The sequence below is a fragment of the Mesorhizobium sp. M0968 genome (assembly GCF_040319065.1).
Classification (GTDB): Bacteria; Pseudomonadota; Alphaproteobacteria; order Rhizobiales; family Rhizobiaceae; genus Mesorhizobium.
The window spans coordinates 1-48,229 of record NZ_JAMYNL010000031.1; the positions used below are offsets into that span (position 1 = coordinate 1).

Annotated in this window: 49 protein-coding genes, 2 tRNA genes and 1 pseudogene; 26 read left to right on the forward strand and 26 right to left on the reverse strand. The window is 62.8% G+C overall.

Annotated elements, in window-relative coordinates:
- Positions 1-140 precede the first annotated feature (140 nt).
- The 11 genes from NKH67_RS29465 to NKH67_RS29515 form a co-directional block, all read right to left on the reverse strand.
- Positions 141-1,472, reverse strand: coding sequence for an ABC transporter substrate-binding protein (locus NKH67_RS29465; protein ID WP_023722897.1), 1,332 nt, complete (start codon positions 1,470-1,472; stop codon positions 141-143).
- Between the two features lie 49 nt (positions 1,473-1,521).
- Positions 1,522-2,559 (reverse strand): branched-chain amino acid ABC transporter permease, encoded by a 1,038-nt coding sequence (locus NKH67_RS29470; RefSeq protein WP_023722896.1) that lies wholly within the window; start codon positions 2,557-2,559, stop codon positions 1,522-1,524.
- Positions 2,560-2,562: 3 nt separating this feature from the next.
- Positions 2,563-3,459 carry a branched-chain amino acid ABC transporter permease gene (locus tag NKH67_RS29475; RefSeq protein WP_352470168.1) on the reverse strand — a complete coding sequence of 299 codons (897 nt, stop codon included), beginning with the start codon at positions 3,457-3,459 and terminating at the stop codon, positions 2,563-2,565.
- Entirely contained in the window at positions 3,459-4,361 is a 903-nt protein-coding gene (locus tag NKH67_RS29480) for an ABC transporter ATP-binding protein (RefSeq protein ID WP_352470167.1), read from the reverse strand. Before NKH67_RS29480 ends, NKH67_RS29475 begins: the two co-directional genes overlap by 1 nt.
- A gap of 55 nt (positions 4,362-4,416) precedes the next feature.
- A complete protein-coding gene (gene sfnG / locus NKH67_RS29485) occupies positions 4,417-5,517 on the reverse strand; it encodes a dimethylsulfone monooxygenase SfnG (protein ID WP_352470165.1) in 1,101 nt (366 codons plus the stop codon).
- Positions 5,518-5,546: 29 nt separating this feature from the next.
- Positions 5,547-6,116, reverse strand: a complete 570-nt coding sequence (msuE, locus tag NKH67_RS29490; protein WP_352470164.1) for an FMN reductase — start codon at positions 6,114-6,116, stop codon at positions 5,547-5,549.
- Positions 6,117-6,315: 199 nt separating this feature from the next.
- Positions 6,316-7,203 (reverse strand): ABC transporter permease, encoded by an 888-nt coding sequence (locus NKH67_RS29495; protein WP_352774736.1) that lies wholly within the window; start codon positions 7,201-7,203, stop codon positions 6,316-6,318.
- A complete protein-coding gene (locus NKH67_RS29500; RefSeq protein ID WP_352470162.1) occupies positions 7,200-8,159 on the reverse strand; it encodes an ABC transporter permease in 960 nt (319 codons plus the stop codon). Before NKH67_RS29500 ends, NKH67_RS29495 begins: the two co-directional genes overlap by 4 nt.
- 7 nt (positions 8,160-8,166) lie before the next feature.
- The gene (locus NKH67_RS29505) at positions 8,167-9,804 is read right to left on the reverse strand and encodes an ABC transporter substrate-binding protein (RefSeq protein WP_353032409.1); all 1,638 of its coding nucleotides are present in this window, start codon (positions 9,802-9,804) and stop codon (positions 8,167-8,169) included.
- Positions 9,805-9,837: 33 nt separating this feature from the next.
- The gene (locus tag NKH67_RS29510; RefSeq protein ID WP_352541339.1) at positions 9,838-10,614 is read right to left on the reverse strand and encodes a DUF427 domain-containing protein; all 777 of its coding nucleotides are present in this window, start codon (positions 10,612-10,614) and stop codon (positions 9,838-9,840) included.
- Positions 10,615-10,628: 14 nt separating this feature from the next.
- Positions 10,629-11,987 (reverse strand): LLM class flavin-dependent oxidoreductase, encoded by a 1,359-nt coding sequence (locus tag NKH67_RS29515; protein ID WP_352813650.1) that lies wholly within the window; start codon positions 11,985-11,987, stop codon positions 10,629-10,631.
- A gap of 191 nt (positions 11,988-12,178) precedes the next feature.
- Between NKH67_RS29515 and NKH67_RS29520 the strand changes: the two genes are divergently transcribed.
- The 3 genes from NKH67_RS29520 (at position 12,179) to NKH67_RS29530 (ending at position 14,909) form a co-directional block, all read left to right on the forward strand.
- A complete protein-coding gene (locus NKH67_RS29520) occupies positions 12,179-13,981 on the forward strand; it encodes a dipeptide ABC transporter ATP-binding protein (protein WP_353032411.1) in 1,803 nt (600 codons plus the stop codon).
- Positions 13,982-14,276: 295 nt separating this feature from the next.
- Entirely contained in the window at positions 14,277-14,504 is a 228-nt protein-coding gene (locus NKH67_RS29525; protein WP_352685308.1) for a hypothetical protein, read from the forward strand.
- 66 nt (positions 14,505-14,570) lie between these two features.
- A complete protein-coding gene (locus tag NKH67_RS29530; RefSeq protein WP_352470155.1) occupies positions 14,571-14,909 on the forward strand; it encodes a BRA0787 family protein in 339 nt (112 codons plus the stop codon).
- Between the two features lie 163 nt (positions 14,910-15,072).
- On the opposite strand, the gene NKH67_RS29535 is transcribed toward NKH67_RS29530, so the two are convergent.
- Positions 15,073-15,147 (reverse strand) — tRNA-Thr (locus NKH67_RS29535).
- Between the two features lie 160 nt (positions 15,148-15,307).
- Between NKH67_RS29535 and NKH67_RS29540 the strand changes: the two genes are divergently transcribed.
- The 10 genes from NKH67_RS29540 (at position 15,308) to NKH67_RS29585 (ending at position 21,525) form a co-directional block, all read left to right on the forward strand.
- A complete protein-coding gene (locus NKH67_RS29540) occupies positions 15,308-15,538 on the forward strand; it encodes a hypothetical protein (protein ID WP_352685307.1) in 231 nt (76 codons plus the stop codon).
- A 157-nt stretch (positions 15,539-15,695) separates the two neighbouring features.
- Positions 15,696-16,988, forward strand: coding sequence for a UDP-N-acetylglucosamine 1-carboxyvinyltransferase (gene murA, locus NKH67_RS29545; protein ID WP_023677408.1), 1,293 nt, complete (start codon positions 15,696-15,698; stop codon positions 16,986-16,988).
- Positions 16,989-17,289: 301 nt separating this feature from the next.
- A complete protein-coding gene (locus NKH67_RS29550; RefSeq protein WP_352488277.1) occupies positions 17,290-17,724 on the forward strand; it encodes a DUF2948 family protein in 435 nt (144 codons plus the stop codon).
- Between the two features lie 4 nt (positions 17,725-17,728).
- On the forward strand, positions 17,729-19,021 hold the full coding sequence (gene hisD / locus NKH67_RS29555; protein WP_352470152.1) for a histidinol dehydrogenase: 1,293 nt from the start codon (positions 17,729-17,731) through the stop codon (positions 19,019-19,021).
- A 2-nt stretch (positions 19,022-19,023) separates the two neighbouring features.
- Positions 19,024-19,509 (forward strand): UPF0262 family protein, encoded by a 486-nt coding sequence (locus tag NKH67_RS29560; protein WP_352685306.1) that lies wholly within the window; start codon positions 19,024-19,026, stop codon positions 19,507-19,509.
- Positions 19,497-19,979, forward strand: coding sequence for an arsenate-mycothiol transferase ArsC (locus tag NKH67_RS29565; protein ID WP_502893829.1), 483 nt, complete (start codon positions 19,497-19,499; stop codon positions 19,977-19,979). Before NKH67_RS29560 ends, NKH67_RS29565 begins: the two co-directional genes overlap by 13 nt.
- Positions 19,980-20,068: 89 nt before the next feature.
- Positions 20,069-20,287 carry a translation initiation factor IF-1 gene (gene infA / locus NKH67_RS29570; protein ID WP_006200926.1) on the forward strand — a complete coding sequence of 73 codons (219 nt, stop codon included), beginning with the start codon at positions 20,069-20,071 and terminating at the stop codon, positions 20,285-20,287.
- A 25-nt stretch (positions 20,288-20,312) separates the two neighbouring features.
- Positions 20,313-20,942 carry a Maf-like protein gene (locus NKH67_RS29575; protein ID WP_352470150.1) on the forward strand — a complete coding sequence of 210 codons (630 nt, stop codon included), beginning with the start codon at positions 20,313-20,315 and terminating at the stop codon, positions 20,940-20,942.
- On the forward strand, positions 20,939-21,130 hold the full coding sequence (gene yacG, locus NKH67_RS29580) for a DNA gyrase inhibitor YacG (protein ID WP_352470149.1): 192 nt from the start codon (positions 20,939-20,941) through the stop codon (positions 21,128-21,130). The genes NKH67_RS29575 and yacG overlap by 4 nt, the downstream gene beginning before the upstream one ends.
- A gap of 319 nt (positions 21,131-21,449) precedes the next feature.
- A tRNA-Phe gene (locus NKH67_RS29585) sits at positions 21,450-21,525 on the forward strand.
- 191 nt (positions 21,526-21,716) lie between these two features.
- On the opposite strand, the gene ggt (NKH67_RS29590) is transcribed toward NKH67_RS29585, so the two are convergent.
- The 8 genes from ggt (NKH67_RS29590) to NKH67_RS29625 form a co-directional block, all read right to left on the reverse strand.
- Positions 21,717-23,309, reverse strand: a complete 1,593-nt coding sequence (gene ggt / locus NKH67_RS29590; RefSeq protein ID WP_353032414.1) for a gamma-glutamyltransferase — start codon at positions 23,307-23,309, stop codon at positions 21,717-21,719.
- 21 nt (positions 23,310-23,330) lie between these two features.
- Positions 23,331-24,050 (reverse strand): ABC transporter permease, encoded by a 720-nt coding sequence (locus NKH67_RS29595; RefSeq protein ID WP_352772608.1) that lies wholly within the window; start codon positions 24,048-24,050, stop codon positions 23,331-23,333.
- The gene (locus tag NKH67_RS29600; RefSeq protein ID WP_353032416.1) at positions 24,047-24,760 is read right to left on the reverse strand and encodes an ABC transporter permease; all 714 of its coding nucleotides are present in this window, start codon (positions 24,758-24,760) and stop codon (positions 24,047-24,049) included. The genes NKH67_RS29595 and NKH67_RS29600 overlap by 4 nt, the downstream gene beginning before the upstream one ends.
- Before the next feature lie 114 nt (positions 24,761-24,874).
- Positions 24,875-25,720 (reverse strand): transporter substrate-binding domain-containing protein, encoded by an 846-nt coding sequence (locus tag NKH67_RS29605; protein ID WP_352470146.1) that lies wholly within the window; start codon positions 25,718-25,720, stop codon positions 24,875-24,877.
- Between the two features lie 86 nt (positions 25,721-25,806).
- Positions 25,807-26,478, reverse strand: coding sequence for a GntR family transcriptional regulator (locus tag NKH67_RS29610; RefSeq protein ID WP_352470145.1), 672 nt, complete (start codon positions 26,476-26,478; stop codon positions 25,807-25,809).
- A gap of 513 nt (positions 26,479-26,991) precedes the next feature.
- On the reverse strand, positions 26,992-27,387 hold the full coding sequence (locus NKH67_RS29615; protein WP_353032418.1) for a VanZ family protein: 396 nt from the start codon (positions 27,385-27,387) through the stop codon (positions 26,992-26,994).
- A gap of 636 nt (positions 27,388-28,023) precedes the next feature.
- A complete protein-coding gene (locus NKH67_RS29620; protein ID WP_352501726.1) occupies positions 28,024-28,290 on the reverse strand; it encodes a DUF6894 family protein in 267 nt (88 codons plus the stop codon).
- A gap of 102 nt (positions 28,291-28,392) precedes the next feature.
- Complete coding sequence (locus tag NKH67_RS29625; RefSeq protein WP_023719459.1) at positions 28,393-28,584, reverse strand: DUF3606 domain-containing protein; 192 nt, start codon at positions 28,582-28,584, stop codon at positions 28,393-28,395.
- A gap of 422 nt (positions 28,585-29,006) precedes the next feature.
- Between NKH67_RS29625 and NKH67_RS29630 the strand changes: the two genes are divergently transcribed.
- The 3 genes from NKH67_RS29630 (at position 29,007) to NKH67_RS29640 (ending at position 30,418) form a co-directional block, all read left to right on the forward strand.
- Positions 29,007-29,306, forward strand: a complete 300-nt coding sequence (locus tag NKH67_RS29630; RefSeq protein WP_352470142.1) for a DUF1236 domain-containing protein — start codon at positions 29,007-29,009, stop codon at positions 29,304-29,306.
- 139 nt (positions 29,307-29,445) lie between these two features.
- Positions 29,446-29,895, forward strand: coding sequence for a hypothetical protein (locus NKH67_RS29635; protein WP_353032420.1), 450 nt, complete (start codon positions 29,446-29,448; stop codon positions 29,893-29,895).
- Between the two features lie 181 nt (positions 29,896-30,076).
- Positions 30,077-30,418 carry a hypothetical protein gene (locus NKH67_RS29640; RefSeq protein ID WP_292663955.1) on the forward strand — a complete coding sequence of 114 codons (342 nt, stop codon included), beginning with the start codon at positions 30,077-30,079 and terminating at the stop codon, positions 30,416-30,418.
- A 64-nt stretch (positions 30,419-30,482) separates the two neighbouring features.
- Here the strand turns inward: NKH67_RS29640 and ggt (NKH67_RS29645) are convergent, their stop codons facing one another.
- Together ggt (NKH67_RS29645) and NKH67_RS29650 are read right to left on the reverse strand one after the other, a co-directional pair.
- Positions 30,483-32,219 (reverse strand): gamma-glutamyltransferase, encoded by a 1,737-nt coding sequence (ggt, locus tag NKH67_RS29645; protein WP_353032422.1) that lies wholly within the window; start codon positions 32,217-32,219, stop codon positions 30,483-30,485.
- A gap of 382 nt (positions 32,220-32,601) precedes the next feature.
- Positions 32,602-32,742 (reverse strand): annotated as a pseudogene (locus NKH67_RS29650) (sugar isomerase); the annotation flags it as partial.
- 26 nt (positions 32,743-32,768) lie between these two features.
- Between NKH67_RS29650 and NKH67_RS29655 the strand changes: the two are divergent.
- Together NKH67_RS29655 and NKH67_RS29660 are read left to right on the forward strand one after the other, a co-directional pair.
- Positions 32,769-32,903: a hypothetical protein gene (locus NKH67_RS29655; RefSeq protein ID WP_352470139.1), complete on the forward strand. Its 135-nt coding sequence runs from the start codon at positions 32,769-32,771 to the stop codon at positions 32,901-32,903.
- A complete protein-coding gene (locus tag NKH67_RS29660) occupies positions 32,900-33,145 on the forward strand; it encodes a hypothetical protein (RefSeq protein ID WP_352813658.1) in 246 nt (81 codons plus the stop codon). The genes NKH67_RS29655 and NKH67_RS29660 overlap by 4 nt, the downstream gene beginning before the upstream one ends.
- A 67-nt stretch (positions 33,146-33,212) precedes the next feature.
- Here NKH67_RS29660 and rhaI read toward each other — a convergent pair whose 3' ends face one another.
- Together rhaI and NKH67_RS29670 are read right to left on the reverse strand one after the other, a co-directional pair.
- Complete coding sequence (rhaI, locus tag NKH67_RS29665; RefSeq protein ID WP_352470137.1) at positions 33,213-34,505, reverse strand: L-rhamnose catabolism isomerase; 1,293 nt, start codon at positions 34,503-34,505, stop codon at positions 33,213-33,215.
- Positions 34,506-34,630: 125 nt separating this feature from the next.
- Positions 34,631-36,733 carry a bifunctional rhamnulose-1-phosphate aldolase/short-chain dehydrogenase gene (locus NKH67_RS29670; RefSeq protein ID WP_353032424.1) on the reverse strand — a complete coding sequence of 701 codons (2,103 nt, stop codon included), beginning with the start codon at positions 36,731-36,733 and terminating at the stop codon, positions 34,631-34,633.
- Between the two features lie 187 nt (positions 36,734-36,920).
- Here NKH67_RS29670 and NKH67_RS29675 point away from each other — a divergent pair, with 187 nt between their 5' ends.
- The 7 genes from NKH67_RS29675 to NKH67_RS29705 all read left to right on the forward strand — a co-directional run bounded on the left by NKH67_RS29675 (position 36,921) and on the right by NKH67_RS29705 (position 44,062).
- Positions 36,921-37,730, forward strand: a complete 810-nt coding sequence (locus NKH67_RS29675) for a DeoR/GlpR family DNA-binding transcription regulator (RefSeq protein ID WP_352488252.1) — start codon at positions 36,921-36,923, stop codon at positions 37,728-37,730.
- A gap of 55 nt (positions 37,731-37,785) precedes the next feature.
- Positions 37,786-38,781, forward strand: a complete 996-nt coding sequence (gene rhaS, locus NKH67_RS29680) for a rhamnose ABC transporter substrate-binding protein (protein ID WP_353032426.1) — start codon at positions 37,786-37,788, stop codon at positions 38,779-38,781.
- An 83-nt stretch (positions 38,782-38,864) separates the two neighbouring features.
- Entirely contained in the window at positions 38,865-40,406 is a 1,542-nt protein-coding gene (locus tag NKH67_RS29685; protein WP_352589185.1) for a sugar ABC transporter ATP-binding protein, read from the forward strand.
- Positions 40,403-41,380 (forward strand): ABC transporter permease, encoded by a 978-nt coding sequence (locus NKH67_RS29690; RefSeq protein WP_353032428.1) that lies wholly within the window; start codon positions 40,403-40,405, stop codon positions 41,378-41,380. Before NKH67_RS29685 ends, NKH67_RS29690 begins: the two co-directional genes overlap by 4 nt.
- Positions 41,377-42,378 (forward strand): ABC transporter permease, encoded by a 1,002-nt coding sequence (locus NKH67_RS29695; protein ID WP_352448661.1) that lies wholly within the window; start codon positions 41,377-41,379, stop codon positions 42,376-42,378. Before NKH67_RS29690 ends, NKH67_RS29695 begins: the two co-directional genes overlap by 4 nt.
- Positions 42,378-42,695, forward strand: coding sequence for an L-rhamnose mutarotase (rhaM, locus tag NKH67_RS29700; protein WP_352448660.1), 318 nt, complete (start codon positions 42,378-42,380; stop codon positions 42,693-42,695). Before NKH67_RS29695 ends, rhaM begins: the two co-directional genes overlap by 1 nt.
- Positions 42,692-44,062, forward strand: coding sequence for an FGGY-family carbohydrate kinase (locus NKH67_RS29705; RefSeq protein ID WP_353032430.1), 1,371 nt, complete (start codon positions 42,692-42,694; stop codon positions 44,060-44,062). Before rhaM ends, NKH67_RS29705 begins: the two co-directional genes overlap by 4 nt.
- Before the next feature lie 36 nt (positions 44,063-44,098).
- On the opposite strand, the gene NKH67_RS29710 is transcribed toward NKH67_RS29705, so the two are convergent.
- Both NKH67_RS29710 and galE read right to left on the reverse strand, forming a co-directional pair.
- Positions 44,099-45,349, reverse strand: coding sequence for a D-amino acid dehydrogenase (locus NKH67_RS29710; protein ID WP_352613929.1), 1,251 nt, complete (start codon positions 45,347-45,349; stop codon positions 44,099-44,101).
- Between the two features lie 43 nt (positions 45,350-45,392).
- Positions 45,393-46,388 (reverse strand): UDP-glucose 4-epimerase GalE, encoded by a 996-nt coding sequence (gene galE, locus NKH67_RS29715; protein ID WP_353032432.1) that lies wholly within the window; start codon positions 46,386-46,388, stop codon positions 45,393-45,395.
- Between the two features lie 265 nt (positions 46,389-46,653).
- On the opposite strand from galE, the gene hemA reads away from it, so the two are divergent.
- Positions 46,654-47,931 (forward strand): 5-aminolevulinate synthase, encoded by a 1,278-nt coding sequence (hemA, locus tag NKH67_RS29720; protein WP_352488572.1) that lies wholly within the window; start codon positions 46,654-46,656, stop codon positions 47,929-47,931.
- The last annotated feature ends 298 nt before the right edge of the window (positions 47,932-48,229 follow it).

Here is a 48,229-nt window from a genome sequence, read left to right on the forward strand (position 1 = left end):
CCCGGGGGGGGTGGCGCCGTTTTTCCCGGCCCCCCCCGCCCCCCCCCCACCGCTGGGTTTTTCCGGGCCGGCCCACCTTCCCCCCCCAAACCGCCTGAAACCCGGGCCCGCCCGGGGGCCGGCCCGCGAGTTGTTGGACTTCAGTTGCTGACCACTGCTTCGGCGTCTTCGGCCGTGCGGATCTTGATGCCCTTTTCCTTGGCATAGGCCTCGGACGACTTCTCGATGATCGGACGCAGCAGCTTCCAGTCGGGCGCAATCCAGTCGGAGACGACGTTCCACTTCTTGCCGTCCCACTGCTGGAAGGTCACGTAGCCGTCACCTTCGTGATTGTCCCAGGAGACGTTGATCGAGTGGAACAGGTCCTTGGCGCCCAGCGCCTCGACGCGTGCCGGATCGAGCTTGAGATGCTCGAAGCCCCAGCGGACTTCGTCGCCGGTGAGCGTGCGGTTGCCGAACTTGGTCTGCGCGATGCGGACCGCCTCGACATTGAGGATGCCGTTGACGATGCCGAGATTGTGGTAGACCGAGCCGATACGGCTCTTTTCCTCGAGATTGCCTTTGCCGGCGCCGTAGACCGTTTTGACGATCTCCTGGACTACCGGATACTGCTCGCCTGACGCCTGGGTGGTGATGGCCGTATAGCCCTTGGCGGCATCGCCGGCGGGGATCACATCCTCTTCCGAATTCGACCAGACATTGCCGACGATGTGATCGGCCGGGAAGCCGGTCTTCTGCGCGGTCTTGAGCGCAACCGGGTTCATCACGCCCCAGCCGCGCAGCACCACATAGTCCGGATGCTCGCGACGGATCGTCAGCCACTGCGCCTGCTGCTCGTTGCCTGGATGCGGAACCTCGATCTGCGACAGCTCGAAGCCGTATTTCTGCGACAGCAGCTCATAGATCGGAATCGTCTCCTTGCCATAGGGCGAGCCGTGATAGAGCACGACGATCTTCTTGCCCTTGAGCTTGTCGAGGCCACCTTCCTTGGAGGCGATATAGTTCACGATGCCCGAGGTCTCGCTGTAGGGATTGAGCAGCAGCGGGAAGACGTAAGGGAACACGCGTCCGTCCGTGGTGTCGGTGCGGCCGTGGTTGATGGTGATCAGCGGCACCTTGTCATCGGTGATGCGGTCGATCATGGCATAGGCGATGCCGACCGAAAGCGGGTTCCAGGCGGCGATGCCGGGATTGCTCTTCAATCGTTCATAGACCTCGACGCCCTTCTCGACCTCATACTGCGTCTCGCCCTCGCTCCAGGTCAGTTTGACGCCGTTGACGCCGCCGTCGCGGATGTTGATCAGGTTGAGATAGTCGATGAAGCCGCCGAAGAAGCCGGTGCCGCCGGCGGCATAAGGGCCGACGCGGTAGCTCTGCAGGGGAAAATACTGCTCGTCGGCGTGGACCGCCGTCGCGCCGAGGACGAAAGCCGTGGCGATCGCCGCTTTCTTGAGGTGACTGAAGAAGGTCATGGATTGCGTCTCCTGAGGTTGTGGTCCGTGAGAGGATGTCGAGCGGCGCTCAGCTGGACCTTGAGCCGATCCGTCGTTTCAGGCGGTCGAAGAGGGCCGACAGCCCGTTCGGTTCCGCGATGAGGAAGATGATGATGAGCGCGCCGAGCACGATGCGCTGGCTCATGTCGAGAACACCCGAATCGAACAGTCCGCCAAACAGGAAGGCGCCAAGCCGCGACAGGATGAGCGGAAAGATGACGATGAACGCCGCTCCCAGAAAGGCGCCGCGTATCGAGGCCAGCCCGCCGATGATGATGATGAACAGGATCTGGAACGAGCGGTCGAGATTGAAGCCGGCCGGCTCGACGGTGCGCAGATAGGTGAAGGCCCACAGCACCCCGGCGACGCCGATGATGAAGGACGAGATGGCGAACGCGAGCAGCTTGGTCTTCAGCACAGGGACGCCGATCACCCGCGCGGCGGTTTCGTTGTCGCGCACGGCGATGAAATTGCGGCCGGTCGCGCTGTTGACCAGGCGCCAGACGAGCGCCGTGAGCACGATGACCGTGGTCACCGAGAGCAGGTAGCGGCCCGTCGCCCTGTCGAGCGAGAAGCCCGCAACGGCAAGGTGCGGCGCCGAGATCACCCCGGAAGGGTTGTCGTTGGAGAACCACCCGAACTTGGTCAGCGCCCACTGCACGAAGAACTGAGCGGCGAGCGTTGAGACGGCGAGATAGAAGCCGCGCAGGCGCAGGCTCGGCAATCCGAACACGACGCCGATGCCGGCGGCTGAAATCCCGGCCAGGATCATGGTCGCAGCCAGCGGCAGTCCTTCGACCCGAAGGTTGAAATTGTAGGCGGCGAAAGCGCCGACCGCCATGAAGGCGGAGGAGCCCAGCGAAAGCTGGCCGCAATAGCCGGTCAAAAGGTTGAGGCCGACCGCCGCCAGGCTGAGCGCAAGGAACGGCAGCAGGATCGCCTCGACGAGATAGCTCGACGCATAGGCGGGGATCAGGCCGTAGGCCACGGCAATCAGGGCGACGGGCAGAGCTAACCTCTGCCAGTCGATGGGAAGCCTTGCGGCATCGAGCGCTTGCACGGCCATCGGTCAGACCCTTTCGACAGTCTTCTGGCCAAACAGGCCGGAGGGGCGCACCAGCAGGACGACCAGCGCCAGCGCATAGGCGAACCAGCCTTCGATGCCGCCACCGACAAAGGGTCCGAGGTAGACCTCGGCGAGCTTCTCGCTGGCGCCGATGATGAGGCCGCCGACGATGGCGCCGAGGATAGAATCGAAGCCGCCAAGCACCAGCACCGGCAGCGCCTTCAGCACGATCAGCGACAGCGAGAACTGGACGCCGAGGCGCGCGCCCCACAAAAGTCCCGCGACCAGTGCCACGAACCCCGCGGCCGTCCACACCGTCCCCCAGATCCGGGGCAGCCGCAGCCCGACGGCGAGCGCCGCGAACTGGTCGTCTGCGACGGCGCGAAACGCCAGGCCGATGCGGGTCCAATAGAAGAATGCGCTCAAGCCGGCGACCATCGCCGCGGCAATGCCTGCAGCAAGAAGATCGAACGACGATATCAAGATACCGCCGACCTCGAACGGCGTGTCGTCGATGCCGAGATCGAGCCCGTGCACCTGCGTGCCCCACACCAACTGGGCAGCGCCTTCAATGATGTAAGACAGGCCAAGCGTGGCCATGAACAGCGTCATCGGCGAGCGATTGACCAGCGGCCTCAGCACAGTTCGCTCGATGGTGAAGCCCAGCGCAACCATGACCGCGAGGGTAACGAGCAGCGAAAGCGCAAACGGGATGCCGCGTTCGACAAGGCTGACAAAGGTGAGTGCGGCGAACAGCACCATCGACCCTTGCGCGAAGTTCAGCACGCCCGACGTCTTGTAGATCAGCACGAAACCGATGGCGACGAGCGAATACATGACGCCTGAGAGCAAGCCACCGACCAGCACCTCGATGACGAAGAGGAAATCATAGTAGCTCATCAGATGCCCTCGCCATCTTCGCCTTCGGCGGTGCCGATATAGGCCCGGATCACCGCCGGATTGGCCCTGACCTCGGCCGGTGTCCCGTCGGCGATCTTGCGGCCGTAGTCGAGCACGGCGACGCGGTCGGAGAGTCCCATGACCACCCCGATGTCGTGTTCGATCAGGATGATGGTGACGTCGTGCCGGTCGCGCGCTGCGCGCACGAAACCGGCCATCTCGGCCTTCTCGGTCGCCGTCATGCCGGCCATCGGTTCGTCGAGCAGCAGGATCTTCGGCTCGGCGACAAGCGCGCGCGCCAGTTCGACCCGCTTCTGCAGGCCGTAGGGCAGCGTTGCGACCAGGCGATCGGCGACGGCCTCGAGATGCAGGAAGGCGATTGTCTGGTCGACCTTTTCAGCGATCGCGGCATCTTCGCGCCGGGCGCGCGGTAGACCGGCGATATGTTCGACAAAGCTGGCGCGCCGGGTGTGGACGCGGCCCGACGCGATGTTGTCGCGCACTGAAAGCCCACCGAACAGTGCCAGGTTCTGGAAGGTGCGCGCGACGCCGAGCCGTGCCAGACGGCTTGCCGACACCCGGGAGAAGGACTGGCCATCGATCGCGATCTTGCCCTGATCGGCGTGATAGAGGCCGCTGATGATGTTGATCAGCGAGGATTTGCCGGCGCCATTGGGACCGATCACAGCGCGGATCTCGCGGCTTTTGACCTCGAGGTCGACATCCCGCAGTGCCATGACGCCACCAAAAGAAATGCTGATCCCGCCCAGCGCCAGGATCGCATCAGCCTTTGGCGACAGGCGCGCCGGGCGCGTGTCCTCGACGGGACCAGCACCAGCAAGAATCCCGGAGATTTCGGGCGCGCGCTCGTATGCGGCGGCTCCCAGCGAAGCACCAATCATGAAACGTCCCTGATTTTGAAGGCGTGCGGGCGGCGGCCTGAAGGCCGCGCCTGTCCTATTCCGCGGCGACGAGCTCCCTGTCGCGCGCCGCTTCCAGTTCGCGCACCAGAGGGATGACGCGCTTGCCGAAGAACTCCACCTCTTCCTGGAAATGCAGGAAGCCGAGCAGGATCAGATCCGCGCCGGCATCCTTCAGCTTGAGGATGCGTTCGGCAATCTGTTCCGGCGTGCCGATGAGATTGCTGCGGAAGCCGTCATTGTATTGGACAAGATCCTCGAACGAGGATTTCGCCCAGTTACCCTCGCCTTCCGGCGAGGCCTTGCCGGCATTCTTGACCTGATCGGCGAAACCCTGCACCGCCTCCGGATTGGCCTTGGCGATGATCTCGTCGAGCACGATGCGCGCTTCTGCCTCGGTTTCGCGAGCGATGGCAAAGGCGTTGACGCCGATCTTGACCTTGTGGCCATTGGCCTTCGCCTTGGTCTTGATGTCGTCAACCTGCTTCTTGATCTCTTCCGGCGTGTTGCCGTTGGTGAAATACCAGTCGGAAACCCGCGCAGCCATGTCGCGCGCCGCGCGTGATGAGCCGCCCTGGAAGATCTCCGGCTGCGGATCGATCGGCTTCGGCTTCATCGAGTAGTTGGTAAAGCGATAGAAGTCGCCCTTCAGAGTGAAATTGTCCTCGGTCCAGATGCCGCGCAGCGCACGGATGAATTCCTCCGAGCGGCGATAGCGCTCGTCATGGTCGAGCCACAGCTCGCCGATGGCGGCGAACTCACCGCGGAACCAGCCGCTCACGACATTGACGGCGACACGGCCATTGGTCAGGTGATTGATGGTGGCTATCTGCTTGGCCGCCAGCGCTGGATTCCATGGGCCGGGCAGGATCGCCGCGATGACTTTCAGCGTTGTGGTGGCAGCGAGCAAGGCATGGCTGAACGAGACGGATTCGTGCTGGTTGTCGGCGCCATAGCCGGCCGTGAAGCGTATTTGGCTCAGCGCGTAGTCGAAGCCGTTGGCCTCGGCGATCTGGGCGAGCTTGCGGTTATAATCGATGTCCCAGCCTGTCCGCTGCTCGATGTTGGAGATGACAAGGCCGCCCGAAACGTTCGGGACCCAGTAGGCGAACTTCACGTTGTCGGAATTCGAGGTCATTTCGTTTCGTTTCCCCTTTTTGATTGGCTTCAACCGACGCGCGTGGCGACGGCAGCATTTGCATGACTGGAATTAAGCAAGGAAATCGCTTCGGTAGCGGCCCGTGAGATGCGCTCGATAATCGCCGCGCCGACGATCTTGGCATCGACGAAATCGTCGGGCGCGCCGTAGACATCGGTCGGGACGGTGACGGCCCCGAAAAAACCGAACAATGGCCGGAGCTGATGTTCGAGAACCAGGCCATGGTATGGACTTCCGCCGGTTGCCGCGAGAAGCACGGTCTTGCCCGTCAGTGCACGATGATCGACGAGGTCGAACAGGTGCTTGAGAGCGCCGGTGTAGGACGCCCGATAGACCGGCGTTCCGACCACGAGCAGGTCGGCCTTCTCGACACGCTGGATGATCGCTTCGCCAGACGCGCCGAGCGCACGACGAGACAGCCCGGCGAAAATCGAAGGCGCCGCCTCGGTGATTTCGATCAGGCCGGTGTCTGCCGGGACGCGCAAGGCGACTGCCTTGACCAGCGCGTTGACCACCGCGGTAGTGCGCGATGGTGTGCTTACGCCGCCGGATATTCCGAGAACCGATAGCCTTGCCAACTCGTCAATCTCCCGGACCCTGCATGCGCATCGGGTCATTTCCAAACCGGGGCAGACGATATTCGACAAAATCTATAGAGATAAGGAACTACGTTCCGATTTTTCGGCCTCGCGGAGAAAAATGCCGTTCTGCTAATGGACGTAGCAATGTCCGTATAGCGAGCAGACCGAAGCTCAGGCCATCAATACGGCTTCGCATTCATCCATCACCATTTTCAAACGCGCCTAAGCCTTGGGCAATTAGGTTCGTTGCCATGACCAGTGAAACGATCGCGCCGGAATTGAAAACGACGACCCACCATTTACCGCCGGTCAGGAAGCCGTAGCCGTCGGCGACGGCTAGCCCCCAATCGGCGGAAGGCGGCTGGATGCCGAGGCCCAGAAAACTCAGCGTCGCGATCGAAAAGAACGCGTAGCCCAGCCGAGTGACGAACTCGATGAGGATGGTCTCCCTGATGTTGGGCAATATCTCCAGGAACATGATGGCGAGCGCGCCTTCGCCGCCAAGCCGGGCGGCGCTGACATAGTCGCGCTGCTTCTGCTCGCGCACGGCGGCGCGGACGGTGCGCGCCACCAGCGGCGCATAGGCGATGCCGATCACCAGGACGACCGTCAGGTTCGACGGCCCGATCGCCACCAGCGTCATGGTGACGAGAACGATGAATGGAAACGCCATCAGTGTATCGAGCAACCGCGCGCCGATGGCATCGGTGAGGCCATCGAAATAGCCGAGCACCAGGCCGATGATGCTGCCGGCGGCAACGCCGACCAGCGTCGCCAGCGGCGCAACCAGCAGGATATCGCGCGATCCGACGATAATGCGGGACAGCACGTCGCGGCCGAGCTGATCGGTCCCGAACCAGTGCGAGGCATCGGGCGGCGTCAGCATCGCCAGAAAATCCTCGGCATAGGGATCATACGGAACGAAAAGATTGCCTGCTACCGCGCATACGACCCAGAACAGTAGCAGCAGCGTTCCGATCACGACCGATGGGGGCAGTCCGGAGAAGGCACTGCCGATCCTGCGCACCGCCGGAAAACCGGCCACGGCGCGCCGTGATGCGGGAAACTCCGTCAGATCCGTCATGGCGAGGTCCGACGGCGTTGCCGCGGATCGAGCAAGGCCAGCACGAAGTCGCCCGCCGCCGCCGAAAGAACAAAGATTGCCGCCATCACCAGCACCCCCGCTTCAAGCATCGGGAAATCTCGCGCCTTGGCCGCGTTCAGAACCAGATTGCCAAGTCCCTGGATGCCGAACAGCGCTTCGATCACAACCAGCCCGCCAAGCATGTATCCGGTCTGCGTCGCCAGCACCGCGATGGTCGGGGTCAGCGCATTGCGCAGCACGTGCCGAAGGATGATCTCGCGCCGCTCAAGCCCTTTCAGGACGGCGGTGCGTGTGTAGTCGGCGGCCATCGCCTCGATCACGCCGGCCCGCGTCATCCGGGCGATGTAGCCGGCAAGATTGAGCACCAGCGGCAGCGCCGGCAGGATCAGATAATAGCCTTGCGTCCAGAAGCCCGCGCTATCCGGCGCAACGCCTGAGATCGGGAACCAGTTCAGCCACAGGCCGAAAACGATGAGCAGCATCAGGCCGGACACAAAATCCGGGACGATGCCGAAGGAGACGCCCGCCATCACGATCAGCCGGTCGATGAGGCGGCCGGCGTTGAGACCGGCGATGACACCGCCGCCAACCCCGAGCGGAATGAGAAAGACCAAAATAATGCCGGCAAGGGATGCGGAGCGCTTCAGGCTCTCCAGCACGAATGGGGCCACCGGCGCGCGCATCGAAAGCGAGGTGCCGAAATCGCCTGACACCGCCTTGCTGAACCAGAGCCAATACTGGACGAGAACTGGCTGGTCGGCGCCCAGCCGCTTGTTCAGCTCCGCCACCGCCTGCGCGTCGGCAAACGGCCCGAGCATCACGCGGCCGACATCGCCGGGCAAAACCTGCCCGGCGAAGAAAACCAGGACACTGACAAGCCACAGCGTGAGGACGAGAGTGCCGACACGCGCTGACAGAATGCGGCCGGTCAGCATGTCGCGATCATGCCTGGACGAAGGAAACGCGATCGAGCAGCAGATGCGAGATTGCGGTGAAGCGCACGCCCTCGACCTTCGAGCTGACAATCCGGCTGTATTGCGAGAAGTAGCTGATGATCGCCGGCGTCTCGTCAAGCAAAAGCGTCTGGATCTTGCCGGCAGCAAGGCGCTGGGCATTGAGGTCACGCGCCTTCGAGTAGTCGAGCAGCAGCGCATCATAGCCGGGGTTGTTGAAATGCGCCGCGTTCCAGGCTCCCGTACTCTTCAGCGTGGCGTTGAGGAAGATGTCGGGCGTGCCGCGATGGCCGTAGTCGGTGATGCCGAGAACCGAATCCAGCCAAGGCGAGCTGCCGAAGGTCGCCGAGCCGTAATAGGCGTCCTGCGGCAGGACATTGAGCTTGACATCGATGCCGATCTTTTTGGCGAAGTTCTGGATGATCACCGCATAGTCGGGAATGTCATAGGCGCGTTCGGTGGTCAGCGTCACCTCGAAGCCGTTCGGCACGCCAGCCTCGCCAAGCAGCCGCTTGGCTTCCGTGATATCGTGCTTGCGCTGCGGCACCGACGGATCGGCCGAAGGGAAGATCGGCGCGAACGGGGTGTCGTTGCCGACGATGGCGCGGCCCTTCAGCAGCCCCTTGACCACCGCCTCGCGGTCGATGGTGAGTGCCAGCGCACGGCGGATGCGCTTGTCGGTGAACGGCGCCTGGTCGGTTCTGAGATGCACCTGGTCATGCGAGCTTGCCTGCACGCTGAGCAGCTTGAAGTTGGGGTTGCCCTCGATCGCCAGTTCCAACCGCGTCGTGCTGGGGATGACGTCGAGCTGGCCGGCCTGCAGCGCCAGCACCTGCGCCTGCTCGTCGTCGAAGAACTTGATCTCGATGCGGTCGGGAAGTGCCTTCTCGCCCCAGTAATCCGGATTGCGCACGAAGCTGGCGCCTTGCTTGGGACGGAAGGATTCGAGCTTGAACGGGCCGGTGCCGTTGAAATTTTTCTCGAAATCGCCGGCATAGTCGGCCGGCAGGATGACGGCGTTATAGACGTCGGAAGAGACATAGAAAGGGAAATTGCTGTTCGGACCGTCCAGATCGAAGGCGACCGTTTCGTCATCGACCAGCTTGGCGCCACCCTTGGACAGGATGCCCTTGTAGGCTGAGAGCGCCGACGAGCCGCTGGCGGGATCGACCAGCCGCTCGAAGCTCGCCACCACGTCCTTGGCGGTGACGGCGCGGCCATCGTGGAATTTCACCCCTTGCCGCAATTTGAAGGTCCAGCGGCTGGCTGTCTCGTCGGCCTCCCAGGACAAGGCGAGCTTCGGCTGGAGACCGTCCTTCGGATCGTCGAGGATCAGATATTCGCCGACCTGGCTGATCACCCCGATGCTGGCCGGATCGGTCACCGAAACCGGATCGATCGCCTTGGTCGGCTGACCGAGCCCGACACGAACCGTGCCGCCGGCGGCGGCCGCGGCGCGTGCGGCTCCGAACCCCTGCGAGGCGGCAAAGCCTGTCAGGCCGAGCAGTGCGGCGTATTTCAGGAGATCGCGGCGCTTGAGAAAGCCGCCCTGATATTCGTCGACGGCGACATTCCAGATGTCCCCCGACAGGCTGCGAAGTGCGTCGATATCCCTGCGTTTGGTCATGTTAAACCCTGCTTTGAAATGAAAATTGAAAACCTATGCGACGGGTTCGCCGTCGAGATGGATGCGGTCAACGGCCTGCGGATAGAAGGCGATGAGGCCTTTGATCTTCGGCATTTCGGCGATTGGTTCCCGGTAGCTCCAGGCGATGTCCGGGCGCACCGTTCCGTCGCTCAGCAGCCCCGACCAGTAGGAGGCGATGCCCTTGTAGGGACATCGCGTCGTTGTAACGGACGCCGTCAGCCGCTCCAGTCGGATGTCTTCCGCCGGCAGATAGAAACGCGTCGGCAGATGCGTCTCGAACAAAAGCACCGGGCGGTGACTGTCGGCGATCGGCTCGCCGTCGAACCAGACCTGCACATGGCTCGTGCTTTGCAGCACATCAATGCGCGCATAAGGGTCTCGCGCATGGACGAAGACCTCTTCGTCCTCCTCGAACCATTGGTCGACGGCCTTCCAGGTGAAGGCGATCCGCCCGGCCAGGGACGCCAGCGCTTCGTCCGGCGGCGAGATGAACGCCCACGCCGCGTTGGCACTGCGCCTGTCGCCGCTGTCGATATCCCAATAGGCCGTCTCGCCACCGACTGGATGCGGTTCGCGATGCAGCGAGGGCTTCAGCACCGACGGGTCTACCGCTGACGGCGGGAAGAAATAGATCGGCAGGAAATGGTTGGAGCGCAGCACCAGCACGTTGCGGCTGTCGGCGATCGTGCGGCCGCCGAATTTGACGCGCACACGCTTGGGACTGTGCAGGACATTGACGAGCTGCGGCGCGGTGGCTTCGCGAGGCTGCAATCTTGGCGCGACGGTCATGATCGTTCTCCCGGTCAGGACACGGCGCGTGCGTTGTCGCGCTGCTCGGCGAAGCGGTTTGCCGGCCGCGCCAGACCGAAGCGGTCGCGCAGCGTTCCCGGCGCGTATTCGGTCGGGAACACGCCGCGGCGCTGCAGCTCCGGCACCACCTGTTCGGCGAAATTCACCCAGTCCTCGGGCAGCAGCGGGAACATCAGGTTGAAGCCGTCGGCGGCGCCTGAAACGAACCAGTCCTGCAACTGGTCGGCGATCTGTTTGGGCGTGCCGGCGACGGTCGGCACCGAACCGCTGTTGGCGAGCTTGCGGGCGATGTCGCGTAGGCTGAGATTCTGCTTCGACCATTCCTTGACCCGGTTGAGCGATGTCCGTCCGCCATTGAAGGTGCTCTCGTCCGGCAGCGGCGGCAGCGGCCCGTCTGGCGGATAGACGGAGAGATCGATGCCGCTCCAGCTGGACAGAAGGTCGATGCCGACCTGATCGGGCAACAGGGTCTGGAGGTATTCCTGTTTTTCGCGGCCTTCCGCCTCGGAAGCGGCGACAATCGGCAGAATGCCCGGCAGGATCTTGAAGCTCTCCGGCCGCCTGCCATAGCGGGCGAGGCGCTCGTTGATGTCCTGCCGGTATTTGATGCCGTCTTCCCTGGTGCTGTAGATGGCGAAATGCACGTCGGCCTGGGCGGCGGCGAAGTTCTTGCCGTCCTCGGACGAGCCGGCCTGGACGATCAGCGGGTGGCCCTGCGGCGGCCGCGAGACGTTGAGCGGCCCGCGCACCTTGAAGTGCTTGCCTTTGTGATCGATGGGGTGGACCTTGTCGGGATCGGCGAAATAGCCCGTCTCCTTGTCGATCAGCAGCGCCTCGTCTTCCCAGCTGTCCCAAAGCGCCTTGACGATATCGAGGAATTCGGCCGCGCGCTCATAGCGGAACGCATGTTCGATGTTGCCGTCGCGGCCGAAATTGCGCGCCTCCTCGTCCATGGCCGATGTGACGACGTTCCACGACGCCCTGCCCTTGCTGATATGGTCAAGCGAGGCGAACATGCGCGCAACATTGTAGGGCTCGCTGTACGAGCTCGACACCGTGGTGATCAGGCCGATGTGTTTGGTCACGCCGGCCAGTGCCGACAGCAGCGTCAATGGCTCAAGGCGGGCATTGGCGTAGTGGGCGACACCGCTCTTGACCGAATCCCAGATCGAAACGTGGTCGGCGACGAAGATGGTGTCGATCCTGGCCCGCTCGGCCGCTTGCACGAGATCACGGTAGAACTCGAAGTCCAGCACCTCCCGGCCCGGCGCCCGCGGATGGCGCCACGACATCCGATGATCGCCCTGCGGGTTGAAGAAAAATGCGCTGAGGATCATGTGGTCTCGAGCCATGCCGGTCTCCTTCCAGATCTGCTCCGGAGATTGTCGCACTGCTTCGGCAAGCGGCGACAATCGCTCTTGAGCCATGAAAGTTAGATTGCGCTCCGGCTTAATTCTAGTAATTTTATAGAGATAAAGCATTGCAAAAGTGGAAGCGATTGCCCTCGATCGCGACGCTGGAAGAAAGTGGTTTCAAGCTCCCAATGTCCTCCTCGGTTCTGAACGTCGACCAGCTTTCCATCGCCTATGACGGGCGCAATGGATCGCATCCCGCCGTCAGTGGCGTCTCCCTGCGCATAGGCGAAGGCGAAGCACTCGGCGTTGTCGGCGAGTCCGGATCGGGGAAAAGCTCGGTGGCGCTCGCCATCCTGCGCTATCTGCCGAAGAATGCCCGCATCGCGGCGTCAGCGCTGGAGTTCCAGGGCCGCGAAATCCGCGACCTCTCCGCCGAGCAGTTGCGCCAACTCAGGGGAAATCACATCGCCGCCGTCTACCAGCACCCGGGCGCGGCCCTCAACCCAAGCATGACGATCGGTCGCCAGATCACCGAGACGATCATGCGGCATCGCCCGGTGCGCCGTGACGAGGCGCGCGAGCGGGCCTGCGAACTGCTCGGGCGCGTTCGGGTGAGCCATCCGGAACGGGTGCTGGGGCTCTATCCACACGAACTCTCCGGCGGCATGCAGCAGCGCGCCAACATCGCCATCGCGATTGCGCTCGACCCGTCGCTGCTGGTGCTGGACGAGCCGACGACGGCGCTCGACGCCAGCGTCCAGTCCGAGATCATCGCCATCCTCTCCGGCCTGCGCAAGGACCACAAGACCAGCATTCTGCTGATCAGCCACGACATCAACATGATCCGCCGCTCCTGCGACCGGGTGGCGGTGATGCAGTCGGGAACCGTGGTCGAAAGCGGCGCCGCCGGCGATGTCTTCGACAACCCCTCTCACGCCTATACGAAGGCGCTGATCGCCTCGATCCCGGCGCTCAACTACACGAAGCGGAATGGAAGACTGGCGGAGGCGGACGGCCTGCCATCGCACTCGGCGGTCCAGAATGAAGAGGCCGGCGAGCGCAAAGAACGCCGAATCGCGATCGCCTGCAAAGGCATCAGCCATGCCTTCGGCAGCCAACCGGTGCTTAGCAATATCGATCTCGACATCGGCCACGGCGAGACCTTCGGGCTGATCGGCGAATCCGGTTCCGGCAAGTCTACGCTGGCAAGGATCGTCACCGGCCTACAGATGCCAGACGCCGGATCGGTCGAGCTGTTCGGCAGGACGGTCGCACCGCGCGTCGAGAAGAGAAGTATTGGCGAACGCCGCGATGTGCAGATGGTTTTCCAGTCGCCGGATCGCACGCTCAATCCGCGTAAGCGGATCGGCAGGATACTCGGCCGCCCGCTGCGCCGGCTCGCCGGCCTGCGCAGCAGTGAGATAAAGGCCCGCGTCAGCGATTTGCTGCAATCGGTTCGCCTTGCCGGCGCCACAGCCGAGCAGAAGTCGCGATCACTATCCGGCGGCCAGCGGCAACGGGCGGCCATCGCACGGGCCTTCGCCGGCGTGCCGAAGGTCGTCGTGCTCGACGAACCCACTTCGGCGCTCGACGTTTCCGTCCAGGCAACCGTTCTCAACCTGCTCAACGACCTGCAGCGCGACAAGGACACGACCTATCTGTTCATCAGCCACGATCTCAGGGTCGTGCGCTACATGGCCGACAGGATCGGCGTGCTGTACCGCGGCCGCCTGGTCGAAACCGGCTCATCCGACCAGATTTTTCACGGACCCAATCATCCCTATACCAAACTGCTGCTGGCGGCGTCTTCAGACGATGCAGCGCCGAAGATCATCTCTCAGGCCGACATCGCGGCGGGCCTGAGCCAGGGATGCGCCTTCGCCGGCCGTTGCTCGCTCGCTGTTGCCGATTGCTGGAAAGCCGAACCGCCCCTCAGCCAAGCTGGCGACGAGCACCTGATCGCATGTTGGCGGCTCGACCAAGGTTCATGAAGGACGGATCATCATTCTGAAGATCCGTCGCGCTCGCGAGGAAGGCGCGATGGAGCTGATCCCCGTCGCAAAGTGCCAAGAGACCGGGAGCTGCGGCCGTTCGAGGCGCGGATAGCAGGAAGCTTGGCGATCAAGCATCCACCGTAGTCACAGGCAAGCTCGCATGGTATTTCGTCAGAGGCTCGCTCCTTACAAGCCAATGTCTACAAGTTTGATAGACATTTGCTAAGAAGCCGGTCATACTGCCCGCTTCAAGTGCCTGACTTTTCGCCGTCCATGTTCGCAGGATCAGGAGATGACGATGACGCAGACATTTCTGGAAGCCGTTCCGGGCTGTATCAGGATCGTGATCGGCGCCCTTTTCCCGCCCATGGAGCTTTCACGTTATGCGCCCGACCAGGCGCAGGCGGACGACGCATCTGACTCCGAGGCGAAATTTCGCCGCTCAGGACGGGATGAAGCCTTCTATTGGGGCATCGGCACTTGCGGCTATTGGGTAGGCGCCCGTCGCATCCGGCCATAGACCAATCATCGAAATGCGGGGTTACCTGGCAGCATTGGCTGGCTGCCGCGATCCAGGAGGAGACCGATGACCACACGCCTTTTACCCGCACTGCATGAGGGCCATGCTCCGATTCATTTGCACGGAGCCTTCGACGATGCCTTGGAAGCTTACCAAACCTGGATTCCGGGAACGGACGAGCCGCACGTGGAATTTGAGGACCAGATGGTGCCGATCAGTTCGGTCTTCGGCCGCATGCGGACCTGCACCGATATTCTTCCTTGGCGCATCGAGGGCGATGTCCTAGAGGTTGTCGGCAATGCACTGGTTTTCGGCGGCGAAAAGGCGATCACTTACGCCGATGCCGCTCTGGTCCTTCGCGCTTTGTGCGTGAAGCGACTCCGGAGCGACGACGTCGGCAACTAACAGGCGACGCTGCGTAGGCTCCCGTCAAAGCCGGAGCCGGGCACAAGGGCAGCTCGGCTCCGTATCATTCAACCAGTATGCGTCGCGATCTGCCCTGATAGCCTCTATTTGCTCAGTCGGTCATGCGCGGCGATGGCCATAGCTCTGCATGGTGCGGATAGACTGGTGCTGCGAGAGAGGATTGAACTCTCGACCTCTCCCTTACCAAGGGAGTGCTCTACCACTGAGCTACCGCAGCCGCCGATGGCGGGGCTTCTGCCATATCGAACCGGCAAGCGCAAGGCCAAGACAAAGACGGGTTGAAAGGCCGCACCGGGCGATCGTTGCGGACATGGCCGTGCCACAATGTTGGCTATCCCTTTATATGCACCGGCGGGTCGCCGGCCGGGGGCAGAACGATGAACGGCAAGGCAGTTTCTCCGAACAAGGATGGATCACCGAAGAAGGATGGTTCAGCGAAAAAGGCCGGAACGGGCCGCAACGACCGGCTGGCCGAGCAGTTGCGCGCCAACCTGCAGAAGCGCAAGGCGCAATCGCGCTCACGAAGAGCCGGCGACGCCGACAAGCGGCGCGCTGGCGACGCCGATAAGCGGCCGGAGGGGCTGCAAGCGGTGATGAAAAAAGATTAACGCGAATCGGCTATGTTGGTCGCCGGTACTTTGGCCAAGTCGGCGTGGGCCAAAGTGGGGAGTAGCCTGTTTCTTGAACCAAGCCGGCCAATGGTCTAGATGGCCGCAACAGACTCAACCGATTTAAACCGGCCTTGGCGCCGAGGGGACGCTCTTCATGGATCGCATCAGAATTGTCGGCGGCAACAAGCTTGCCGGAAGCATTCCGATCTCGGGCGCGAAAAACGCTGCGCTGCCGCTGATGATCGCCGCGCTTTTGACCGATGACACGCTGACGCTGGAAAACGTGCCGCATCTGGCCGATGTCGAGCAGCTGATCCGCATCCTCGGCAATCACGGCGTCGACTATTCGGTCAATGGCCGCCGCGAAAAGCAGCAGGAAGGCTATTCGCGCACCATCACTTTCTCGGCCCGCAACATCGTCGACACGACGGCGCCTTACGAGCTGGTGTCGAAGATGCGGGCGTCGTTCTGGGTGATCGGCCCGCTGCTGGCCCGCATGGGCGAGGCCAAGGTGTCGCTGCCCGGCGGCTGCGCCATCGGCACACGGCCGGTTGACCTCTTCCTCGAAGGCCTGCAGGCACTGGGCGCCGATATCGACGTCGACACCGGCTACGTCATCGCCAAGACCAGGAACGGCCGGCTTGTCGGCAACCGTTATGTGTTCCCGAAAGTTTCGGTCGGCGCCACCCATGTGCTGATGATGGCGGCCTCGCTGGCCAAGGGCGAGACGGTGCTCGAAAACGCCGCGCGCGAGCCGGAGATCGTCAATCTCGCCGAATGCCTCAACGCCATGGGCGCGAAGATCTCGGGCGCCGGCACGGCGACCATCACCATCGACGGCGTCGAGGCGCTGTCGGGTGCTCGCGTCAGGGTGATCCCCGACCGCATCGAGACCGGCACCTATGCGATGGCGGTGGCGATGACCGGCGGCGACGTCGTGCTGGAAGGCGCGCGGCCCGACCTGTTGCAGACGGCGCTAGACATCATTTCGCAGACCGGCGCCGAGATCACGCAGACTAATTCCGGCATCCGCGTCAGGCGCAACGGCGCCGGCATTTCGCCGGTCGATGTGACGACGGCGCCCTTCCCGGCGTTCCCGACCGATCTTCAGGCGCAGTTCATGGGCCTGATGACGATGGCCAAGGGCAAGTCGCGCATCACCGAGACGATCTTCGAAAACCGCTTCATGCACGTCCAGGAACTCGCCCGGCTAGGCGCCCACATCACGCTGTCCGGCCAGACGGCGATCGTCGACGGCGTAGCGAAGCTGAAGGGCGCGCCGGTCATGGCGACCGATCTTCGGGCCTCGGTGTCGCTGGTCATTGCCGGCCTTGCAGCCGAAGGCGAAACCACGGTCAACCGCGTCTACCATCTCGACCGCGGCTTCGAGCGGCTGGAGGAAAAGCTGTCCGGCTGCGGCGCGGAGATCGAGCGCATTTCGGGGTGACCATAGCAGGCTCAGGTCGGCGCTACCCCTCATCCCCCTGCCGGGACCTTCTCCCCGTATAGGGACGGGGAGAAGGGACGCCTCGCGAAGGGTTTCGCCAATCTCCAGCGTTGCGGGAGGGTGCCGAGGTTGCGGCCAGCCCCTTCTCCCCGTCCCTATACGGGGAGAAGGTCCCGGCAGGGGGATGAGGGGCAGCGCTGACCGGGGCGATTGCCTGGACAAGACCTCCGGCGCGGTTGCACGAGCAGGAAAGACCGCCTAACAGAAGGTCGAATAATCAACTCGCAGGTGCGAATTCCGCATGAATGGCCTCAAGCTTGTCGCGCTCGACGATCAGGATCTGAGCATCATCTCGGCGCATGTCCAGGATGCTGTCATGAAGGTCAGCGATCTCGAATACCTGCCTTCGGTAAAGCGCTTCGTGCTGACCATGAACCGCTTCGTCTGGGAGGCGAAATCCGGCTTCTTCCGCCAGCACAATGAGCGGCGGCAGGCCGTGCTGCATTTCGACCGGGTGCTCGGCGCCAAGACCAGCGGCATTGCCCGCGACAAGCCGGACGAGGTGCTGTCACTGCTGGCGATCAGCTTTCTCGCGCTCGACAAACCGGCCGGCATCGTCGAGCTGATCTTTTCGGGCGGCGGCACGATCATGCTCGATGTCGAATGCATCGAGGCGCGGCTTGCCGATGTCGGCGGCGCCTGGGAAGCGACGTCGCGCCCGGTCCACAGGGTTTGAGCCGATGGCCATCACGCTTCGCCAGTCCGACGCCGATTTCGAGCAGCGCTTTGCCGCGTTCCTGCTGACCAAGCGGGAAGTCTCGGCCGATGTCGACGCCGTGGTGCGCGAGATCATTGCCAAGGTGCGTGCCGAGGGCGACGCGGCGCTGGTCGGGTACACGCAGAAATTCGGCGGCGGCGACCTGGCCAGGCTCGGCATCGCCGTCTCCAGGGACGACATTGCCAAGGCTTACGAGGCCGCCGATCCGCAGACGGTCGAGGCGCTGAAATTCGCGCGCGAGCGCATCCGCTCCCACCACCAGCGGCAGCTGCCGCAGGACGACCGCTACACCGATGCCGCCGGCGTCGAGCTCGGCTCGCGCTGGACGGCAATCGAGGCCGTCGGGCTCTACGTGCCGGGCGGCACGGCGAGCTATCCGAGCTCGGTGCTGATGAACGCGGTACCGGCCAAGGTCGCCGGCGTCGAGCGCATCGCCATGGTGGTGCCGGCCTCCGGCGGCGAGGTGCCGCCGCTGGTGCTTGTGGCAGCCGATCTTGCCGGTGTCTCCGAAATCTACCGCGTTGGTGGCGCCCAGGCGATCGCGGCCCTTGCCTATGGTACCGAAACGATAAAGCCCGTCGCCAAGATCGTCGGTCCCGGCAATGCCTATGTCGCGGCGGCCAAGCGCCAGGTGTTCGGCACGGTCGGCATCGACATGATCGCCGGGCCGTCGGAAGTGCTGGTTGTCGCCGACGGCAGCAACGATCCGGACTGGATCGCCGCCGACCTACTCGCCCAGGCCGAACACGATGTGTCGGCGCAGTCGATCTTGATCACCGACGACCGTGCCTTTGGCGCAGCGGTCGAACAGGCGGTGGAGCGGCAGTTGCAGAACCTGCCGCGCGGAGAAACGGCGGCGGCGAGCTGGCGCGATTTCGGCGCCGTCATCCTGGTGCCGACGATCGAGGCAGCACTGCCGCTGGTCGACCGCATCGCGGCCGAACATGTCGAGCTTGCCATCGACGACCCAGAGGCGTTCCTGGCGCGGATGCGCAATGCCGGTGCGGTGTTTCTCGGCCGCCACACGCCGGAAGCCATCGGCGACTATGTCGCCGGCTCCAATCACGTGCTGCCGACGGCGCGCTCGGCGCGCTTTTCGTCCGGGCTTTCGGTGCTCGATTTCGTCAAGCGCACTTCGATCCTGAAGCTCGGGCCGGAGCAGTTGCGGGCACTGGCGCCGGCGGCGATCACGCTCGCCAAGGCGGAAGGCCTCGATGCGCATGGACGCTCCGTCGCCATCCGGCTGAACATGTAGAAATGTCCGACTACGACCAAACCCGCGCCAGGCTGATCGATGTCGAGCTCGACGAGACGATCGGCCGCTCGACGCCCGATGTCGAGCATGAGCGGGCGGTGGCGATCTTCGACCTGATCGAGGAGAACCGCTTCCAGCCGGTCAATGACGACGGCGCCGGGCCATACCGGCTGAAACTGTCGCTGGCCGAGTCCCGGCTGGTGTTCGCGGTGACGCGCGAGGACGGCGCAGCCGTGGTCACCCACATCCTGTCGCTGACGCCGCTTCGGCGCATCGTCAAGGACTACTTCATGATCTGCGAAAGCTATTACGATGCCATCCGCACCGCGACGCCAAGCCATATCGAGGCGATAGACATGGGCCGGCGCGGCCTGCACAATGAAGGCTCGCAGAGGCTGATGGACCGGCTTGCCGGCAAGATCGAGATTGACTTCGACACGGCGCGCCGGCTGTTCACGCTGGTTTGCGTGCTGCACTGGCGAGGCTGAAACTGGCCGCCCCGCTGCCCCGCCAGATCCTGCCCCGCTCGATCCTGTTTGTCTGCGGCATGAACGCCGTGCGCTCGCCGATGGCCGAATTGCTGGCGCGCAAGGTGCTCCCGCCTACCACCTTCGTCGCCTCGGCGGGAGTGCGCGGCGGCGAACGCGATCCGTTCGTCGATGCCGTGCTGGCCGAAGAAGGGCTGTCGCTCGGCGAACGGCACCCGAGAACGATGGATGACCTCGAGGACGATTATTTCGACCTGATCGTCACGCTGGCGCCGGAAGCCCACCACATCGCGCTCGAACTCACCCGCTCGCTGGCCGTCGAGGTCGAATATTGGCCGATGCCCGACCCGACCGGCGTCAGCGGCACGCGCGAGCAGATCATGGCCGCCTACCGCGACGTGCGCGAGCGGCTGAAGGCGCGGATCGGCCGCCGTTTCCTCGGCAACGGGGCTGAAAACGCCGCGGATTAAGCATGTTCACAAGCGGGCGTTTATCATATAGGTTCCGCGCAACTTTCCGGCCGGGGCGCTGGAAGTACCCATCCAAGCAAAGGTATCGAATGCCGAAGGAAGAAGTCCTCGAGTTTCCGGGTGTCGTGACGGAACTGCTGCCCAACGCGATGTTCAGGGTCAAGCTCGAAAACGAACATGAAATCATCGCCCATACGGCCGGCCGCATGCGCAAGAACCGCATCCGCGTTTTGACCGGCGACAAGGTCCTGGTCGAGATGACGCCCTACGACCTGACCAAGGGCCGCATCACCTACCGCTTCAAGTAAGTTCAAGGACCCGGCCGGGATCGCGATGGGCATTTTGCAGAAGCTCGTGCTTGCCTCGGGTTCGCCACGCCGGATCGAGCTGCTGCAGCAGGCCGGCATCGAGCCGGACCGTGTGCTGCCGGCTGATGTCGACGAGACGCCGCTGCGCGCCGAGCACCCGCGCTCGCTGGCCAAGCGCCTGGCGACGCAGAAGGCCGAGAAAGCGCTGGCCTCGCTGAAAACCGAGACGGACTACGCGCCGAGCTTCGTGCTGGCGGCCGACACGGTGGTGGCCGTCGGGCGACGCATCCTGCCCAAGGCCGAGACGCTCGACGACGCCGCCAACTGCCTTGGGCTTTTGTCCGGCCGTTCGCACCGCGTCTATTCCGGCATCTGCCTGATCACACCTGGCGGCAAGCAGCGCTTGCGGCTGGTCGAGACCAGGGTGCGCTTCAAGCGGCTGCCGCGCGAGGAGATCGAGGCCTACATCGCGTCGGGAGAATGGCGCGGCAAGGCCGGCGGCTATGGCGTCCAGGGGCTTGCCGGCGCCTTCGTCGTCAAGCTTGTCGGCTCCTACACCAACGTCGTCGGCCTGCCACTCTACGAGACGGTAGCGCTTTTGAGCGGCGAAGGGTTTAAGGTGCACGCCAACTGGCTGTCGGGTGCGCGGATATGAGCCCGGACGACAAGGTCACGCCGTTGCGGCCCAAGCGGCCCTGCCCCGAATGCGGCAAGCCATCGGCGCGCGAAACCTACCCGTTCTGCTCGACGCGCTGCAAGGACATCGACCTCAACCGCTGGCTGAAGGGGGTCTACGTCATCCCGGGCCGCGACGACGAGGATCAGAACGACGACCAGAAATAGCACCGTCCACCTGCGGTTTTCCACAGGCTTGGGACGGTTTCGCAGCCGCGATCGTGACCGATGATCGGCCTTGCGGACTGCCTGTCGTTTCCCGCCTGAAATCAATGTCCAGAACTTGTTCCATCCGGACACTGTCGGACGGAACAGGTTCTGGCGTTTTGTCTGAGCATGATCTTTTCCGAAAACCGGATTCCACTTTTCGGGATCATGCTCTAAGCGCTGGACAGGCCGGATTCCCGTGCTATAACCCACGCGCTTTCAAGGGGTGCCGACGGCGCTTTCATGAACCCGGTGTGCAGATTGCCGCCCGCCGGAGCAGGCCCAGATAGCTCAGTTGGTAGAGCAGCGGACTGAAAATCCGCGTGTCGGTGGTTCGAATCCGCCTCTGGGCACCATCCCCTCCCTTGTCCAACCCGGAGACATGGGTAACAGATTGTACTTAAGACATGGGTGACAACCTCGTGCCGAACGGGTTCTCGATGGTCTGCAAGAATTATCGGGACCATGGCGCCAGCGGCTCCTGCTCGGCCAAATGTCGATGGAGAGCATCTTCGGCATCTTGCATCTCGCTCTGGCCATAACCGCTCTACAGACCGAGGGCGCAGCCGTCCTTGCGCGGTTCAGAACCGCCCAGCAGGGTCCCGTTTGCCCAATCGATGCGAATGGCCTGCGCACCGCCGATCGGGTCCGTGGCGGGAATGATTTCGAAACCGCGTCGGCTAAGTTCAGCTACGGTTTCGCCAGCGAGCCCGTGTTCGGCCTGGACGTTCATGGTGCCGCTGACGGGGGCGACCCGCGGCAGATCAATCGCCTCCTGCAGATCCATCCCGAAATCGAGCACCTTCGTCAGCAGGTGCGCGTGGCCCATTGCCTGGTAGTAGCCGCCCATAACGCCGAAAGGCATTTCGGCCCGGCCGTCTCTCGCAAGCATCCCGGGTATGATGGTATGCAAAGGTCGCTTGTTCGGCGCCACTGCATTGGGGTGCCTGGGGTCAAGCGAAAAGCTTTGCCCGCGATTGTGCAAGACGACACCGGAGCGTGGCGAGACCAGGCCCGAGCCAAAGCTGTCGAAGACCGAGTTGATGAAACTGACCGCATTGCGGTCCTTATCGACAACGGAAATATAGACCGTGTCGCTGTGCAGCGGCATATCAAACGCCGGCAGGTCCGCGCGGGCGCGCTTTAGGTCAATCATGCCGGCCAGACGATCGGCCCAGGCATTCGACAACATGTCGGCCACCGGGACCTCGGAAGTGTCGGGATCGGCGACGAGCAGGTCACGCGCGGCGTAAGCGAGGCGTGTTGCTTCGATTTCCAGGTGAAGCCGGTCCGCGGATTGCGGGTCGCCGTGCGCTTCGAAGCGCGACAGGATGTTTAGAATGAGCAGCGCGATCACACCCTGGCCATTCGGCGGACATTCGAACACATCGCAGCCTCGGAACGCCGTGCTGATCGGGGTCACGTATTCGCCTGTTGCCGAGGCGAAATCTTCAAGTGTGTGCAATCCGCCGAGCCCACGAAGATAGGCGACCATGTCGTCGGCCACAGGGCCAGTATAGAAGGCCTCTCGTCCCTTCTTGGCGATCAGCCGCAGCGTTGCAGCCAACTCAGGCTGGCGATGCACTTCGCCAACACGTGGCGCGCGGCCGTTTGGCAGGAAAATCCGTTTCGCGGCTACATCGGAGGCCAGAAGTTCTTCTTCCAACGCCCAGTCACGATGGACCCGCGGTGAAATGGCGTAGCCTTCCTCGGCGAAACGTATAGCGGGGGCCAGGATTTGATCGAAGCGCATATGTCCATGATCAGCGTGCAATCTGGTCCAGGCATCGATGGCTCCCGGGATGGTGACGGAGCCGGGAGAATTGCGGGCCACCTCGGCCATGCCACGTTCGAGGAACCAGTCAATTGTCAGGGCGGCGGGTGTCCTGCCCGATCCGTTGTAGGCGATGACCTCGCCGGATCCGTTTCGCGACAGAAGAGCGAAGCAGTCGCCTCCAATGCCGGTCGAGGCTGGCTCGACGACACATTGCACCGCGCAGGCTGCGATGGCGGCATCCATGGCGTTGCCGCCGGCCGCCACGATCTCCACCGCCGTCAGGGTCGCCGACGGATGAGAGGTGGCGGCCATGGCCTCGCGTGAAACGACGACCGAGCGCGTTGGTTTCTCAAAATTTCGCATGCTATGCCCTTCTGATCGTGCTCAAGAGGCGGCGTCGCTCATCGTCGAGGGGCGGTGCCGCAGATGCCGCGACATCCAGTATTCGAGTGCCGCCAAGGCACGGATGATCGCGAAGTTCAAAGCGAGATAAATGGCGCCCGCGCAAATGAAGACTTCAAAGGCGCGGTAGGTCTGGGAGATCAATCCCTGGGCAATTCCAGTCACCTCCATCAAGGTCACGATGGAAGCCAGAGACGTGCCCTTGATCATCAGGATGATTTCATTGCCGTAACTCGGCAGCGCCTGGCGAAAGGCCAGCGGCAGGATAACGTGCCGATAGGTCAAACAGGTGGACAGGCCGACAGACCGCGCCGCCTCGACAAGGCCGCGTGGCACCGATTGAATCGCGCCGCGGAGGATTTCGCTGCCATAGGCGGTGGTGTTGAGGGTCAGCGCGATGATTGCGCACCAGTAGGGTTCGCGGAAAACGGTCCATAATCCAATTGCCGACAGTTGGTGCCGGAACTGACCAAGGCCATAATAGGTCAGAAAAATCTGCACCAGCAGAGGCGTGCCCCTGAACACGGCAACGAAGCCACGGATCGGCAAGACGACGAAGGGCGATTCCGATTGCTGGGCAAGCGCCAATGTGACGGCAAGAACGAAGCCGGCAACGATGGAAGTCAGGGCCAGTTCCACCGTGAGCGGCAGGCCGGCGAGTAGCTTCGGCAGGATTTCGAGGAAAAAACTGAAATCTATCATGCCGACCGGACGCGCCACGGCGCCTTCCGTTCCAGACGGTAAAAGGCGTGGCCCGTGACGGAAGCGATAGCCAGATAGAGCAAGGCTGCAGCAATGTAGAAGATGAACGGTTCACGGGTCGAACCTGCAGCGATCTGCGCCTGGCGCATCAGTTCAACGAGGCCGATTACCGATATCAGCGAGGAGTCCTTCAGAACCAACTGCCACACATTGCCGAGACCTGGCAGCGCGTATCTCAGGAGCTGGGGAAAAATAACCTGTCGCAGCCGCTGCAGCCGGTTGAGACCAAGCGCGCAAGCGGCATCGTGCTGTCCCTGGTTGATGGCGACGTAAGCCCCTCGATAGACCTCGGCTTGATAGGCGCCCGAGATGATCGCGATCGCCAAGGTTCCGGTGGCAAAGGCCGGAACGCCGACGAATCCGGACCCGCCCAGGCTATGACCAAGCGAGGTCAGGGCGACGCTACCTCCATAGTAAAGCAGATAAATGGTCAGAAGGTCGGGCACGCCCCTGAAAACCGTGCAATAGCCAAGGGCCAAGAACCTCAATATTTTGGAGTTGCGGAGACGCCCGGCCGCTGCCAGACCGCCAAATACAGCGCCAAGCGCAAAGCCCAGCACAGACAGGAGCACTGTGACCGAGGCCGCCATGAGAAGAGCAGCCCCCCAACCTCCGTGCTGGAAACCAAGCAGCCGGAATGCGTCAACCATTGATACCCCCGGCATTGATACCCCCGGCATTGATGCCCCCGGCATTGATGCCCCGGCAGGACGAACGGCTCAGCTCCGGAACGTGGTCAGGAATGGCCGTTCGCCGGCAAGCGCTTACTTGACTGGAGTAACGTCGCTCTTGAGCCATTTAAGCGACAGAGTTTTGATCGTGCCGTCGGCGGTCGCGGCGTCGATGGCGCCGTTGAGCATGTCTTTCAGCTTGGTGTCCTCTTTGCGGATGCCGGCCCCTGAGCCAAGACCGAAGAGGCCCCCGACAAATCCTGGTCCTGCAAGCGTATAGTCGCTGAACTCCGGCTTGCTCAGCGTGGCGGCCAGCGCTGTCTGTTGCGCGAAGAGCGCGTCGATGCGACCCGCGGCAAGATCGAGATCGTGTTGCTCGGTGGTCTTGTATTCGCGAATCTCGGCGACGTCCGAGAAGTATTTTTTCAGGAATTCCAGGTTCGCCGTTGCAGCCTGAACTCCAATGATCTTTCCCTTCAGCAATGGCTTGAGCTTGTCGATTGCCGCCTGCGAAGTGGCTTCATTGTCCAGCTTGAACCGCTCGTTGGAAATGCCGAGCTTGCCCAGTTCGCTATCCTTGGCGACCGCGAAACCTGAGGGGTCAACCGCATATGGCTGGGTAAAATCAATGACCTTCAGACGTTTTTCAGTGATGAACATGCTCGCCATGATCACGTCGAACTTGCCGACGGTCAGCGCGGGGATCATGCCGTCCCAGTCCTGTGCGACGATCTTGCACTCGATCTTCATTCGCCCGCACAGATCATTGGCGAGATCGACTTCGAAGCCGTCCAGCTTGCCGTCGGCTGTTGTGAAATTCCAGGGCGCGTAGGCTCCTTCGGTGGCAATGGTAATTGCCTTTGGTGTTTCTTGTGCAACGGCGGCCTGGACCAGGCCGAACAGGACCGACGCAATGGCTGCGATGCGGCTAATTTTCATGTCATTCTCCTCTTTTTTGCCGGTACGGCAGTTCCCTTTCGTCATGCCGGATTATCTTCCGGCTTCAATGAGTTAGATGGTATTCCCTAGCGGCGGCCGGGACTTGCGAAGTTGGCCAGAAGCGGCGCTGTCTCGACGATATGATCCCGCATGACGATCTCAGCCTTGCCGGCATCACCTGACCGCAGCACGTCGATCAGGATCTCGTGCTCGGCACGCGCGCTGGCGGGTTTGTCGACATAGTCGAACCAGATGCGCAGGTAGGGCTCGATCACGACGTGCAGGCTGGCAATCTGCCGGACGAGTTTGGGTCGGTTGCTCAGTTGGCAAATCTGCAAATGGAAGGCCTGATGGCGCACGACCCAGTCGCTGCTGCCGGTCTGGCTGGCGCGCTCCATGCGGTCCAGCTGGCGTTCCAGTTCTTCAAGCACTTCGGCATCGATGTGCGGCATGGCAAGCCTCACCGCCAGCCCTTCGAGCACCGAGCGTATTTCAAAGGTTTCGTAGATCTCATCGAGGGTAAGCCCGGCGACGATGCAGCCACGGTTCGGGCGAATGACCACAAGACCTTCCGCGGCCAGTTGGCGGAATGCTTCGCGAACCGGCATGCGGCTCATGCCGATTTCCGTCGCGATCTCTTCCGGGATCAGCCGGTCCCCGGCCCGGTAACGCCCCATCCTCAGGGCCCGCTGAATGTGGCGATAAGCCTCCTCCTCGGCGGTCGTGATGCCCAACGGCTCGATTGCGTCAGCTGCCATGTCCCTGGTCCGATCAGAGCGTATCTGTGTATCCACTTATCCAGTTAATCGAAACCTGTGTCAAGCACCGATGCTTGGGCGCTTTAGAATTTCTCTTGTGAGAATAAGCACTTGGCAGGGGAAATCGGGCTAAGCACACCGTGATCGGCTAAGCCGCTGATCGGCCTACTTTTCAACGTCCGGCAAAAAGGCCCGCCGCTCCATTTGCGAAGCGGCGAGGCCCCATATTCGGGGACGATTGCCGGGATTTCCCGGCATTGCCTGCAGTGCAATTCAGGTGCCAGATTTGTTGATCCAAAACGGGTCACCGCACCGGAGGCGCCAACGCGGACCTTCCGCGATCACGCTACTGCCGCGCTTTGCCGTTCCTGCTATGTTACTTTGCGGCGGACGTAATTTTTCCGCCTGGCCGGCGCCCCATCAGGCAACTTACCCCAACGCGCCCCCCAGTGGCGCCGGCCAATTTCCCCTTATTGGGGCACGGGCGCGCCGATTCCGTTATGCGCTTTAGAGCTATGGCAATCCGCCGGCGAGCCGCCTTGTCCAGCCTGCAACCATCAGTCCGCACGCGATTCCCGCGCAGTCGGCCACCCAGTCGAATAAATCCGGGTCGCGCCCTATCAGTTGCACGGCTTGAAGCCCCTCGATCGCCGCGCCCGTGAGAACGAGGAGTACGATCAGCTTCGCCTTGCGTTCCGGCCAGCCGAGACTTCCGAGAGCCGCCAGGACGACGAAGGCGGCGGCGTGATTGAGCTTGTCGTGATCAAACGTGAAAGCCAGGCCAAGGCCCCGCAGGACTTGCTCCGGCAAAAGGGCGAACAGCAGAACGCCGGCAAACGCGGCCGTAAAGGCAAACCTTGCCACGATCTGATAAGAATCCAGGCGCGACAAGGATAGAATGCCTTTCATCCGAAATCTGCAGGGAATACCGCCGGCCGCCATAGTCGCGAGCGAGCGCGGTGTCCAATTTCCGCCGTCGGGGCGTCCGATGCATCGTCAGAATGAATGAATGCCGCGGGTCAGCCGCTGGGCAGACCGAACTGCTGGGAGGGCTCTGCAATGGTGCGGCTTCCGCGATCACGCAATTACCTGCTGCGCCGGCGCGGCTACAATCTGGCTGCGGCGGACCTGATTTCCGCTTGGCCGGCGCTGCGTCAGGGCACCTTACCCCATGCCACACGAAGCGGCGCCGGCCAGAATTTCATCGATTGCGTGATGACCGACCCGCGTCAAAAAGCCCGCCGCCCTGTCGGACGACGGGCTCCGTTGCCTGGGCGCCAGGGCGCCGCGGTAGCGACAGATACTACTAATGCTCCCGCAGGCCTCCAATATGCTGCTGCCGAACGGCGTTGCGCATCGGCTAAACAAACGAAGCCCGCGCCTCTGGCGGAGGGCGCGGGCCGATCGGGTTGCACCCGATCTGCAGCAGAAACCTGGGAGGTTCCCGCTGCTTAAGATAACAATTAGAGATTTCTAATGTTCCGCGCCAGGGGAAGATGCCGCTGCACCAGAAATCTGATGGTCGGCGCGATGATGATCGAGCCGTCAGTTCGTGCGCAAGTCGATCCGGAAAATCCGCTCGTCGAAGTGCCGCGTTTCAACGGCAAAGGTCAAAGCCACTTCAAGGACCAGACCGCCACGGTCGTCCCGGACCTTGACTGCAATCCTGCGATGAGGAAGGCCATCCCTGGCCATCTCGGCTAACGTGCGAAGGGCTTCTTTCCTGACCAGCGGGAGATCGTCATATAACGTTCCCTGATCGTCGGAATAGACAATTCCGTCTTCATCGGAATCGAAGAAGTAGCGGGGCATTGCGCTTGGCCGAAGCGGCGGCATCCGGGCACGTTGTCGATAGCTGGCCGGATCTCGGCCGATCGCGATCAGTGCCTTTCCACCGTTGGCTTCGCCGCCAGCTCACTTGCGCTCGCGCAATGCCTTCACCGCCTGCGAGAGGATCATCCGGTCGCCGCCGGTCCTTTTGATCAGCTTGCTCACCTGGCTGGGCGAAACACCATTTTCCCGCGCGAAATATTCGACCTCATAATATTCATCCGCCGAAACGCGATTGCGGTCGCTGAAGTCTCGCTTGCTCTTGTCATCGGCCATTTCCGCTCTCCTCGCCCCTTCTCTTCGCTTCAGGGGTCAACTTTGGTGCACGCAGCAATTTGAGGGTTCGCCCGCCACAAAGTGACGCGCGAACCCTTATCGGCGCAGGAAGGGACAGTGCTGCGCAGATGCCGGGTTCGATCGGAATGGAAACAGCCAGGACCGGTGCGAGCAACCGTCGACCTTTTCCATGGAAATCCTCCCGGAACGTGCAGCCAGCAACGGCCACGCGCCGCCACGGTTCCGGGTCACGCGGCAAACCCACCCTTTGCGCGCAAGGATCAGACTTAGGTCCTGCGGCAACACGTCGGTTGGTCCCTGCCGGGCGGGACCGAAGCCCCGTCGACGGAACGTTTTCAGCTGCCTTCCGTTCGAGTGAGCCTTGGCGTGAAGAGCGGACCGAGTTCGCAAAGGAGACGACCATGAGAATGCATCTTTCCACCGCGGTGGCGGGATTTTTGCTGCTGGCAGGCATCGGCGCCGCTGCGGCGCAAGACGTTGTCATCGAACCGCAGCAGGAAACGATCATCAAGGAGTATGTGAAAAAGCAGCCGCTGGCCTCGGTGAAAATCCCTGGGGTGGAGCTCAATATCGGCTCGACGCTCCCCGATACCGTCGAGCTTCATGAAGTCCCCAACGTCAAATACCGCTATGTCGTCGTCGACAACCGCACCGTCGTCGTCGACCCAGGCACGCGCAAGATCGTCAAGATCATCGAGTGACGTGAAAGCTCGGGCAGTCGTCGCCCACCGCTCGGAAATGAGCGGCGGGCGACGTATGCGTTAGGCGGTTCCTCGGCGTCGTCGCTCAGCAGGAACCCGCCGCACCGTCGAGGGCCGGGGGGCCTCACAGGCAGTTTCAATGCGAACAGTCAGCAGACTTTTTGATTCCCATGACCAGGCGGCGCGAGCCGTCGAAGCACTTCAGGCGGCAGGAATTGCGCGCCACCAGATCAGTATCATCGGACCCTACGACGACGAAATCGGCGCCGTCTTGCGCGGTCCAGGCACCGGTGCCGCCCTCGGCGCGGCGGCGGGTTTGTTGGCCGGCCTCGGCGCCTTCGATATCCCCGGCATCGATCCGCTCGGCGCGGGATGGCTGGCATCGGTCCTCGTCGGTGCAGTCTTGGGCTGCGTTGCCGGCAGACTTTTCGGCGCATTGTCCGATATCGGCAAGCTGCCAGGCAAGCCGGATGCCGCACAAGGTGTGATCCTGCTGCTGGCGCATGTCGATGAAAGGCAGGCAGACAGCGCACAGGCGGTGCTTGGGGCTTCCGTTCAGGCAACGCAGTCCTTGGCCAGGGCGGCATGAAGGTTCAGCTCGGGCAAAGCGCTTGACCAGGCCGCGCAGCGGGGCGGCGATCCAATCGCGAATTCAAAAATCTCTGGCAAGCCGCCGCCAGAAAGTGTTGAACACCGTGCCGATCACATTCGGCGAGCGGTTGCGCTCGGCGAGGCTTGATGATTTGCTGTCGGTTTGCGGAGAACGAATAATGCATGAGCCTGTCGGTCAAGACGAATATGGGTCGACCAGCCCGTTCGATCCGGACGATCTATCGAGGTTGAACGCAATCGGCCCGAGCGCCGGCAGCAACGATTTCGAAAAATACGCAGTCGCCGTGATCATCGTGTTCGGCGCCCTGATCATCGGTGGCCTGATGGCTGCCGGCTTGAGCTTCGGGCGCCGCAGCACCTTCTTTTTCGCGCTTGGTGGCGCCACCGCGGCATGGATATCCGGCAATGCGCTTCTGCTCGACCGGCCACGCATCTACGCCCTGTTCGTCGGCATCGCGGCGCTGATGCTGATAGCGTCGACGATCGCGCTGGTCACCTGATTCAGAGCGAAATCTTATTGTTGACCATGATCTTATCCGAAAAACCGATTCCCACTCTTGGGGTCTAATACCCGATAGCCTTGCCGGATGCGGCGCGGCTGTCGATGGCGCCATTGTAGCGGGCGCCGCCGCCCTTCTCGATTTCCGCCAGGCTCTTGCCGCCGACCAGGATGCCGGCCGCCTGGCCCCAGGTCGTGTCGGCAAGATCGAGGTGGTAGCCCATGCCGGTGAGCAGCTTTTCGGTATCGGGCGACAGGCCGAAAGGTTCGATATAGACCGTGTCAGGCAGCCATTGGTGATGGATGCGCGGTGCGTCGATGGCCTCCTGGATGTTCATACCGTGGTCGACGACGTTGACGATCGCCTCCAGCGTGATGGTGATGATGCGTGAACCGCCGGGGCTGCCGATGACCATGAACGGCTTGCCGTCTTTGGCGAGGATGGTCGGGCTCATCGAGGACAGCGGCGTCTTTTTCGGCGCGATCGCATTCGCCTCGCCCTGGACCAGGCCATAGAGATTGGGCACGCCGGGTTTCTGGGTGAAATCGTCCATCTCGTTGTTGAGCAGGATGCCGGTGCCGGCGGCGACAACGCCGGCGCCGAAAGAGCCGTTCAGCGTGTAGGTTACCGCGACGGCATTGCCATCATTGTCGATGATCGAAAAATGCGTCGTCTCGTTGCTCTCGCCAAAACCCTTCGGCATCAATTCCTGCGAGACGCCGGCCCGGAACGGATCGATCTTTTCGCGAATTTCCCTGGCGTAATTCTTGTCGAGCAGTTTTGCGACCGGATTGTCGATGAAACCGGGATCGCCGAGCGCCGAATTGCGGTCGACATAGGCGTGGCGCATCGCCTCGACCATGACGTGAACCGTCTCGGCCGAACCGGCGCCGAGATAGGACAACGGATAGAACTCAAGCACGTTGAGGATCTCGCAGATGATGACGCCGCCGGAGCTCGGCGGCGGCGAGGAAATGATCTCGTAGCCGCGATAATTGCAGGTCACCGGCTTGAGCTCGCGCACCGCATAGCTTTCGAAATCAGCCCTGGCCAGAATGCCGCCCTTCTCGCCACTCGCCTTGACGATGGCGTCGGCGGTCGCGCCTTTGTAGAAGGCATCCGCCCCGCGTTCGGAAATGGCGGCCAGCGAAGCCGCGAGATCGGGCTGAACAAGGCGCTCGCCGACAGCATAGGGCTTGCCGTCCGGCTTGAGGAAAATGGCCGCCGCCGCTGGGTCCCTTGCCAACCGCTCCGCGCCGCCCTGGAGCGAGGCCGCATCGCCCTGCTCCAGCACGAAGCCTTCCTTGGCAAAGCGGATGGCCGGCGCCAGCAAGTCCTGCCGCGACAGCGTGCCGTATTTCTCCCGCGCCATCTCGAAACCAGCGACCGAGCCCGGCACGCCGACCGCCAGATAGCCGTCGAGACTGGCGCCTTTTACCGGCTTGCCGTCCTTGTCGAGATACATGGTTTTGGTCGCGGCCAGCGGCGCGCGCTCGCGAAAATCGAGGAAGGTCGAGCGGCCGTCCTTGAAGCGGATGGTCATGAAGCCGCCACCGCCGATATTGCCGGCGGTCGGGTAGACCACGGCCAGCGCATAGCCGACGGCGACCGCGGCATCGACCGCGTTTCCGCCCCTCTTCAGCACCTCGACGCCGACCTCAGACGCAAGATGCTGGGCGGTCACCACCATGCCGAGCTCGCCCTTCGCCGGCTGCGGCGAGGCGGCATAGGCGAGGAAGGGTACGAAGGTCAGGGTGAGGGAAAGGCTTACGGCAATCAGCGTCCGGCGGAAATTGTGCATGGCCGTGCTCCGAGGCGTGGGGTAGGCCTAGGAAACGCGCTTGGAGCGGTTGAGTCTACTGCGAAGATCGAAAGAATCGGGAGGGTTCGCACGCCTGTGCCGGTTCGCCTCGCAACCGCCGTTGCAATCTTCGGCGACTGCAACGGCATGGATCCTAGGGTCTCCGCTACGTCGCGGAGACCCTAGGATCCATGCCGTAACTGCTGAGCGCCGCAGCGTTGGTAGCAAGGCCACGCTTCATCGCGGCTCTCAGAATTTTTCAGTTACACAGCAACTTTGTTCTTGCTTTGTGCCGGCAGCTATGCTACTAATTTGGGTGTGGTGCTAATTGGCTCCAACGACCCGCCCTCCCGAGGCGGGTTCTTCATTTTCACCCTCAACATCAAACAATCCCGCCGCCGACGCTCGCCACCGCCGGCCGTTCGGCTGCGACCTTCGCCCGATAGCCCGCGGCCCGGTAGGCGGCGACCGGATCGATGGCGCCGCCGGTCTTCAGCCGCGCCATGGCAAGGATGGGCCGCAGCCACTGAGCATGGTACAGGCGTAAGCATGGCTGATCCGAAGCAATCCCAGATCCACAACTTCAAGGACGTAGCCCGCGGGCCTGAACGCGACGACGAGAAGCCCTTGGGCGAGCGGCTCAAGAAGCTGGTGAAGTACAAGCCGACAGAGAATCTGACGTGACCGACGAGCAGTTGGTTTTGGTAGCGATCCCATCGCTTGTGGCGGTTCTGCTCAATCGCGAACAGCAAAAGGGCTCGCCTTTGACTGAGGACGAAGTCGTGGCGATCAGGGACAGCGCCGCATGCATGGCGATGCCATACGACGTCGCCGCGCAGGTGGCGGAGAAGCGCGGCTATGATGACATCAGGCTTGAGAATGCTTGGGAAGACTGGAATGCGGTCCGCCCAAGCCTAGGCTTATAAACGCAACAATCGCGATTGATTCGCACCGACGACCCGCCTTAGGCGGGTTTTCGTTTTTCAGCCAATATCAAACAATCCCGCCGCCGACGCTCGCCACCGCCGGCCGTTCGGCTGCGACCTTCGCCCGGTAGCCGGCGGCGCGGTAGGCGGCGACCGGATCGATGGCGCCGCCGGTCTTCAGCCGCGCCATGGCAAGGATCGGCTCGACGTCGGTGCGATAGGCTGTCTTCAGCGTCTGCGTCGCCATCAGCGCGTCATTAGCGTCCTGGAAGCCTTCGAGCGCCTTGCGGTCGACCAGCAGCGCCTGCGCATAGGCGCGCTGCACCTCGACCGCCGACAACATCAGGCTTTCTATCGGATCGGTGACGTTATGGCTCTGGTCGAGCATGTGGGCCGGATCGAAACCTTCGGCACCGGCAAGCTCGGCATCGACCAGTTCATTGAAGACGAGGAACAGCCGGTAGGGATCGATCGAGCCGGCGTCGAGATCGTCGTCGCCATATTTCGAATCGTTGAAATGGAAGCCGCCAAGTTTCTTGAACTGGATCAGTCGCGACACGATCATCTCGATGTTGACGTTGGGGGCGTGATGGCCAAGGTCGACCAGACAGAACGCCTTGTCGCCAAGCTCGTTGGCGATGATGTAGTTGGTGCCCCAATCCTGCACGACGGTCGAATAGAAGGCCGGCTCGTACATCTTGTGCTCGGTGAACAGTTTCCAGCCGTCCGGCAGTCCGGCATAGATCTCCTTCATCGCGTCGAGATAGCGCTCGAATGCCTTGGCGAAATTGACCTGGCCGGGAAAGTTCGAGCCGTCACCGATCCATACCGTCAGCGCTTTGGAGCCCAGCGTCCTGCCGATCTCGATGCATTCGAGGTTGTGCTCGACCGCCTGCCGGCGTGTCGCTGCATCGGCATGCGACAGCGAGCCGAATTTATAGGAAAGTTTTTGGTCCCTGGCGTCGGAGAAGGTGTTGGAGTTGATGGCGTCGAAGCCGAGGCCGAAGCGGGATGCCGCCTGCTTCAGCCGGTTCGGATCGGCCTTGTCCCAGGGAATATGCAGCGAGACGGTCGGCGTCGCCTGCGTCAATTGCCGGATGACGGCGCAGTCCTCGATCTTGTCGAAAATGTCACGCGGCTCTCCGGCGCCGGGAAAGCGGGCAAAGCGGGTGCCGCCGGTGCCGACGCCCCAGGACGGGATGGCGACGGCGAATTTCTCGACCTTGTCGCGGATGGCATCGATGGCGATGCCGCGGCGGTCGAGGCGCTCGCCGAGGGACTCGTAGTCGCGCTTGAGATTGGCGTTGCGCGCGGCATTATCTTTCTCGACAACATCGGCGGAGATGATGGTTTCGGACACTAAAGTTTCCTCCCAAATGCGTTCGGTTGGCGCTGCCCCTCAGCCGCCTGCCGGCACCTTCTCCCCGTATGGTGACCGGGAGAAGGGTAAAGCTCCGGCGTCGGCGCCAACCCTCAAACGACTGCTTATCGCGTAAAGCTCTGTGCGTTGCCGGCGTCGACGTTGATGATGTTACCGGTCGATTTGGCCGACATATCGGAGGCGAAGAAATAGATCGCCTCGGCGATGTCTTCGGGGAACACCGACCGCTTCAGCATCGAACGCGAGCGGTAGTGCTCCTCGAGATCGTCGGTCGACATCTTGTAGGCGGCGGCGCGCTGTTCCTTCCATTCGCCGCTCCAGATCTTCGAGCCGCGCAGTACGGCGTCGGGGTTGACGACATTGACCCTGATCTGCGCTTCCGCGCCTTCCAGCGCCAGGCAGCGTGCCAGATGGATTTCGGCGGCCTTGGCAGTGCAATAGGCGGCGGCGTTTGGCGATGCGGCAAGCCCATTCTTGGAGGCGACGAAGACGACGTTGCCGCCGATCTTCTGCGCCCGAAACAGCCGGAACGCCTCCCGCGAAACCAGGAAATAGCCGGTCGACAGGATGTCCATGTTCTTGTTCCACAGCGTCAGCGTGGTGTCCTCGATCGGCGCCGAGGAGGCCAGGCCGGCATTGGAGACCAGAATATCGATGCCGCCGAATTCGACCGCCGTTTCGGCAAAGCCGGAGATCACCTGATCCTCGGACGTGACGTTGATGACTACGGGCCGCACGAAATCCTTGCCATAGGCCTTGGCAAGCTCGTCATTGGCGCCGGCAAGGGCTGCTTCGTCGATATCGGCCAGCACGACGCACGCGCCCTCGCGCAGCAGCCGGTTGGCGGTGGCCCGGCCAATGCCGCCGGCGCCGCCGGTGACCAGCGCAATCTGGCCGGCAAGAGCCTTTGGTTTCGGCAGGCGCTGCAGCTTTGCCTCTTCGAGCAGCCAGTATTCGATGTCGAAGGCTTCCTGGTCGGGCAGGCCGACATAGGTCGAGACCGTCGAGGCACCGCGCATGACGTTGATGGCGTTGACGTAGAACTCGCCCGATATGCGCGCCGTCGCCTTGTCGCCGGCGAAGGTGAACATGCCAACGCCGGGCATCAGATAGACGACGGCGTTCGGATCGCGCACCGGCGGCGAATCCGCGTGCTTGCAGCGGTCATAATAGGCCCGGTAGCCGACGCGATACTCCGCCACATCATCGGCAAGACGGGCAATGACGGCATCGACGTCGGGATTTTGGGGGTCGAACTCGATGACCAGCGGCCGGATCTTGGTTCGCAGGAAGTGGTCCGGGCAGGACGTGCCGAGTGCCGCCAGCGGCCGCAAATCCCTGGAATTGACGAATTCGAGCACGGCAGGGGAATCGTCGAAATGGCCGAGCTTGTGGCTGTTCTCCGAGATCAGGCCACGGATCCTCGGCATCAGTTTTGCGGCCGCGGCGCGACGCGCAGGCGCATCGAGGGATTTGACGACTTCGCCGCCGAAAATCGGCTTGCCCTGGCTCTTGCGCTCGAACCACTCGATCGCCTGGTTGATCACCGAGATCGTCGTCTCGTAGCATTCCTTCGGTGTGTCGCCCCAGCTGAACAGGCCATGACTGGCCAGTACGACACCCTTGGCTTCGGGGTTTTCGCGGCAGAATTTCTCCAGCCACAGGCCGAGCTCGAAGCCCGGACGTTTCCATGGCAGCCAGCCGATCGTGTCGCCGAAGATCTCCTTGGTCAGCGCCTGCGAATCCTTGGCGGCGGCAATGGCGATGATGGCATCGGGATGCATATGGTCGACAAAAGGCTTCGGCACGAAGGCATGCAGCGGCGTGTCGATGGAAGCCGCACGCGGGTTGAGGTTGAAGGTGCAATGGGGCAGATAGCCGACCATCTCGTCTTCATGTTCGAGGCCGCGATAGAGACCTTTCAGCGCCCGCAATTTGTCCATGTAGAGCGTGGCGAAGCCGTCGAGCTTGATCGAGGCGCTGTCGCCGCCCGAGCCCTTGACCCACAGCACTTCCACGCTCTCGCCGGTGAGCGGATCGTTTTGCCAGATCTTGGAGGAGGTGTTGCCGCCGCCATAATTGGTGACGCGCTTGTCGGAGCCAAGAACATTCGAGCGATAGACCAGACGTTCGGGCTCGCTCATTGCTTGCGCTTTTGCGTCATCCCAAAGATTGGCGAGGCGCGTGCCGGAGCGCTTGTCGAGCATAGGTATCCTCCCTTTGGGACACGCAAACGGCGCGGGTCCCTTTTGTACGAATTTCTACGCAAGCAGCGGCCTTGTCAATCACAAACGATCAATATCAGTCATATTGCATTGCACAATGAAATTATCTGATCGGAAATGATTGACACTGCGCGCTTTGGGTGACTAGATGCTCCGGCAGGGAGGAACCATGCACGAGAAAGAGCGCCACAGGATCATTCTGTCCGCCGTCCAGGAAAAGCCTGTGGTGACGGTGCAGGAGATGGTCGACCTGACGGAGTCGTCGGAGGCGACGATCCGGCGCGACATCGCGGCATTGCATGTGCAAAAACGGCTGCGCCGGGTACGCGGCGGCGCCGAGGCGCTTTCGCCGCCGCAGTTCATCGGCCTTGCCGGCCGGCCCTTTTCCGTCAACGAGACCATCAACGCTTCGCAGAAGCGGGCAATCGCGCGGGAAGCCGTCGAACTGTGCAAGGACGGCGAGCCGATCATCATCAATGGCGGCACCACCACCTTCCAGATGGTGCATTTCCTGACCGGCCGCCGCATGCCGATCTTCACCAATTCCTTCCCGATCGCGGAGCACTTGCTCAGGCACTCCAAGAACACGGTGATGCTGTCGGGCGGCACCATCTACCGCGAGCAGAACATCATCCTGTCGCCGTTCGACAATGACGTGACGCGCAATTTCTACGCGCGCCGCATGTTCATGGGCGCGCAAGGGCTGGGGCCGCTCGGTCTTATGGAAGGCGACCCGCTGCTGATCCAGGCCGAGCAGAAACTGATCGACCAGGCAGACGAATTGGTGGTGCTGGTCGATTCCTCGAAGTTCCGCAAACGCTCGAGCCTGATCCTGTGCGGCCTGTCGCGCATCGCCACGGTGATCACCGACGACGCCATCGAGGATCGCGAAGCCAAGATGCTGGAGACCGCCGGCGTGACGCTGATCATCGCCCGCACAACGGCAACCAACAAGGAAGAATCTTCGCTGCAGGCCTGAGAACCACTCACGCCCGCAGCGGCGATGGAATGCAACGCTCAAGGGAGGATATTCGATGAGCTTTCTGAAGAAATTGATGGTTGCGGCGGCGTTCTCCGCCGCCATGTTCGTGAATGCCGCCTACGCCGAAAACGTCAAGATCGCGCTGGTGGTGAAGTCGCTCGGCAACGGCTTCTTCGACGCCGCCAACAAGGGCGCCGAAGAGGCGGCCAAGGAGCTCGGCGATGTCGACATCATCTACACCGGCCCGACCAAGGCGACCGCCGAAGCGCAGATCGAAGTGGTCAATTCGCTGATCGCCCAGAAGGTCAATGCCATCGCCATTTCGGCGAACGACGCCGACGCGCTGGTGCCAGTGCTGAAGAAGGCGATGCAGCGCGGCATTACCGTCATCTCATGGGATTCAGGCGTCGCGCCGGAAGGACGCCAGCTTCACCTCAACCCCTCCGATACCAATCTGATCGGTGAGACCATCATCAAGCTGGCCGCCGACTACCTGCCGGAAGGCGGCGATGTCGCCATCCTGTCGGCTTCTTCGACCGCGACCAACCAGAATGCCTGGATCGACGCGGCCAAGAAGGTGCTGCCGGAGAAGTTCCCCAAGATCAAGCTCGTCGCCACCGTCTATGGCGACGACGACTCGGCCAAGAGCACGGACGAAGCCAAGGGCCTGCTGAAGTCCTATCCGAACCTCAAGGCGATCATCGCACCGACCACCGTCGGCGTCGTTGCCGCCGCGCAGGTGGTGACCGATGAAGGCCTGATCGGCAAGGTCAACGTCACCGGCCTGGCGCTGCCGTCGGAGTTCAAGAAGTTCATCGACAATGGCGCCAGCCAGGCGGTTGCGCTGTGGAACCCGATCGATCTCGGCTACTCCGCCGTCTACCTCGCCCACGACCTGGCGGTGAAGAAGGAAGAGGCCAAGCCCGGTGCTACGCTGTCGATCGGCCGCGTCGGCAAGGTCACGCTCGACGACACCAACTCGGCTGCGATGGCTCCGCCCTTCCAGTTCGACAAGTCGAACATCGAAAAGTTCTCCAAGATCTATTGATCCTGGAACCTTCGAAACGGTGCGGCGGAGCTCAGGTTCCGCCGCGCTTTCAAACGAACCTTGCTACAGGGCTTGATACGATTATGGACACGACAGCCCAGCACGAAGTGGCAAATGAAGCGCCTTTGTCATCCGGACCGCGCCTGACGCTGTCCGGCATCTCGAAAAGCTTTCCCGGCGTGCGGGCGCTGCACAATGTCGGCCTGTCGCTCTATCCCGGCCAGGTAACCGCGCTGATCGGCGAAAACGGTGCCGGCAAGTCGACGCTGGTCAAGATCATGACCGGCATCTACCAGCCGGATGCTGGCACGATCAGCATCGACGGCCAGCCGGTCACACTGCCCAGCGCCCACGCCGCGTTCGGGCATGGCATCACCGCCATCCACCAGGAAACCGTGCTGTTCGACGACCTGACGGTGGCCGAAAACATCTTCCTCGGCCATGCGCCGCGCACGCGTTTCAAAACCATCGACTGGCGCACCATGCGCAAGAATGCCCGCGAGGTGCTCGACACGATGGGCGCCGGCCATATCGACGCCGACGCCAGGCTGAAGGATCTCGGCATTGCCAACAAGCACCTAGTCGCGGTTGCCCGCGCCATGTCCATCGACGCGCGGATCGTCATCATGGACGAGCCGACGGCAGCGCTTTCGATGAAGGAGATCGAAGAGCTTTTCCTGCTGATCGAATTCCTCAAGAGCGACGGCAAGGCGATCCTGTTCATCAGCCACAAATTCGATGAGATCTACCGCATCGCCGACCGCTATACCGTGTTCCGCGACGGCGAGATGGTCGGCGAAGGCCTGATCAAGGACGCCGGCCAGAGCCAGATCGTGCGCATGATGGTCGGCCGCTCGGTCGATCACATCTTTCCGCAGCGCAAGGCCGAGATCGGCGCGCCGGTGCTGGCCGTCTCCGGCCTGTCGCACCCGACCGAGTTCGACGACATAGGCTTCGAGCTGCACAGGGGCGAAATCCTCGGCTTCTACGGCCTTGTCGGCGCCGGGCGCAGCGAGGTGATGCAGGCGATATCAGGCATCACCCGCACCAGCGGCGGCACGATCACGCTGGAGGGTAAGGCAATCGCGCCGAAATCGGCGGCGGATTCGATCTACGCCGGCATCGTCTATGTGCCGGAGGAGCGCGGCAAGCAAGGCGTGGTGATCGGCCTGCCGATCTTCCAGAATGTCTCGCTGCCCTCGCTCAAACGGACATCCAAATCCGGCATATTGCGGCTGGCCGAAGAGTTCGCGCTGGCCCGCTCCTATACCGAGCGGCTCGATCTGCGCGCCTCCTCGCTCAGCCAGGACGTCGGCACGCTGTCGGGCGGCAACCAGCAGAAGATCGTCATCGCCAAATGGCTGGCGACCGCGCCCAAGGTGATCATCCTGGACGAGCCGACCAAGGGCATCGACATCGGCTCGAAGGCGGCCGTGCACGGCTTCATGGCCGAGCTCGTCGCGCAAGGCCTGTCGGTGATCATGGTGTCGTCCGAATTGCCGGAAATCCTCGGCATGTCGGACCGCGTCGTCGTTATGCGCGAGGGCCGCATTGCCGCGGTCTATGACAATAAAGGGCTCGACGCCGAAACCTTGGTCAGGACGGCAGCGGGGATCGCGGCATGAAGGCTCTTCTCAAATGCCGCGAGGTCTGGCTGCTGGCGGCAATCGTCGTGCTGATCGGGCTGATCTCCACGCGGTTTCCAGGTTTTGCCGATCCGGCCAACCTGCGCCAGGTGTTCAACGACACGTCGATCCTGATGATCCTGGCGCTCGGCCAGATGGTCGTCATCCTGACCCGCTCGATCGATCTGTCGATGGCTTCAAGTCTCTGCTTCACCGGCATGGTGGTGGCAATGCTGAACGCCGCGCATCCGGCGATCCCGATCCCGCTGCTGATCGTCATCGCACTTCTGGTCGGCCTGGTGCTCGGCGCCGTCAACGGCCTGCTGGTATGGCGGCTGAACATTCCCTCGATCGTGGTAACGCTCGGCACCCTTACCATCTACCGCGGCGCCACGTTCGTCATTTCAGGCGGCGCCTGGGTCAACGCCGACCAGATGAGCGCTGATTTCATCGGGTTGCAGCGCGCGGCTTTCCTCGGCATTCCGGTACTGTCGTGGATCGCCCTGCTGGTTATTGCACTGTTCTTCCTCGTGATGACTCGCACCGCGCTCGGCCGCTCGATCTATGCCATTGGCGTCAACCCGACAGCATCGGTCTATGCCGGCATCGATGTCGGCCGGACGAAATTCATCGTCTTCTGCATCTCGGGGATGATCGGCGGCCTCTGCGGCTATCTGTGGATCTCGCGCTACGTCATCGCCTCGGTCGAGGTCGCTAACGGCTATGAGCTCAATATCATCGCCGCCTGCGTCATCGGCGGCATTTCGATTGCCGGCGGCATCGGTTCGGTCGGCGGCGCGGTGCTCGGCGCGCTGTTCCTCGGCATCATCTCCAACGCGCTGCCGGTGATCAACATCTCACCGTTCTGGCAGATGGCGATTTCAGGCAGCGCCATCATCCTGGCCGTGGTGCTCAACGCGCGCGGCGAACGCCGGCAAGGCCGCATCATCCTCAAGAAGGCGGAAGCGGCATGACCGACACCCCTGCCCCACGCCATATTCCCGACCGGCTCGACAAGCCGCTGACGTCGGCGATCTTCTCATGGGAGGCGCTGCTGGTCGTCGTGGCGGTTGCCATCTTTGCCGTCAACAGCTTTGCCTCGCCCTATTTCCTCGACGCGTGGTCGCTGTCGGACCTGACCTTCAACTTCACGGAAAAGGCGCTGATCGCGCTGGCCATGGCGCTGCTGATCATCTCCGGCGAAATCGACCTGTCGGTGGCCGCCATCATCGCGCTGGCGTCAACAATGATGGGCATGGCGGTGCAGGCCGGCGCCGGCATGCCTGAACTGGTGGCAATCGGCCTCGTCGTCGGGCTCGGCTGCGGCGCCTTCAACGGACTGCTCGTCACCAGGCTCGGCTTGCCGTCGATCGTCGTCACCATCGGCACGATGAGCCTGTTTCGCGGCATTGCCTTCATCATCCTGGGCGACCAGGCCTACAAGGGCTATCCCGCGAGCTTCGCCTTCTTCGGCCAGGGCTATGTCTGGTGGGTGGTGTCGTTCGAACTGACGCTTTTCCTGATCGCGGCAGTCGTCTACTGGTTCCTTCTGCACCGGACGAGCTTCGGCCGCCGGGTCTTTGCCATCGGCAACAACCCGGTCGCGGCGCAGTTTTCCGGCGTACGCGTCGGCCGTATCAAATTCATCCTGTTTTGCCTGACCGGCCTGATGGCGGGCATCGCCTCGGTGCTGATCACATCGCGGCTCGGCTCGACCCGGCCGTCCATCGCACAGGGCTACGAGCTGGAAGTCATCACCATGGTGGTGCTCGGCGGCGTCAGCATCCTGGGCGGCGCCGGCAGCATTCTGGGTGTGGTGCTGGCCGCCTTCATCATGGGACTGGTGACCTTCGGCCTCGGCCTGCTCAACGTGCCGGGGATCGTTATGTCGATCTTCATCGGCCTGCTGCTGATCATCGTCATCGCGCTGCCGATCCTGTGGCGGCGAGTACGGCGGGAGCGCTTTGCCTGATGCCGGAGAAATACGCGTTCAAGATGAAGCTCAATCCGGGCATGAAGGCCGAATACAAGAGGCGCCACGACGACATCTGGCCGTCGCTGGTCGCGCTGCTCAAGCAGGCCGGTATCTCCGATTACTCGATCCATCTCGACGAAGAGACCAACACCTTGTTCGGCGTGCTGTGGCGCCGTGACGACCATGGCATGGACGAATTGCCGAAGCATCCGGTGATGCAGCGTTGGTGGGCCGAGATGGCGGACATCATGGAGACCAAGCCGAACAACGAGCCGGTGGCGGTGCCGCTGGAAACAATGTTCCATATGGAATGACCCGCCACGTCGCCGTCATCGATATCGGCAAGACCAACGCCAAGGTGGCGCTGGTCGATCTTGCCGCAGCAAGCGAAGTCGCGCTGCGCAGGATGGTGAACGAGCCGGTTCGGCAAGGCCCATACCCGCACCATGACGTCGAGCGGTTATGGGCGTTTATCCTTGGCAGCCTGGCCGAGATCGACCGCGAGCAGCGCATCGATGCGATATCGATCACCACCCATGGCGCAACGTCCGTGCTGGTCGACGCATCAGGCGAACTGGCGCTGCCGGTGCTCGACTACGAATTCGACGGTCCGGATGCCTTTGCCGGGGACTATGACACGATCCGTCCGGCGTTCTCCGAGACCGGCACGCCGCGCCTGCCGGCCGGCCTCAATCTCGGCGCGCAGCTGTTCTGGCAGCAGAAGCGCTTTCCGGCGGATTTCGCCAGAACCGCCGCGATCCTGATGTATCCGCAATACTGGGCCTTGCGCCTGACCGGCGTCGCCGCCAGCGAGGTGACTTCGCTCGGCTGCCACACCGATCTGTGGAACCCGTGGAAAGCGGATTTTTCGTCGCTGGTCGACCGGCTGCAATGGCGCCGGCTAATGGCGCCGGTGCGGCAGGCCAGGGACCGCCTCGGGCCGATCCTGCCCGCGCTTGCGACACGGACCGGGCTCGACCCGCAAACGCCGGTGTTTTGCGGCCTGCACGATTCCAACGCCTCGCTGCTGCCACATCTCCTGTCCGACCGACCGCCTTTCTCCGTGGTCTCGACCGGCACCTGGGTGGTGTCGATGGCGGTTGGCGGCAACAAGATCGCGCTCGACCCGGCCCGCGATACGCTGGTCAATGTCAACGCGCTCGGCGATCCCGTGCCGTCGGCGCGCTTCATGGGTGGCCGCGAGTTTTCCGTGCTGACCGAGGGCCAATCGGAGAACTGGACGGAAGACGATGTTGCCACGGTGCTGGCGCGCAAGACGTCCCTATTGCCCTCGACCCAACAGGGTTCGGGCCCGTTTCCGCATCATACCGCATCATGGCTTAACGCGGACGGTATGAGCGTCGGCCAACGCTTTGTCACCATCTCGTTCTACCTGGCGCTGATGACCGCGACCTGCCTCGACCTGATCGGCGCGGACGGTCCAACCATCGTCGAAGGACCCTTCGCCCGCAACCGGCTGTTCACCCGCATGCTGGCTGCGGCGACGGCGCGTGGCGTCATCGCCTCCGAGGCCGCCACCGGCACCAGTATCGGCGCCGCCTTGCTGGCGTCGGACCAGGGGACACCGCAAGGCAGAGGCGAAAGGACCGAACCGTCGGCCGATCCACTCTGGACAAGTTACGTGCGCTCCTGGCGTTCAGCGGTCGACGAACGAGCCTGACCGCCGAGCTCATGGCGCCCTGATGTCCGGAGATGCCTAGCCCGCATAGAGCAATCCTTGCGGATCGATCTCCGGCTTGCGGCCGGCGACCACATCGGCAAGGAACTTTCCCGAGCCGCAGGCCATGGTCCAGCCGAGATGGCCGTGGCCGGTGTCAAGGTAGAGATTGTCGTATCGCGCCCGGCCGATGACCGGCACGGAGTTCGGCATCATCGGGCGAAGTCCAGCCCAGAGCTCGGCCTTGCTCTCGTCGAAAGCGCCGGGGAACAGGTCCTTGGCGGTGTTCAGGATCGAGTTGAAATCGCGTGGCTTGAACGTGCGGTCGAACCCGGTGAACTCCGCCGTCGAGGACATCCGCAGCCGATTTCCCAGCCTGGAATAGCCGATCAGCCGGTCCTCGTCGGCGCCACCCATGATCGGCCCCTTGCTTTCATCTTCCAGCGGAACAGTCACGGTATAGCCCTTCACGGGATAGACGGGCAGATCGATGCCGTAGCGGCGGCCGAGCAGACCGCTCTCCGGCCCCATGGAAATGACCACCGCGTCACCCGCCACCGGGCCGGCCGAGGTCATCACGGCGCGCACCCGGTCGCCGTCGATGTCGAGGCCTTCGACCGTGGTGCCGTAGAGGAATTGGACGCCGAGTTTCTCGGCGGCATAGGCAGCGAGGTTCTGCGTGAATTGGCTGGAGTCGCCGGTCTGGTCGATCGGCGAATAGACGCCGCCGGCTATCTTGTCCTTGGCGCCGGCAAGGCCGGGCTCGAGCTCGACCAGCCGGTCGCGGCCGACGATCTCGATCGGCAGGCCGTGTTCGCCGAGATAGCGGTAATTGTCGGTGCCGGTATCGAAACTCTGCTGCGAGCGGAAGAAATACAGAATGCCTTTCTTGCGCTCGTCATAGTGGATGCCGGTCTCGGCCGAGACGGCGTTGATGCAGTCGCGCGAATAGAGCGCCAGACGCAGCTTGACGTCGGTGTTGGCGCGCATGCGCTTATGCGTGCACTGGCGCAGGAAGCGCAGGCTCCAGGCGAAAAAAAACGGATCGAAGCGCAGCCGCACCTTGATGCCGAGATCGTGGTTGTAGAGGCCGCGCAGGAGCGTCTTCAGCGCGGCTGGCGAGGCCCAGGCGGTGGCGTCCCCGGGCGACACCAGGCCGGCATTCGACCGGCTGGTGCCGCGTGCCGCCGCCGGATGGCGCTCGATCACCGTCACCTCATGGCCGTCGCTGGCCAGATAATAGGCCGCCGCCGTACCGACGACGCCGGCCCCAAGCACCAGGATTTTCATTCCGCCCCCAGCCCGCTGAGCCAACCTTTGCGGAGAGCCCACTTCACCCCAGAGCCGAATTCTTGCTGGTCAGGATGCGCTCCCAGGCAAGCGCATCGGCAACGATCTGGTCGAGGTTGTCGCGCTGCGGGGTCCAGCCGAGCTCGCCGCGCGCCAGCTCCGAATTGGCGACGACCGCGGCGGCGTCGCCGGCGCGGCGATCGCCCATCCGCACGTCGAAATCATGGCCGAAGACGCGGCGGACGCTGTCGATGACCTCGAGCACCGAATACCCGTGGCTGTAACCACAATTGGCGACCAGGCTCGATCCGCCGGCACGCAGCCGCTGAAGCGCCAGCCGATGCGCCGCCGCCAGGTCGCTGACGTGGATATAGTCGCGCATGCAGGTACCGTCCGGCGTCGGATAGTCGGTGCCGAACACCTGCATGAAGGGGCGCTTGCCGAGCGCCGTCTCGCAAGCGACCTTGATCAGATGCGTGGCACCGGGCGTCGACTGGCCGGTGCGGCCCTTCGGATCGGCGCCGGCGACGTTGAAATAGCGCAGCGCCGTATAGCGCAACCCATGGGCAATTGCCGCGTCGCGCAGCATCCATTCACTCATCAGCTTGGACAGGCCATAGGGCGATTCCGGCGCAAGCCGGGCATCCTCGCGCACCGGCTCCAGGCCGGCGCCGCCATAGACGGCGGCGGTCGAGGAAAAGATGAAATTGGGCACGCCTTCGCGCACCGCGGTCTCGATCAAGGTGCGCGTCTTGCAGGTGTTGTTCTCGTAATAGGCAAGCGGGTCAGCGACCGATTCGGGGACCACGATCGAGCCGGCGAAATGGATGATCGCGTCGATCTTATTGTCGCGAATGATCGAAGCGACCAGTTCCCTGTCGGCGCCGTCGCCGACGACGAGCTTTGCTTCCGGGGCCACCGCCCATTCAAAGCCGGTAGAAAGCCGGTCGAGGACGACGACGCTGTCGCCCGTGTCCAGCAATTCCCAGACCATATGGCTACCGATATAGCCGGCACCGCCTGTCACCAAAACCGTCATCCGCATCCTCGCTATTCATGATTTATCGGAACTGTCTCAATCGTCGCCGTACTGGAAAATCCGCCGCCAGGCCATTAAAACCTGCGGTAACCAGTCTCATCGGCGCGTGGCATTGTCCTGAAACAAGATTGATCCACATCAAGGGAATAGGCCATGTTCCGTGGTCGTTAGGAACAGGCACGGGGCGTGGCATTTTGACCAAAAAGGCCAGGTGGACGCCGAAAAGGCCAATGACTATGATCCCGCGCAAAACTGGGAAGGCGACATGAACTATCAGCGGTTTTTCGAGGAAGCGATCGACCAGCTCCATGCGGAGCGTCGCTACCGCGTCTTCGCCGACCTTGAGCGTATCGTCGGGAAATTCCCGCGCGCCATCTGGCGCGCCAATGGCCGCGCCGAGGAAATCACCGTCTGGTGCTCCAACGACTATCTCGGCATGGGCCAGCATCCCGACGTCATTGCCGCGTTCCAGAAGGCGGCAGGCAAGATGGGGTCGGGGGCCGGCGGCACCCGCAACATCTCCGGCACCAGCAACCCGCTGGTCGAGCTCGAACTGGAGCTTGCCGACCTGCACGACAAGGAAGCGGCACTGGTTTTCACCTCCGGCTTCGTTTCCAACGAGGCGTCGATCTCGACCATTGCAAAGCTGCTTCCCAATTGCCTGATCATCTCGGACGAGCTCAACCACGCTTCGATGATCGAGGGCGTGCGGCGCTCGGGCGCCGAGAAGAAGATCTTCCGCCATAACGACGTCGCGCATCTCGAAAGCCTGCTGCAGACGGCCGGCCGCGAGCGCGCCAAGCTGATTGTCTTCGAGAGCGTCTATTCGATGGACGGCGACATCGCGCCGATCAAGCAGATCGTCGAACTCGCCGAGCGCTACAACGCCATGACCTACATCGACGAGGTCCACGCCGTCGGCATGTACGGGCCGCGCGGCGGCGGCATCACCGAGCGCGAAGGGCTGGCCGACCGCATCGACATCATCGAGGGCACGCTGGCCAAGGCGTTCGGCACGCTTGGCGGCTACATCGCCGGCACCAGCGCCGTGATCGACGCGGTGCGCTCCTATGCGCCGGGCTTCATCTTCACCACGGCGTTGCCGCCGGCGATCGCTGCCGCGGCAACCACCTCGATCCGCCATCTCAAGCGCTCGCAGGCCGAGCGCGATGCGCAGCTGCGTCAGGCGACACGGACCAAGCAAGTGCTGGCCGCGGCCGGCCTGCCGGTGATGGAGTCGCCTACCCACATCGTGCCCCTTCTGGTCGGCGATCCCGAGCTCTGCAAGATGGCCAGCGACCGCCTGCTCGGTGTGCACGGCATCTACATCCAGCCGATCAACTATCCGACGGTGCCGCGCGGCACCGAGCGGCTGCGCATCACGCCTACACCGTTCCATTCGGACGCGTTGATTGCGTCCCTGCAGGACGCGCTGGTCGAGACATGGGATGCGTTGGGGATTCCCTACGGTTCGGCGGGCCGACCGTCGGTCGCTAAGAGCGACCGCGTCATACCGCTGCTGGTGCCGAAGTCGGGCGGCTGAAGGTTCCGCCTGGGCGAAGTGCTGCCTGTTGATCAACGCAGCAGCGCTCAAAGGTCACGGCATGGATCCTAGGGTCTCCGCTACGTCGCTTCGCTCCTGCTACGCCCTAGGATGACGAACGTGTGGTGGCGTAAGGCCAATCGCGGACGTCGGAGATTGGCTGGAAGCCTCCCTTCGCTTCGTCATCCTAGGGCGGAGCGAACGCGAAGCGGAGCGCAGACCCTAGGATCCATATGTGGACGGCGCCCTGCCTGCAACGGTTGTTTTGCGTCGTTTTCGATCGCTTGCGTCCATATGT

What these genes read in the sequence shown, in the direction of transcription:
- NKH67_RS29505 (WP_353032409.1), bottom strand. Translation starts at nt 9,804, where the DNA reads ATGACCAAACGCAGGGATATCGACGCACTTCGCAGCCTGTCGGGGGAC.
- NKH67_RS29530 (WP_352470155.1), top strand. Translation starts at nt 14,571, where the DNA reads ATGACCACACGCCTTTTACCCGCACTGCATGAGGGCCATGCTCCGATT.
- hisD (WP_352470152.1), top strand. Translation starts at nt 17,729, where the DNA reads ATGGCCATCACGCTTCGCCAGTCCGACGCCGATTTCGAGCAGCGCTTT.
- NKH67_RS29495 (WP_352774736.1), bottom strand. Translation starts at nt 7,203, where the DNA reads ATGACGGATCTGACGGAGTTTCCCGCATCACGGCGCGCCGTGGCCGGT.
- hemA (WP_352488572.1), top strand. Translation starts at nt 46,654, where the DNA reads ATGAACTATCAGCGGTTTTTCGAGGAAGCGATCGACCAGCTCCATGCG.
- galE (WP_353032432.1), bottom strand. Translation starts at nt 46,388, where the DNA reads ATGACGGTTTTGGTGACAGGCGGTGCCGGCTATATCGGTAGCCATATG.
- NKH67_RS29560 (WP_352685306.1), top strand. Translation starts at nt 19,024, where the DNA reads ATGTCCGACTACGACCAAACCCGCGCCAGGCTGATCGATGTCGAGCTC.
- infA (WP_006200926.1), top strand. Translation starts at nt 20,069, where the DNA reads ATGCCGAAGGAAGAAGTCCTCGAGTTTCCGGGTGTCGTGACGGAACTG.
- rhaM (WP_352448660.1), top strand. Translation starts at nt 42,378, where the DNA reads ATGCCGGAGAAATACGCGTTCAAGATGAAGCTCAATCCGGGCATGAAG.
- NKH67_RS29475 (WP_352470168.1), bottom strand. Translation starts at nt 3,459, where the DNA reads ATGAGCTACTATGATTTCCTCTTCGTCATCGAGGTGCTGGTCGGTGGC.
- NKH67_RS29500 (WP_352470162.1), bottom strand. Translation starts at nt 8,159, where the DNA reads ATGCTGACCGGCCGCATTCTGTCAGCGCGTGTCGGCACTCTCGTCCTC.
- NKH67_RS29510 (WP_352541339.1), bottom strand. Translation starts at nt 10,614, where the DNA reads ATGACCGTCGCGCCAAGATTGCAGCCTCGCGAAGCCACCGCGCCGCAG.
- NKH67_RS29695 (WP_352448661.1), top strand. Translation starts at nt 41,377, where the DNA reads ATGACCGACACCCCTGCCCCACGCCATATTCCCGACCGGCTCGACAAG.
- NKH67_RS29675 (WP_352488252.1), top strand. Translation starts at nt 36,921, where the DNA reads ATGCACGAGAAAGAGCGCCACAGGATCATTCTGTCCGCCGTCCAGGAA.
- NKH67_RS29600 (WP_353032416.1), bottom strand. Translation starts at nt 24,760, where the DNA reads ATGGTTGACGCATTCCGGCTGCTTGGTTTCCAGCACGGAGGTTGGGGG.
- NKH67_RS29610 (WP_352470145.1), bottom strand. Translation starts at nt 26,478, where the DNA reads ATGGCAGCTGACGCAATCGAGCCGTTGGGCATCACGACCGCCGAGGAG.
- NKH67_RS29525 (WP_352685308.1), top strand. Translation starts at nt 14,277, where the DNA reads ATGACGATGACGCAGACATTTCTGGAAGCCGTTCCGGGCTGTATCAGG.
- NKH67_RS29655 (WP_352470139.1), top strand. Translation starts at nt 32,769, where the DNA reads ATGGCTGATCCGAAGCAATCCCAGATCCACAACTTCAAGGACGTAGCC.
- rhaS (WP_353032426.1), top strand. Translation starts at nt 37,786, where the DNA reads ATGAGCTTTCTGAAGAAATTGATGGTTGCGGCGGCGTTCTCCGCCGCC.
- NKH67_RS29575 (WP_352470150.1), top strand. Translation starts at nt 20,313, where the DNA reads ATGGGCATTTTGCAGAAGCTCGTGCTTGCCTCGGGTTCGCCACGCCGG.
- NKH67_RS29685 (WP_352589185.1), top strand. Translation starts at nt 38,865, where the DNA reads ATGGACACGACAGCCCAGCACGAAGTGGCAAATGAAGCGCCTTTGTCA.
- NKH67_RS29705 (WP_353032430.1), top strand. Translation starts at nt 42,692, where the DNA reads ATGACCCGCCACGTCGCCGTCATCGATATCGGCAAGACCAACGCCAAG.
- ggt (WP_353032422.1), bottom strand. Translation starts at nt 32,219, where the DNA reads ATGCACAATTTCCGCCGGACGCTGATTGCCGTAAGCCTTTCCCTCACC.
- NKH67_RS29630 (WP_352470142.1), top strand. Translation starts at nt 29,007, where the DNA reads ATGAGAATGCATCTTTCCACCGCGGTGGCGGGATTTTTGCTGCTGGCA.
- NKH67_RS29605 (WP_352470146.1), bottom strand. Translation starts at nt 25,720, where the DNA reads ATGAAAATTAGCCGCATCGCAGCCATTGCGTCGGTCCTGTTCGGCCTG.
- NKH67_RS29480 (WP_352470167.1), bottom strand. Translation starts at nt 4,361, where the DNA reads ATGATTGGTGCTTCGCTGGGAGCCGCCGCATACGAGCGCGCGCCCGAA.
- NKH67_RS29465 (WP_023722897.1), bottom strand. Translation starts at nt 1,472, where the DNA reads ATGACCTTCTTCAGTCACCTCAAGAAAGCGGCGATCGCCACGGCTTTC.
- NKH67_RS29710 (WP_352613929.1), bottom strand. Translation starts at nt 45,349, where the DNA reads ATGAAAATCCTGGTGCTTGGGGCCGGCGTCGTCGGTACGGCGGCGGCC.
- NKH67_RS29620 (WP_352501726.1), bottom strand. Translation starts at nt 28,290, where the DNA reads ATGCCCCGCTACTTCTTCGATTCCGATGAAGACGGAATTGTCTATTCC.
- murA (WP_023677408.1), top strand. Translation starts at nt 15,696, where the DNA reads ATGGATCGCATCAGAATTGTCGGCGGCAACAAGCTTGCCGGAAGCATT.
- NKH67_RS29640 (WP_292663955.1), top strand. Translation starts at nt 30,077, where the DNA reads ATGCATGAGCCTGTCGGTCAAGACGAATATGGGTCGACCAGCCCGTTC.
- NKH67_RS29540 (WP_352685307.1), top strand. Translation starts at nt 15,308, where the DNA reads ATGAACGGCAAGGCAGTTTCTCCGAACAAGGATGGATCACCGAAGAAG.
- sfnG (WP_352470165.1), bottom strand. Translation starts at nt 5,517, where the DNA reads ATGACCTCGAATTCCGACAACGTGAAGTTCGCCTACTGGGTCCCGAAC.
- yacG (WP_352470149.1), top strand. Translation starts at nt 20,939, where the DNA reads ATGAGCCCGGACGACAAGGTCACGCCGTTGCGGCCCAAGCGGCCCTGC.
- NKH67_RS29550 (WP_352488277.1), top strand. Translation starts at nt 17,290, where the DNA reads ATGAATGGCCTCAAGCTTGTCGCGCTCGACGATCAGGATCTGAGCATC.
- NKH67_RS29595 (WP_352772608.1), bottom strand. Translation starts at nt 24,050, where the DNA reads ATGATAGATTTCAGTTTTTTCCTCGAAATCCTGCCGAAGCTACTCGCC.
- NKH67_RS29670 (WP_353032424.1), bottom strand. Translation starts at nt 36,733, where the DNA reads ATGCTCGACAAGCGCTCCGGCACGCGCCTCGCCAATCTTTGGGATGAC.
- NKH67_RS29635 (WP_353032420.1), top strand. Translation starts at nt 29,446, where the DNA reads ATGCGAACAGTCAGCAGACTTTTTGATTCCCATGACCAGGCGGCGCGA.
- NKH67_RS29520 (WP_353032411.1), top strand. Translation starts at nt 12,179, where the DNA reads ATGTCCTCCTCGGTTCTGAACGTCGACCAGCTTTCCATCGCCTATGAC.
- NKH67_RS29690 (WP_353032428.1), top strand. Translation starts at nt 40,403, where the DNA reads ATGAAGGCTCTTCTCAAATGCCGCGAGGTCTGGCTGCTGGCGGCAATC.
- NKH67_RS29615 (WP_353032418.1), bottom strand. Translation starts at nt 27,387, where the DNA reads ATGAAAGGCATTCTATCCTTGTCGCGCCTGGATTCTTATCAGATCGTG.
- NKH67_RS29515 (WP_352813650.1), bottom strand. Translation starts at nt 11,987, where the DNA reads ATGGCTCGAGACCACATGATCCTCAGCGCATTTTTCTTCAACCCGCAG.
- NKH67_RS29625 (WP_023719459.1), bottom strand. Translation starts at nt 28,584, where the DNA reads ATGGCCGATGACAAGAGCAAGCGAGACTTCAGCGACCGCAATCGCGTT.
- ggt (WP_353032414.1), bottom strand. Translation starts at nt 23,309, where the DNA reads ATGCGAAATTTTGAGAAACCAACGCGCTCGGTCGTCGTTTCACGCGAG.
- NKH67_RS29470 (WP_023722896.1), bottom strand. Translation starts at nt 2,559, where the DNA reads ATGGCCGTGCAAGCGCTCGATGCCGCAAGGCTTCCCATCGACTGGCAG.